We start from the raw sequence: 57,671 nt of genomic DNA on the forward strand, positions 1-57,671 counted from the left end.
AATGAGGCCGCTCTGCGCCAGCGTATTGAGGAAGAAACAAAGGGTGATGGTTCGTCGAAGCCCTGGATGCCGCTGATGCAGCTTTCTTCTGTGATCAGGGACTGCGCGATTAAACGCCATGATCTCGCCATCTTTAGCTTGCTTGCCCCGGCATTTTATCAGCAGGGGAAAACCGATATTAAATATTTCAGTGCCAAACAAAGTCAAGAAGAAGTGTGCAGAGTGTTAAGCGACTTGCATGCTTATAGACGACTGGATTTCCTTGAGGCTTTGGTGGCATTGAAACTGCCGATTGATTGTGAAGGCAAGCAATTATGGCGACTTGGCATAGTGCCCAATATTGTTGATGAAACGCCAGAAAATAATAGTGTGTACCAGAAAAAATTGTTTGACGCGAGCTTGAAGCGCAATGATCATTTGCAATGGATCAAAGTGCTGAACTCGCAAAAACTGGATTTATGCCAAAGCATATCGGTGACTATCGCAGGCAGAGAGCGTCATGCACCTTTGCTCAACCTTATTATTGCGGAGTTTCCACCGGAGTTGATACTGGCTGTTTTAAAAACTGGTTGTGATCCGCAGACGATATTGCAAACTCATTATGAAGATGATCGCTTGTTTTCTCCTGCTTTGTCCTGGACGCTGCGCAGGCATAGACGCAAGGACGATTATCAGTTCAAGGAAGTGGTCTCGGATAATAAGCAACTGATCGCTCAGATTGATCAAAGGATGCGGCTAAATGGGGAAGAGCTGAATCAAGTCAATGGCGGAGGTGTGACCAGTGTTTTTATCAAGCTGGTGCCACGCATTCTAGAAAGCCCACCCCAGTTATTAAAAATTTTGATGAAAGCCGGTGCAAAACCAAATGCAGGATTAAAAACCGGCGAGACCTGGTTCTTTCCATTTTTGGGTAGCAATGTCAGCGACGAAACTGACAAACTTGAATTAGCGATTGCCCTGCTGGATGTCTTGAGTGATACCGAACTCAGGCAAGTATTAAATCAGGCAAACAAGCATATAGACAAGATAGAGCCAGGTTTATATGCCTTGAACAAGCCGCGTGATCCAAAGAATTTCCCTGCGCCCTTGCGTGACTATGTGTGCAAGCGCCGCGTGCTTGACTGCCGTTGATGAAGAGCCTGCAATCACAATGCCCCTAATTGCTGCATGAGACCCAGCCTGTCTATCTGTACCCAGGCCTGTGCGATCTTGTTATGCTTGATCTGGTAAATGACATTGCCTTGCTGCGTTACGGCTTTGCCAGTGGCAGCCGTGCCAGCAAACGGGGCGCTGTGAGTGGCATTGAAACTCCACCTGACGGCCACCCTGTCCATCGCGCCAAAGATATCTTCAATCACGAAGTGCACATCAGGGAAGGCTTTGCGCAAGCCTGCGATATTGGCGGTAAATTCAGCATGACCATGTTCACCCCGGTTGCTGCTAAAGTCGGTAGCGATTATTTCTGGCACAAGCTCAAGCTTGCCGGTATTGAAGCAGTCTTCATACAGACGGCGCACGAGTTCCTGATGTTGCAGGTTTTGTTCAGCAGGGTTTGTTGCAGTCATCTTCATTTCTCCGGAAATAATGCTTGAAGGGTGATGAAAGCTAGTGTAAAACCTCAACTTAACTTGAGGTCAAGGAGAATTTCATGGCAAGGATTAATCCGCAAGATATAGGCAAACCACTGGCAGTGGGTGAGGTGGCGACGCGCAGTGGTGTGGCGGTATCGGCCATGCACTTCTACGAAGCCAAAGGCTTGATCCACAGCCAGCGCAATGCGGGTAACCAGCGCCGCTATGCGCGTGATGTATTGCGTCGCATTGCTGTCATCAAGGTGGCGCAACGCCTGGGTATCTCGCTGGCATCCATCCATGCGGCGCTGGCAGAACTGCCAGAAGGCCGCACCCCCACCGTGGCCGACTGGGCCAGGTTATCAAAGCGATGGAAGACCGAACTCGATGAACGCATCAGCCAGCTCATGGAATTGCGCGAGCAACTGGGCGACTGCATAGGCTGCGGCTGCCTGTCCATCAAGGCCTGCAAACTGCGCAACCCGCTGGATACTCTGTCAGAAGAGGGGGCAGGGGCGCGTTTGCTGGGTGTGGAAACAAGGTAAGAAAACTATTCTTAAGAGAATGAAATAATCAATGACAAATAGCGATGAACAAAGAAATGATGCGGAGCTGAGCGGCAAGATCAAACCAGCAGATATTAGAAACTTGCGTGCCAAAGGAGCGATACATCAACTCAATTTTTCGGAACTGCCCACGCTGACAGTCAAGCTGGCGCAAGCTTTGCCAGCCTTGCAATCAGTCGAGAATCTCTGGCTGTGGTGTGACGTGACGCGCAAGGCCATGCAGCATGTCATTAAAATCCCGGGTTTGCGTGTGCTGGACATACTGGCAATTGAAGGGCCGGGCAAGCTGCCTGGGTTTGCTGATGCAAGCTCGCTGGAGATTTTTCGGGCTAATTTCTATTTGTCAGAAGAGGACGTTACCGCGGTTTTGCAAGCACCGTCCTTGATCGAATTGGGCATGCAGGGGGCGACCCTGTCACCGCATATTATCGACATGATGCTGGCGCATCCGCATCTGGCAGCGCTAGACATGGAGAGCACAGAGTTCGATGACGCCATGGCCTTGACCCTGAGCGCAAGCAAAAAAATACACTCACTTGATATAGGTGCGACCAAAATCACAGGCACCGGTCTCGCGCATCTGACACGCATGACACAACTTAAATCGCTGGACCTGTGGGCGACGCAAGTGACTATAGCTGATCTGGATTTGCTGACGCAACTGCCGCAACTGGAATATTTGTCACTGGGTAATTTTGACGATATGCCCAGCCTGGATGCAGCAGAACTTATTCCCCGGCTGGAGGCACTGCCTGCGTTAAACAATATCTGGCTTGATGGAATTAAATTTGATGAACAGCAGGCAGCACGCCTGCGTACGAGAGTAGCGCGCGTGAATATTACCTGTGCCTAGCAGGGCAGTATGCTCCATGCTGACTCTGCACGGATGGTTGTCATTTCTGTGCCTGGTGAAGCAGTATTTTTATAGGCACTGTGCTACATTGTCATATTAAATTAATATGGATTTAGCGTATATGTATATCCTGGGGATGGCTATATTATTGTCAGGCAGTGCGTTTCTCGTGTTATGGCATCTATACGTAACCATGAATATTTTTGGCTATGGTATTGTGCAGACCTTGTTGTGCCTGCTCGTACCCGGTTATATTTTGCTATGGGCCTTGTATCACCGTCTTTCCTGGAATTTTTTTGTTTTTTATTTCTCTGGGATAGCATGGGTGCTGCTGGGTGTTGTGATGTTGCGCTAATGTTTCCGCTGGAGATTCTATGCAAGCAAGCAAGTCTTATCGCCCATGGCAGATGTTTGCCAGCTATGAGCAGTCAGCATGCCTGCTGGTTTTGTTGAGTTTGCTGCTGACTTTGCTGGCAACAAGCGCCCAGGCGCGCCAGTCTGACTGGGAAAAGATCATCACCGCTGGCACCAGCTATGCGCAGGCCACGCAGCAATCCCTGGAAGATGATTACAAAATTTTGAGCTATGAACGCTGGGACGTGGACCAGAAAACGGGTGACTTGATATTTTCAGACAAGGGCCAGCCAAGATTGCTGGCAAGGTTTCAATTTGTAGGCTCGTATTCCGAACGCGATAAAACCTGGCTATGGAGCTGGGGCAATGGCAGTATCACCCCCGCCTTATACAAACGCCTGGAAGTGATGAAGGGCCTGGGCGAAAAACACAAGTTTAAAAAACTGACAGAGCGCAGCTGGACCGGTGAATTGAACGACGCCTGGGAAATGGCGGCAGTCGCCAATTACCTCCTGAAAGCCAAAGGCATTTACCGTGCACCGTTTGATGGTGGGTATGTGTTTATGGTGATTACAGATGTGAAGTATCCTGCGGCGCAGTGAGTTTAGAACTCATTTCATAAATAGGGTGAGATGCGTTTGCCTCATAACGAGGGCTGGCAAGGCGGACGAGGCAGTCAATAGCTTTGCCTATTGACAACGAGTCCAACGCAGTCCAGCGCGCGTTATGAGGCAAACCCTCCGGGAACTGACGATTTGGGCGCATTGCAGCGTTGCGCCCCTCGCTAAGGCAAGAGCCTTAGCAGCGGGTCACGCCTTGCACTGCATCCCAAATCGTCTTGTTCGCACTCATCCTATTTATGAAATGAGTTCTAGTTACCCATCTTATTGTTCACGGACTGATTCTATCTGTCTGCACCCGTCGACAGTAATTTCTCGCCTTGGAGCTGAACCACCTGAACTTGCCATGCTGGAGTAGCTTTCAATGACGAGTCTGGCATGGCTGGATTCGGTATCCAACTTGTAATTTTCTCCACCGTACATGCCTGGTATTCTAAAAGACATTTGTGGCTCTTGCAGCTCCATTAATATGCTAAGTTCAGGGCAGCGCAACTGATGTATTTTCATGCTGCTCATTCTTTGCAGGAAATGCCAGAAATGTTCCTGGATAATTTCCATGTCCCTGATAGGATAAGGATGGAGAATAACTGGCTCCAGCAGGTCGAATAAGTGGGCATGACCGTAGCGGCGGGCAATATCGACAGGGCGTTCACCTGCGGCGTTTTTGATCGTGCGCCAAGCACCCAGGTCCAGCATGGCCTGAACTACTTCGATGGGGGCAGCTGCCTCAGCCGCCCAATGCAAGGGCGTATTTTTTGTGGCGCCGCTTAACTGCCAGTCATTTGGGTTGGCACCCCTGTTCAATAACGTGATGACTTGTTTCCAGTTCGCTGTTTGTACTGCTGCTGCCCATCGCTTGCGGTTGTTGTCCCAGCCATGGCGCAGCGTACTTGATTGTGTGACGCCATCCCAGGAGTGGCTGAACATATAAGCCAGGTCGCGTCTTTCCTTGGTGGACAAGGTATATTCAACTTCACCTTCAGATTGGTAAGTATCTTCCGGTGGTAATCCAAATCCATGATCATAGGGGCTGCGAGTATCTTGCCTGTAGCTGACAGCGATACTGACTTGATGAGAATAATAATGTTCTATCTGCAGCGATATCATGTTGTCGAAGTCTTTATAATCGTCGGGATAGCTAGCGATCGTGATGACCTTGTGCGCTACGCCCTCAGGACGAAGTTCAATAACAGTGTGTAATGGTCTGCCAGTGCTGTCGTTGCCAAGCTCTATCCGTATGGAATCGGCTTCTATCGGAACCAACTTCAAGCCATCACTTTTGATTGCATATGCCTGATATTGCTCGCGTCCATTTTGCATGGCTTTGCGCCGGTTTATTGTGTCGACGTAAGCTTGCTCTGGCCCGTAAATCAGGGTAACTATGCTACTGTTTAAACGGCTACGTAGTTGTTGTAGTAAGAGTGAGGCTTTTTGTAGAATAGACATAGGGCATTCATGGACGGATAGTCTGGCATGGCAAGAATTTATAGCATCTTACCTGCTCATATGACCCAGGCAAATATTTTATGGGAGAGCGTAAGCAGCATAGATAAATATTCGCCTGGCGCATCGCGTTTACCTGAATATCCATTTCATTGATAAAATACAAATACCCAAGGTGCTGGCGGTTTGGTGGCCAAGCGTCCCAGGCATACTGCTGCTGTCCGGTTTGCATGCATCATGGCACTCAGGTGCTGATGGATGCTTGCTGTTTTTCTGTCTGTCCGACCCCTCACCCTGAAAGTCATCCATGAGCAATTTACCTGCAACTGCTGCAAATCGTAGCGTGACACCTTATCTTATCGTCCAGGGAGCCATTGCGGCACTGGAGTTTTATACATCGGCATTTGGTGCGAAGGAGCTGGTGCGCCTGGATGATGGCAATGGCAAGATCATGCATGCTGAACTCGATATAGCTGATGCGCACATCATGCTGGCAGATGAGTTCCCTGACATGGGTTATCGTGGCCCGCAGAGTCTGGGTGGCTCTACTGTTTCGCTGCATCTGTATGTAGACGATGTGGACAGCGTTTTCGCCCGCGCTGTTGAGCTGGGGGCCACAGCCACCATGGCCGTGGCGGACCAGTTTGATGGTGACAGGCGCGGCACCCTGACTGACCCCTTTGGCCATGTCTGGTTGCTTGCCAGCCGCAAGGAAGATGTGTCGTATGAAGAGATGCGCGCCAGGTTTGCCAAAATGATGGGGCAGGCTTGAATGCAGGGCATGGATTTGATCGATTGCCCGTGAAGACTCCAGACTTAGGTACTTCATCGTCGCTGTCTGTTTGTTTTTTTGCCGCGCTGGCGCTGGTTTTTTCTGCATTTTATATACAGCTCTCCTTGCTGGGTTTTGTCTTGATATTACTGTTGGTGTTTGCTGTTGGGGCTTACGCCAGTTTCAGGGCGCTGATGCTGTTGCCGGGGTTTTTTAGTCAGCAAGGGCTTACTCGTAGCTGGCGGCTGGCCCTGGTGTTGGCATCTTGGCTGGCGCTCTGGTATTTGCCATCGTCTGATTTTGCTGCACATGTGGATGTCAGCTTGTTCCACAATCGTTATAAAAACGAAGTAGCTCAAGTCCAGAATCAATCCCCGGATAACTGTGGAAAAATACTGACTTGTTATGCCGATGGCGGCCAGCCTCCTTATGTTTTTTTTCCTTATAGCCTGCATTTGCCGTTTTCAGGCGAGCAAGGAGTGTTATATGTGCCTGACTCTGCAGGGATGCCAAAGCAGCAGCGGCTGGATAAAATTTCTGGTGCGATGACTTGCCAGCCAATGCCATTGCGTGAGCACTTTTTTTCTTGTGCCATGTCTGCCTATGGCGGCTAGCTCTTGTATCCTGTTGATGAATGGTAGCTGGTCAGCCATAATAGTGTATGCGTGCATTCAATTTTTTAATGAGCTTGCTGTTTGTTCTTGCGGGCTTGCCGGGTTTGCTGATCAGTATTTATACGGCAGTCGTGCCTGTCGATCATTATGTGAAAATCGATAATGACAACTATGCCGCCATCCAGGCTGCTGCCGGGTATGTCAATGCTTTCAAGAGCAAGTATTCACGCACACCCACCAGGAATGATTTCTCTCTTTGGGTAGGAAGCAGAAGCTATACGGGCCGGGGGGACCTCGATTATTATAATGAGGAATTTTCTGAGGAATTGATCGCAGTATATGGTCCACCTCCGGAAGATGGCTGTGTCTTGAGCATACTTGCCGGGTCTGTCCAGGCTTCTTACCCTTCCTGGTCTAAAAGCGACAGGCATGCTTATATTTACGAATCCAACCTCTGGTCGAACGGTAGCCGCTGGGCTGATGTTGTGTCTGGCGCATGGTGGTGGATATTGATGTTTACCATGGCCGCCATCAGTAGCATGGGCTGGCGGGATGAAGATGAAGTTAACACGCAAAAAAAGGTATGAAAACTTATGCCTTGAAGTTGTTGAATGTGTTGGCGACTGGCTTGTTTGTTGTCCTGGGCATACCTTACTTTTTGCTGTCGCTGTATGTGGCCTTTGCCAGCTTCGATCAATACATCAGTGTCGATGAGAAAAACGCTGCTTACATCAAAGCCACCAGGGAATACGTGGCCGCTTTCCAGAAATTGCATGGGCGCATGCCTGCAAGCGAGGACTTCAGTTACTGGAAGTCAGCAGACTATCGCATGAAAGCTGCGACACACTTTTACAGCAGCACAGAGTTTTCAGAAGACTTGATCAGGGAATTTGGCGCAGTGCCTGAGGATGGATATGTGCTGCAATTTTATGTTCGTAGCCACAAAGTGAAACTGCCTTCATGGGCCAGGAATGACAGCCGTGCTTTTTTACCTGATGAAGATTTCTGGATGCATGGTAGTCGTTGGGGCTCGGTGATTTTTTTTGCAGTGTGGGGAGGAATTTTATTGGCGCTGGCGACGATGACCAACGTCAAGCTGGCGCGGCTGAAGGATGCGGGCAAGCCAGGGCCTGCATCTGACAGCCTGCCATCCAAGACCAACAAACTTTCGCATGAAAGCTGGTGATCACGCTGCTGGTGATGGCAGATAACTGGTCGTTTGTCTCGCAAGGCATCAAGCTGGCAGACCACTCACCAGAAAAGCATGGGCCTCGGATTTGAAATCTGTGCGCTTGCCAAAATAAGCTACGCTGAGTAACTGTAGCTGGTCTTTCAAAGGATTTGCTTCAATATAGTTACTGGCCAGGAATCGCTGGTAATCAGCTTTGTTTTTCAGACACAGGCTGATCGCCTGTACATAATAATCATGCGCAATGTCTGCCCTGGCGGCGATCAGCATGTCTTCTATCTGTGCCAGCAAATGTCCCCGCATATTGTAAAGAAACTGGGCAAAGCCACCCTGGCTGATGTCGTAGTCAAAACGCGCAGCTAGCAAATGTGGCAGTTGTTGTGCATGGGTGCTGGCGATTGCCTGCCAGTCGCCAGAGTCGGTGATGGCCAGCCATGACTGCAGCTCGGTATCAATGGCATTTTGTAGTTTGTCTGTTGGCATGGCTGTGTTGTGAGCTCATTCAGAGCTAGTGTTGATTTGTTGATAGTATGCCACTCTATCGATGGGCTTGCAGCTTTCTCATTCAATTTATGAGTATTAAACTACTCATAAATATAAATATGAGTAGTTTAATCGCATTTTTAACTTGAAAAAAGCCCATGCTGGCGTATATTGATACTCATCAGGATTACTATGAGTACTATCATGATCAATATTGTTGAGCAGTTAAATGCCATGCGTGAGGCCAGCAAGCAGTCCCAGTCTGAGCTGGCAGAGCGTGCTGGTTTGAGCCGCATGACGGTGGTGCGTACCGAGCACGGGCAGATAGACCCGCGCCTGTCCACCATACAAGTCATGGCCAGGGCGCTGGGGCTGGAATTGATGCTGGTGCCCCAGGAATTGACGGGGCCCTTGCTGTCTTTCATACAGGCTGGGGGCAAGTACCTGGGGCAAGAGCAGGGGATAGATGCACCCTTGTCCGTGGTAGATAGTTTGCTGGCGCGTGAGCGAGGGTAGGGGGCATGGCGTATGTAGTTTGTCTGTAGGTCGGGGCGCGCCTCGTAGGTTGGGCTACGGTTTACCAGCCCAACAATGGGCGTTTAAATAACGTATACGTCTGTGGATGCCCAGTGTTGGGCTGATAAGGCGTAGCCCAACCTACCAGGTCATCCAACCTACCAAGTCATCCAACCTACTCCCCATACTTTACTTTGAGCCATGACCACCTCCATCCGCTACCTGCGCCTCTATCTGCACACCCCCGAGACGGGCAAGACGGCTATTGGCTATCTGTCTGCCTACGGTGACATCTTGCGGCTGTCGTTTGATGAAGCCTATATTCGCGATGCCAATCGTCCCATACTGTCGCTGGCCTATCAGGGTGTGAACGAGGCTGCCACGCAGGCCATCTTGCGTTCTGAGCGGGATATACGCATGGTGCGTACCGATGGTAAATGGCCAGTGTATTTCCAGAACCTGCTGCCGGAAGGCCATAACCGTGAACGCCTGGCGCGGGAACGGCAGTGTGGTACCGATGATGAGTTTGAATTGCTGGCCGCCGCTGGCCATGATCTGATGGGCGCATTGGAAGTTGAACCCGTGCCTGCGCGTGAAGGTGTGCCCGACGCTGTGCGCCTGTGGCATACCACCATGGGCAAGGATGTACTGGAGCCAGGCTTTGTCGAAGACCCTGTGGCCGATGCAGCGGCCATACCCGGCGTGGTCACCAAGTTTTCTGCGGTACAGGAGGGGCGACGTTATCTGATCAAACGTCATGGTGCGCCAGGTGCTTACATACTCAAGCTGCCAACTATCACTCACCCTGAGCTGGCACATAATGAGGCGAGCGGCTTTGCCCTGTTGCAGGCGCTGGGCATACAGTGTGCGCAAGCAAGCATCATCGGGCGTGCAGATGCTGAATTACCAGCCAACTTGCCCTTTGATGATTTACTGGTGGTCAAGCGTTTTGACCGCGCAGAGCAGGGGCGGCGTGTGCATATGGAAGAATTTGCGCAACTGCTGCAATACGCCCCCAAAAACAAATACGGCAAGGACTTGCTGACCGATTATGCCGCCATCCTGAATGTGCTGGAAAACCTCTCCAGCCAGGCCGTGCAAGACACGGCAGAATTCGTGCGACGCTTTGTCGCCTATATCCTCATGGGCAATACCGATGCCCATTTGAAAAACTGGGCCGTGATCTACCCAGATGGCCGCCACCTGCAACTCGCTCCGGCCTATGACCCGGTCTGCGTGACGGCCCTGTTTGCCGATGTACCTGCTGACCATTATGGCGTCAACAAGGCCATCGATGCGAGCTTGAAGACATTTACCTGGCAAGACATGGATCAGCTATTGAGCCAGGCCAGGGTCTTACGCAAAGCCCGCCTCATGCAAATTGCGCGGCAGACCGTGCAACAGGCAAAGGAGAAATGGCCTGCGATACTGGCGATAGCACCAGCGAGGGTGCGGGATGCGGTGACAGCCAGGCTGGCAGGTGGTGTGGCGCTGGTATAAAACCGGGTCTTTTTATTTTTTGTAGGAGCGGCTTTAGCCGCGAACAGCATGCCGTGTCGCTTATCGCTGTTTGTGTGATGTTTTCGCGGCTGAAGCCGCTCCTACAGAGCAAGGTGGGGTGCGTATGGAGAAACGCGTTAGTCTCAGCTTTGCACATGGTTTCTGTGTTTTAATGCTGTTCTTTATATAATGATTAACAGGCCAAACATGTTACTCCGTCGTCATTTGCTTAAAACCGTTCTGGCGCTCAGCTGCGCCGCACTCAGCCCCGTGGCTGCCTGGGCTGCTGGCTTTAGTTCAGAGCGCATCACCGTAAAAACTGAAGGCGAGGGCAAGGATGTGATTCTGGTGCCTGGCCTGAGTTCTTCGCCACGCGTCTGGGCTGAGATGGTCAAGGCGGTGCCGGGCTATCGTTATCACCTGGTGCAAGTGTCCGGCTTCGCTGGCCAGGCGGTCGGTGGCAATACCGAAGGCCCGGTGGCTGCACCAGTGGCAGAAGAAATTGCCCGCTATATTGCAGTGCAGGGCATGCACAGGCCCATCGTCATTGGTCATTCCATGGGCGGCACCATAGGCATGATGCTGGCGGCGCGCCATCCACAAGCGATCAGCAAGTTGATGGTGGTGGATATGTTGCCGTTTTTGGGCGTGATGTTTGGGCCGCCAGGCACGACGGCACAAAGCCTCAAACCCGTGGCCGACGATATGCTGCTCAAGATGCGTAGCACTACGCCAGAAGCGCGTGCACAAAGAACAGAGGCGACGATCAAGAGCATGATCAATAACGCCGCCATGCGCCCGCCTGCTGTGGAAGACGGCTTGAAGAGTGACCCGGATGTTTCTGCCCGCGCCTATCATGAGCTGCTCACGACAGACCTGACGCCAGAGCTGAAAAACATCGCCGTGCCTACCTCGGTCCTGTATGTCGTGCCCAATGGTGTGCCACTCAGCCCTGAACAAATGGATGGCTTCTACAAAATGGCCTATGCTAACGTAAAAGATGTCAGCCTGAAACGCATCCCTGCCAGCGCCCACTTCATCATGTGGGACCAGCCTGAACAATTCCAGGCTGAGGTCAGGGGTTTTTTGAAGTAGGCAGTCATCAAGATTGTGGCAGTACCTTGGGTACTGCCACGCTATACTTTCTCAAAAATCGCCTTATCTTTAACGCTTTTTGACAATGCTGTCATCCAATCATGTGCGGTTTGCGTTAATGCAGCAAGAGGTAACCGCGGATTGTCTCTCAGAAACAGGATGGATGAGCAGCTTGCCTGCACGCAGGGTATTTCATTGCCTGGCAATAGCTAGCTCTCCGGTTTTCACTGCTTTGTGATTATTTGTGCCCACCTGATGTGGGCGGAGAGAGTGATTTATGGCATACGTATATGGCGACGCGACGGTTTTCGATGAAAGAACCAAGGGTTACGATTCGAACTCACGCAGCAGCAATTTCCAGGTCAGCCAGGGCATGGTGTCGTTTGGCAAGATGTCTTCATCTGACCTGACGGACTGGTATCAGCTCAATCTGGATGGCCCCGGCAACTATACGCTGGTGGTATCGACTGACCCGGTCAACAACTACAGCCCCACCAATGAATGGCGCGAAACCTTCAGCGGCATCAAGGTTGAGATCACCGATATCAATGGCAATCCGCTGTCTGGCGTGGACATCAGTTATGCCAATACCAGCACTGACGGCAGCATCAGCTTTGCCTATGCTGGCGGCTATACCCATGGTGATTTTTTTGTGAAGGTCAGCAATCTGGCCTATGCCAATACTGACTATATTCTCGGCCTTAATATCAATTCTGTGGCAGGCAAGAATATCTATGGCACCAGTGGCAATGATCACCTCGTTGGCACGACTGGCGATGACAATATCGTTGCCGGGGCGGGCCATGATCTCATCGACAATGGCAAGGGCAATGACATCATCAACGGCGGCACTGGCACTGATTTTCTCGTCATGTCGGGCAGGCTGGGTGAATATTCGATTACTGGCACCACCGGCAATTTTGTCATCAAGGATGTGGTAGGCACAGATGGTACTGACACTGTGACGCAGGTAGAGCGTCTGCTGTTCACCGACGCTGCACTGGCCTTTGATCTGGATGGCGCGGCTGGCCAGGCTTATCGTCTGTATCAGGCTGCCTTTGGCCGCAAGCCTGATCTGGCAGGGCTGGGATACTGGATAGACAGGATGGACCATGGTGTCAGCCTTACCCAGGTGGCTGCAGGATTTTTCCAGTCGGCAGAGTTCCAGAAACTGTATGGTTCTTTCCCCAGCACGGCGACGCTGATCACGAATTTCTACCAGAATGTCTTGCACCGCGCACCAGACCAGGCGGGTTTTGATTACTGGTCCAACCAGATCAACCGCGGCCAGATCACACCCGCAGGCGCACTCGCGAGTTTTTGTGAAAGCACAGAAAACCAGGCGCAAGTCATAGGGCAGATACAAAACGGTATTGTCTATACCGAGTGGCTGGGCTAGTGCTTGATGAGGTGAGCAATGCAATGAAGCGGCGCTGCGGCGCTACGGTACTACTGCGCTAAGGGGCGGGCAGGCTATGATTTTTGGGTGGCATAGTTCAATCAGGATCTGGTCGCCCGCCGCTGCATTTGCCTGCCATCCATGATCACGGCAAGTCCGCACTCAGTCTATAGTCTGCGGTGAGACAGCGGCATAGCTGATGCCCGCGGCTGTTTATGTTGAATAATCGTGAGCAATCGTGAATACTCGCGAACATTTTTTCTGCAACGCCCTTAATTACCTGCAAATTCCTGGACTGAAGTTTCAGTGCGCCATTGCTGCCTGCATTCAGTACAGTCTTGCAATCGACTACCTGTGTTCAATAAAATGTAAGCATTGAAACAAAATATTACATATACTTACAGGCTTGTTCTGAGTCTGGATGCCAATTCAAAAAATAAACAGCGTGAGCAAAATCAGCAAAACAGGCGATACCTATTGTTTCGGTGACGGCATCGAGGGCATGTGAATTGATAGTGATGGCATGTCAGGAACTGGAATTGATTTGCGCAGCCTGGCAAAGGCAGAGGATAAATCGCCTTGCATGGACAGAATTTTCTAACTAACTTTTATAGCCAAGGTCAGCTTTATGTCTTATGTTTACGGTCTGAATTCAAATGCAGATGAAAGAACCATCACGATAGATTCATTCAATCGCACCAGCGTCTACAAGCTCGGTAATGGTACGCGTTCGTTTGGTAAATTGTCGGCCTCGGACACGACAGACTGGTATCAGATGGATCTTGATGGCCCCGGCATTTATTCTATCGTGGTGTCCAATGATGCATTGAATAATTACCGTGGCAATACCTGGAGTTCCAGCTATTCCGGCGTCAAGATAGAGATTACCGATAGTGCAGGCAATGTGCTGTCTACACTCACACCTGCCACTGCCCAGACTTACAATGATGGTGCCATCAAGTTCAGTTATACAGGCGGTTATAACCACGGAGGTTACTTCGTCAAGGTCACCAATCTAGGCAACACCAATGCTGACTATGTGATTGGCCTCAGCAATGCGGTCGTCAAGAATGATGTCACGCCGCCAGTGTTGAATTCCCTAAATATCCCCTCGGTTATCAATGTGGTCAAAGGAGATGTGAGCATCGCCTTGAAAGCTATCGCAACCGATTATGAGTCGGGCATACGTTATGTGTCCATCATCACTGATCCGCCATTGACATATGATGTAAAAACCGATGGTGGTACTTATGCAGGTATTGTGCTCGGTGGTTTTAAAGACCCCTGGGTCGATGGTACGACTAACCAAACATTTACCATTGCTGGCAGTAACCCCAATGGCTACTACAATGTCTCGCGGGTAGAAGTGGCGGACATGGCGGGCAATGTCTCTGTCTACAACGTCGCCCAGTTACAAAAAATGGGTATCAACACCTCCATCCGCGTGGTGGGGCAGGGTGATACGACGGCACCGACTGCGGTGTCTTTCACACCCACGCCATCGGGCAAGTCCGTGCCCATCAATAGCGACATCGTCGTCACCTTCAGTGAAGAAATTGCACGCGGGACTGGTCACATTCTGCTCAAGGATGCGGCAGGCAAAACTGTGGCTGATTTTGATTCAGCATTCAGCACCAATCTCACGCTATCTGGCAATAGCCTGACGATACATCCAGGTAGCCCGCTATCGTATGACACCACATACAGCCTCGTCATCCCTGGTGGCAGCATCAAAGACCTGGCTGGCTACAACTATGCGGGTAGCAGCAGCTATACATTTTCTACTATTGGCAGTTTTGTCGCGCCCGGCCTTGTCATCAACGGCACTGCAGGGCCAGATTATCTGACCGGCACCAGCAGTAGTGACACCATCTCTGGCGGGGCGGGTAATGACGTTTTTATTGGTGGTGGCGGCAATGACAGCATCTCCGGCGGCAGCGGAACTGATACCCTGCTGTTGTCCGGCAAACTTGCCAATTACTACGGCACAGGCACGCTCGATAATCTGGTGTTGAAAGACAATGTCGGCAATGACGGTACCATCAGCATGAGCCAGGTAGAACGCCTGCAATTCAGTGATGTTGCCCTGGCCTTTGATACTGACGGTGTCGCCGGCCAGGCTTACCGCATTTATCAGGCCGCATTTGGCCGCAAGCCTGACCTGGCTGGTCTGGGTTACTGGATCAAGGACATGGACAAGGGTGCCAGCCTGACCACGGTGGCTGCCGGTTTCTTCCAGTCGGCAGAATTCCAGCAACTGTATGGCAGCAATCCCAGCACCAATACCCTGATCACCAACTTTTACCAAAACGTCTTGCACCGCGCACCAGATCAGGCAGGTTTTGATTATTGGTCCAACCAGTTCGCCAAGGGCCTGATCACCCCTGCTGCTGCACTTGCCAGTTTTTGCGAAAGCGCAGAAAACCAGGCACAGGTCATAGGGCAGATACAAAACGGCATTACCTATACCGTATGGCTGGGTTAGTGATATTTGTTGGTGCTCAGGATTAGATTGTAAGCAGTGAGCAATGACATGGGGCGGCGCTAGTGCCGCCCTTTTTTATTGTCCGCGCTAACAGTAAATGATTGCCAGATAATAAATGTTTCAATATTGCAAAATAAATACTTGTTATATTTGTAAATATTGCCTATCCTGCAAGAATGTGATGGCGAGGTCTTGCGCTTGCCATGTATTTCTGAATCTTTACGAAGGTGGCCCAAGATGCATACTGCAATCCCTGAGGTAGTAAGTCCAACTGAATATCCGGCAGACGCATCGTCTTCTGCCAGCAATCATACTGTCCTGCTGCAGCCTCCACCGACGCTGACCATCAAGGCGGCAGTTGATACCACGCCACCAGTCTTGAAATCGCTGAACATACCCGCCACTGTGAATTTGTCGAAAGGCGATACACCGCTGGTGATTACTGCCGTGGCGAGTGACGAGGGTTCTGGTGTCAGCAGTGTGGTGATAGAACTGGATGCATTTTTGGGGCACGTCGTCAAACGACATGGTGGCACGCTCAGCACCTTTGAAATGGATGGTGAAGACGATACCTGGGCCGACGGCCAGTCCAGCCAGACCTATACCATCACCATGGTCAATCAGGACCGTGTGTATCAGGTTGTGGGGGCGCAAGTCTTTGATAAAGCAGGCAACGTCAGCAACTATAGTGCGGCCCAGTTGAAGGCCCTGGGTGTCAATACCTCCATCAGCGTTACGGGCTCGATTGGTGCTATCGCGATCGATCCGAGTGCGCTGAGTTTGGTGGTCAGTGGCACTGAGGGCAGTGACTATCTGACTGGCAGCAAAAGCAATGAGACTTTTCTTGCTGGTGGCGGTAATGACATCGTGGTAGCCAGCGGTGGCAACGACTTTGTCAATGGAGGTGCCGGGCTGGACACGCTGGTCTTGTCAGGCAAGATGGCCAACTATACGGTCTCGACAGATGCAGGCTATGTGAGCTTCAATGACACTACCGGTGTGGATGGCAAGAATTCTTTAAGCGCAGTCGAGAGAGTGCAGTTTGCTGATGCCGCCATGGCCTTCGATATCAATGGCGCAGCAGGGCAGGCATACCGTCTGTATCAGGCGGCATTTGCGCATCAGCCTGACAAGGCCGGGCTGGGCTACTGGATCAAATCCCTGGACTATGGCGTCAGCCTGAACACGGTGGCGAGCAGTTTTATCCAGTCGGCAGAATTCCAGAAGCTGTATGGCAGCAATCTTGATACGACCAGCTTCATCAATCAGCTGTACCAGAATGTCCTGCACCGCGCACCCGACCAGGCTGGTCTGGATTACTGGTCAAATCAACTCAGTAAAGGCATTGTGACTCAGGGAGTGGCACTCGCCAGTTTTTGCGAGAGCGCAGAAAACCAGGCGCAGTTGATAGGCCAGATACAAAACGGCATTGTCTATACGGTGTGGCAGGCTTGAGTAACAAACCGCTGACGGGATGTAAAAGACCAGGCATGCCTGGTCTTTTTTTGTTTCAGACTGGCAGCGACTGCCGGGGCAGAAATACAGGCGGCCAGCCAGACTGCATGAGTCAACTCTGACGGCAGAATAAGCAAGCAACCGGCAAGCCCGCTCACTGAAAACGGGTGACTGAAAACAGGGGGATCGCTTACAATATTGAGCTTATGCCTGTCTTCATACAGCTTGATACAAGCTGCCTCTATTGGTTCACCTGCAAAACGAATTTTCATGGCTACCTACATACCCTATTATCCTTCGAATCCCATCACCAGGGCGATGTTCAATTTTGATGGCATCGTACCTGGATTTGTTAACTACATTTTGTCCGGGTATATCCGGGTATCGGTATCGGATAGTTTTCCTGCGGACGTAAATCAGGGGGGGAGTGATTATCCCTGGACGCAAACGCAGTTGAACAATATTAACGCCATACTGGATATATATTCCCAGTTTGCCAATCTGTCGTTTTCCAGCGTGGTTGATTATGATGTCTATAACGGTAACACGCTGGTGACACCGGCCGTGGTTGGTGCTGCGAATTTGTCAGACATCAATATCAATTGGCTCAACCGCAAGGACTTGAACTATAGCGGCGAATCAGCTGGTGCCACTGATAAAAGTTTTGGCTACACCGGCGCTGCAGGTGATATTGTGCTCAACCAGGCGACGGCGCAGTTCCAGGGTGACTATACCTTGGGGCCTTTTAGTCACGCGGCGCAAACCCTGATGCACGAACTGGGCCATTCACTGGGCTTGTCACATCCACATAGCATATACAAGAATGGTGTTCCCACCATTACGGCAGATTACGCCGCCACGCAATCTCTGGGGTTCAATCTGCTGGGTTTCAAGACAACAAGCGCGCAGGACATGTACAAGGAATATTTTTCCATCATGTCTTATGATGATCAGAATTATTCTGCCTATCTGCATGCTTATACACCCATGATCCTGGACGTGATTGCCCTGCAACTGGCTTATGGCGAGGGCAAGGGAACTAGCGGTAGTGGCGATGACACGATTGTTTCCGGCACTGATGGCTACCGTACCTATTTCGATAAAGGCGGCATAGACACCGTCGACCTGTCTCATTACACCCAGGGCGCTTACTTTTCCATGGGCTTTGCTATCACGGGAGCACCGCATCTGGTTGGTGTGGCCATGAGTTATGACGACGGTTTGAACACCATACTCAAGGGTGGCGATCCCGTCAGCTTGCGCTGGTTTTATGGTGAATATGAAAATGCCATAGGCTCAGCGCAAGATGACATCATCGCAGGAAACAGCTTGTCCAATAATATCAAGGGCGGCACAGGCAATGACTTGATCGGCGGCTGGGGTGGTAATGATTTGCTGTTTGGCGAAGCTGGCAATGACAGTATGGAAGGCGGCGACGGCAACGACACCATGATGGGTGGCGATGGTGATGATCGCTTCGACTGGGTAGAAGGCTTCAGGGCTGGTAATGACGTCATGGTAGGCGGCAGGGGAAATGATACCTATGTTCTTGACAGCGCACTTGATCAGGTTCTGGAGAGCCAAAACGAGGGTATCGATACTGTATGGGTGAACTTCAATAGTTCATTGAGCAGTTTTGCCAACGTTGAAAACCTGCGCGCCTATGATAGTGCCAGCGTTCGCCTGACCGGCAATGCCGGCAATAATCTCATGTCTGGTTCTACCGGCAATGACACCATCGATGGTGGGGCAGGCAAGGATATTGTTTACTATGGGGGCAATGCATCCCGCTATCAGATCAGCAAGTCGGCTGATACTTTCATCGTCAAGGACAGTACCGGACAGGCTGGCACGGATATCCTGAGCAATGTAGAGTTGCTTGAGTTTGATGACCACTACGTCTCCTTTGATGTCAACGGTATTGCGGGCCAGGCTTATCGCCTGTACCAGGCCGCCTTTGACCGCAAGCCTGATTTTGCCGGCCTGGGTTACTGGATCAGGGACATGGAAAAAGGCTCCAGCCTGACGACCGTGGCAACGGGCTTTTTCTCTTCTGCCGAGTTCCAGAAGCTGTATGGCAAAGCGCCCAGCAACACCACACTGATCACCAATTTCTACAGCAATGTCTTGCACCGCTCGCCGGACAAGGCTGGCTTTGATTATTGGCTGACTGCCATGGACAGCGGCAAAATCAGTGCGGCTGCCGCACTCGCCAGTTTTTGTGAAAGCACAGAAAACCAGGCCCAGGTGATAGGGGTCATACAAAATGGGATTGAATATCAGGAATGGCTGGGGTGATGGCCGGGATGATGGCTCGGGTGATAGCGGCAGGGGAAAGCATCAGGCGGGTGCCAGGCTGCTGAGTTGACGGGGTGTGGAGACAGAGCGTGGGCAAGGGGGATTCTTGACATATCAGGTATTTACTACTTAAATGGTATAGCCTGATTTGTTGTGTCCCTCACTCATAAAGGAGCTCTCCATGCCTGTACTGTCGCTGCCACGTACTGCCATTTTGTTTGCTGGTCTACTGTGCTCAGGCGTTTGCCTGGCCGCTGAACCCATCACGATTTGCATAGGCAATACCGCCTCGCCACCATTCTTGTTCCCGAACAAGGAAGGCACGGTACAGGTATTGATACGCATGGCGGCAGAGCAGCAGGGTTTGCAGATCAAGTTCCAGCCCATGTTGCCGACCAAGTGCGCAGAAGAGATACGGGCCGGTACTATTCATTCAGGTGCAGCCATGGGTTTTACGGCAGCCAATCAGGAATTTGCTGCCTTTCCCATGAAGAAGGCTGGTGAGGCAGATACCAGCAAGGCGGTCGGGGCAGCGCGTTCTGTGGTGTACCGCATGAAGGGGAGCAAGGCAGACTGGAACGGCAGCAGTTTTTCTGAAGTCAAACAAGGGGTCTTGTTCGCCAAGGGTAATTCCGTGTTCACTGAAAAACTCAAGGCATTGAAAGTGCCCTTCAATGATGAGACCGCCACGTTTCAAAAGAATCTTCTGAAGATGGTGGCAGGTCAGGGAGAGCTGGTCATCGGCTTTGAGCATGAAGGCAAGATCAGGATGGAAGAGCCAGAGTTCGCTGGCAAGATCGAAGTCTTGCCGACACCATTTACCGAGGCCTATTATTTCATGGCCTTTTCCAAAAAATACTACGAAGCCAATGCCGCACAGGTAGATGGCCTGTGGGCAGCCATCGCCAAGACGCGCACTAATCCAGCGTATTTGTCAGCGATCAAGGGCATACAGTAACATCGTAAAAACAACGGCAAGACCACGCACCACAGAGGCACAGAGACAGCGCAGAGAAAATCAAATTTGAGAGAGATTCATACTCTCTCAAAAGCTTCCTCTGTGCCCCTCTGTGCCCCTCTGTGCCCCTCTGTGTGTCCTTTGTGTTTGCGTGCCTCTGTGGTGAGCTTTTTGGTCTTATGGTACTTTCGATTGATGCACAGTTTGATGCACAGTTTAATGACAGCGAAATGACAAACATGAAAATAGGCGGTGTGTTGCAAAGCCCCCTCACGCGGGTGTTTTGATGTTGCGTCGCACTAGCTCATTTGCTACATTGCAGCCATGACGACAATAAAAACAATAGGTGCCAAAATAGGGGCCAGTCTGTTTGCACTGGCATTTGCCATCGGCTTTGGCGTAGGTGGCTGGTTCGTAGGTGTCATGCCTATGGCAAAGCAAGTGCATGGCTGGTGGCGTGCCGATGAACTGGTGGCGGTGCAAGCCAGGGTCGACCAGTTAAGCATGCATGAAAGCCGTGGCAAATCCAGAACCCGGCGGGCCGACGCTGAATTTGTCTACCAGTATAACGGCAAGACTTATCGCAGCAAGCGCATCAATATCGCGGGTGACAGTAGCGACAACATAGGCAGTTATCACGACGAAGTGTATGCCACCCTGAAACAAGCCAGTGACAGCCAGCAAACCGTGACACTTTGGATGGACCCGCAAGAGCCGGAATTTGCTGTCTATGATAAGAGCTTGCGCCTGAGTTTGTTTTTATTCCTGATCCCGTTCTCCACTCTGTTTCCGGCTGTTGGCCTTGCAGCCCTATGGGCGCTGTGGGCGATCTGGTTCAAACCAGATCAGGCGGATGCTCAGCAAACTACTGGGTTCACGTCTGCAAGCCTGCCTGTCACTGAGATGCCAGCCATGTATGGCGCAGCTAGCCATGCCGCCGGCAGACTGGAGCTGCCAGCAGACAACAGTGGTGCCCTGGGCATGGGCTTGTTCGCCCTGTTCTGGAATCTGTTGTGCTTCCCGATTGCTGGCGTGGTGTTGATGCAGGACAGGCATGGCAGCCGGGTGGAATGGCTGGTCCTGATTTTCCCGGCAGTGGGCATCTTCATCCTGTGGGCCGCAGGCAAGATCGCCTATACACGCTGGCGTCTTGGCAATGCCCGCCTTGGCCTGGCACAGCATCCCTATACCGGCATCAGTAATCTGGCAGTGCGCGTATATTTTGACACAGCGCTGGGCCTGCGCATGCAGACGGCCAGCAGCCATTATCCGGTACAGATAGAAGTGCTGTGCGTGCATGAAGACCGGCGCGGCGAAGATACCACCAGCAAGACTTTGTGGTCTGCCACCTTAGGCGAGATGCATGTCATGCATGGTGCGCAAAGCATGGATTTCAATATCAGCCTGCCAGCAGACATGCCCGCCAGCGGCACGCTGGAGCATAAAGAGGTAGAAGTGATCTGGAAAGTGCAGCTCAAGTTGCTGGATGCTGAACTGAACTTCAAGCTGCCAGTGCGACAGGGCGTGGGTGAGCAAGTCAATGCCCATGATCTGCTTGAGCAGCAATACCCGCGTGAGCCTGTCAATCTCTATGGCTTGCCCAGCACGCCAAGTGGCAGCAAACAGCAAACACGTAACTGGTTCTGGGCCTATGGCATTTTCTTTATCCTGATTGCGATTACGGCTTTCGCTATTTTCAGCAGTGCGGGCGACAGCGATACGGGTAATGCCAGCAGGCAGCCAAAAAGCCGGCCAGGTGTCAGTGATGTAGCAAGCCAGACCGAAAGCCTGGCGCAATTGCAGGCCAGAATTGCCGCCGGTGTTGACGTCAATACCAGAGATGAAGAAGGGCGCAGTTTGCTGATGCAGGCAGCCGATGAAGCCAGCCTTGAAAAAGTGCGCTATCTGCTGGAGCAGGGTGCTCAAACCGATCTGGCAGTACCGCTTGATGATAAGGGCAATGGCGGGCGCAATGCCCTGTTTTCTGCCATCAGCCATGATGCAGTCGAGATCGTACAGGCACTTGCCGACGCCGGTGCCGACCTGCGCAAGCCCAGCAACAAAGTGTGGACACCTGTTCATTATGCAGCGTATAAAGGCGCGCTCAAGAGCTTGCGCTATCTGCATCAGCGCGGTTTAAGCATCGACGAGGCCTTCGATGGAGGGCGAGGTTCTACGCCGCTGATGATTGCTGCCCAATACAATCAATTGCCCGCCATCGACTTCTTGCTACAGGCCGGGGCAGAGCGCAGCAAGAAAGACTTTCAAGGTGAAGATGCATGCGGTTATGCGCGCTTTTTCAAGCAGCCGCAGGCTGCCAGTGTACTAGGCTGTCAGTGAGACGGTCGCATTGGGTAAAGCATTACACTCGCTGATCCAGATAACGCCAGATGCTCTGTATGCCATGCTCCATTTTTTGACGGGCAGAAGAATTGGCTGAATGCACGCTCATCTGCGGTGGCATGAACCCACGCGTCATGACGGCTTCTTCTATCCATAGCACGACGTCATAGCCTGTGCCGTGCTCATCATCACCAAGGTCATGATCGAGGCTGATGTGGGTCACGCCGCCCGCCTCCAGCAGGGCAATCGCTTCTTCGGGCCAGTAGACTCTCGTCCAGCCTGCTGGCGTCAGTCTTTCATCGTCGAGATATACCTTCATCTTGGTTTGCTTATTTATCCCTGTATGCCTACTTGTTTTGCAATGTGGACTTGAGGTTTTGCATCTCTGCGGCACTTTTTTTGAGCTGGCGTTGCTGCAGCTCTACCTGGCGCTGCCCTATCTTTTCCAGGTTTCCGTTATAGGTATTGAACTTGTCCAGATCTTCCTGCTTGCGAAACATCACCTGATCTTTTTCGACTGTCCATTTTTTCTTGTCAGCCAGGAGTTTGACCATGTTTTCTACTTCTTGCAGGGCTTCTCTTTCCATCTGCCAGTTTTGCATGATCTGGTTTTTGGTATTGTTTGCGCCTTTGTCGAAGCCAGCACGCATATCATTTTTTGCGCCATCGCTGATGGCCAGGCTGTCTATACTTGCTTTGCCATTGGCAAAGAGGGTATCTGTTTCAGCTTCAAATTTTGTGATGATGGTACGCGCCCTGGCGAGTATGGCCTTGCTTTCTGCCATGTCACGGTCAGCTTGCAGGCGTTTGGCATCCATCACCCTATCCCACCCTATCGCCTGCAGTTCTTGCAGGTAGGAGTTTTTGTAAGAGACGGCACTGTTCATGAAGCCTTTCATGAAGCGCTCCATTTCCCCATATTCGCCTTGCGCCCTGGGTGCTGTGGACGTAGTGGTCTCCATGATATGTGCCTGCATGCCACCATCCTTGCTGGCATTGGCTTTTTCTATGGCCGAAGTCAGGCGCTGCATTTCTTCCTGCGTTGCCGTCATGGCGATGGCAGCCTGCTGCTTTTGCTTATCCACCCCTATGCTGCCTCCTGCATACATGGCAGCAAAAAGAGCAGCCAGCACGGTCAGATAATACTTGCCACCTTGCTTGCGCAATAGCAGGCCATAAAACAAGGCAGCGCCAACCGCGCCGTATACCAAAAATTGCCCACTCAAATAGCTAATGCCGTGCATGCTATGGCTGCCCATCGTGTAGGCAAGGTAAGCGGCTGCGCCGCAGGTTGGCAATAGTAAGGAAACCCAGATCACAGGGTTTGCTTGTGCAGGGCGGGCGTGTGACTCTTCAATCATGGATGGACTTCAATCTACAGTGCATGCAAATGTTTAAACGGGGGCAAAACCAGAGGCTGAATACGCCGACTGTCAAGCCAGCAAGGGGATTGATTTTAATGCAAAATTTGCCAGATTTGTAATTCAAGTAAGCTTGCACCCCAATGTGAGGCTGCCTGATTTGATGCAGAGCTGAGCGCTTGGCCTGGCAGCAGCTATCGTGGGGAATACACTGACTTGTAAAAAAGCTTATCACGCCTTGATCCCTGTGCTAAAGCTTATTAAAATATGCTGGATTTGTTTGAGTTGACCGATATGCTGTTCAGTGATGTCGGGTCGATGGAATCGCGGTGACATTAACAACTAGCACATCAGGCTAGCGCCTTGCGGAACCAGTGCACCGGGGCCAGCATCTCCTGATATGACTGAATCATACTTGGTCGGTCGTTTTTCTTTCGATAATTTCTAAGCTATGAAAACATCCATGTCCCGTTATCGTGCCAGTGGCACACACTTTTTTTTGAGTTGCATGGTCGGCCTGGGCTTGCTGCTGCTATGCTGGTTTATGTGGTACCCCACTCCCATGCTGAGCGCCATCGGCGGTTATGAAATCTTTTTTCTTATCGTTGGTATTGACGTCATCCTAGGGCCAGCACTGACACTGGTGGTCTTCAATCCAAAAAAGAAATGGCTGGTACTTGATCTGGCCGTGATCGCGATTTTGCAGTTATCAGCCTTTATCTATGGTGTCAGCACCTTGCTCGAAGCGCGTCCTGCTTATATCGCTGCCTTAGGTAAGACCTTTGCCGTTGTGCAGGCATCTGAAATTACTGACAGCAACCTGGCCAAAGGCAAGGCGACCCTGCCTATTTGGGGTCCAAAATTGATAGGCACCAAAGAACCAACCGACAAAGACGATATCAGCATGGTCGCCGTCATGGCAGATGTGGGTGGAGATAAAGGCCATTTGCCACAACTGCATATCCCGTATGAAGACATGCGCGAAGAAATACTTAAAAATGCGCTAGAGTTTGAAGCACTGGCAAAGGATAATGAAGATAGAAGGGCAGAGATAGAATCCTGGCTCAAGTCGCATGACTGCGATAATAAAAAATGTAAATTTCAACCGATAAAGATCAGCGTCAGTATTTTCCCTGTGGTGATTGATGCCAAGACTGCCGCCTATCGGGGCATCATGCCTGTCGATAAGCTGAAAATGTAATCTCACCCGGCCAGGTCGGCATCAATAGCACGTACCTGGCCATATCCCTGAAATGTATCCCCCAATGGCATCCGAAAAGGAAGGCAGGCTGGCCCTGATCATCTTTGCTGTAGCAATTTTCTTCAGCTATACGCATCCTTATCACATCCACCCCTACAGAACTTTTTACCATGACCTGATCGCCTGTCTGGGCCTGGTTGGGGGGCTTGCATATTTTGTGGCCAGTCGTCCCGCCCCCTTGCCCGGCGTGTCAGCACATGTGCATCTGCGTTTTCCATTGCTGTTGGCCTTGCCGCTGGGCATAGTGCTGATGATTTTGCTGCAAATGCTGACAGGCCTGATTGCGCCTGCCGCATTGGCAGGTTTCCCTATACTGTATCTCTTGCTGTTTGCAGCAGCCCTGGTGTTTGGGGCCAGCCTGGCCCTCGATGCCGGCAGGACAGAGCGGGCCGTGTCCCTCATTGCCCTTGCACATGTACTGGCCGCCGCTGTGTCCCTGGTGTTCCAGCATATACAGATGCTGGGTCTTGATGCCACGCCCGTGGTCATGTACATGGCCAAGTCCACGCAGATAGCCTTGCGCCCCTATGCCAACGTTGCGCAACCCAATCAACTGGCACTGCTGTATTTTTTTGCGCTGGCGGGTCTCTGGTATTTTTATCGCAGCAAGAAACTCCCGGCACTGGTCTGCAGCATCATTGCCGCCCTGTTTTTATGGGGCGCGGTACTGACACAATCACGCATAGGCTGGATACTCGTCCCCCTGTTTTTTGTCTATACCCTGAGCAAGCCTGACAATAACAAACGCACAGCCGCAGTTGTCCTGACAGCCTTACTGCTGCTGTATGCCGCGCTGGTACTCTTGTTGCCACAAATCAGTCAGAGCATAGGCTTTGCTGCCAATTCCGTGGCAGAGCATGTTGGTGGCCGTTCTGAGCGCAGCGTCCTGTGGCAAACGGCATGGCAACTGGCAGCGCAACATCCTTGGGCTGGCATAGGCTGGTTTGGTTATGGCACAGGCCAGGTCAGCATCGCGGCCAGTCTCAGCTCCAGCACCTATGCTGAACATGCCCACAATTTGCCGCTCAATCTGGCGGCAGAACTGGGCTGGCCTGCGTGCATCATCATCATGGGTGGTCTGGGCTGGTGGTTTTACCAAACCTGTCTCAAGCCAGCCAAGAGCCTGCCACTGCAGTTTTGTACCCTGTGCCTGTTTGCCGTTGGTGTACACAGCATGGTTGAGTTCCCGCTCTGGTACGCCTTTGTCCTGATACCCGTTGGCGTCATCATGGGCCTGTTGCACCAGATGCGCTGGCCAACTGCAGGCAGCGTCGTCAAGCCCGGCGTGGTGCTGGCTGGCTTTGCCCTGGCTTGCGTGGTGATGGCCGGTATTACCCTTGATTACCAGCGTGTAGTCAGTGGCTTCAAGGCATTGCGCTATGCGAGGCAAGGCATGCAGACACGCGAAGATTTCCTGCAAAAACCAGCCTTCACGCTGTTTCCACAGTTTTTTGAGTATTTCAAACTGACCAATATCAAGCCACGCGAAGGCATGTCGGCAGAAGAAATAGCCTATATGGAAACCTGGAGCCCGCGCTTTGGTTTTGTGCACATTCTCAGCTTGCAAGCCGAAGTCTATGCCCTCAATGGCCAGCCCCAAAAAGCTGCCCACACCATGCAGACCCTGCAACGACTGCACCCCATTCCTTACCCGGAATATTATGATTACTGGCAAGCCAAGGGCAAGGAAGACCCGCGTTATCAGGCAGTTTTTGAAACCATGCCAGCGCGGGATGCGCCTTGATTCCTGATTTGCATCCGGCAATGTAAGCCATGTGTACGGCCCACCTTTCCGGATGCCGCTATTTGTAGAGGGCGGTGCAAAGCACCGCTTTTCTTTGTTATCTCATTTACCATTTAGCAAGAGGGTGAGCATGATGCGTGACAACGCACCATGCTGACTGGCTCCTGCTGAAAAACTTGACAAAGTTAACATAAGTGGATTAATTTGCAATTTCAATATGGCAATATTTATAAAAACATCATAAATATGCTGCTTATTGAAATGCTGGTTTTATTAATTTAAATTTATGATGAGGGTAAATGATGAATATTTCAGCAACAGGAAAGCCTCGCGCAATTGCGGTTTTAGCACTGCTTGGTTTGTTTACAACGCAAAGCAGTATTGCTGCAACTGAGGTGCCACCTTATAACAAGTATTACGACACACCCATACGCAATGTTTTGTGTCAGGCTGGGTATTTGGTAACGCTGTATGACAATGGCTATTTAAAAAGTTGCACCGTCGCAAATGGTACTCAGCTTGTGGGTAAGACAGGGGGCAATGGCTCCCAATTTTATTCATGCTCATCCAGTCAGCCTGTCAATATTTATCCCGACGGTCATCTCAGTCGCTGCATCATCACTTCAAATATTCAAGTGGGCGGTCATAATGGCCCAAATGGTGGGCAATTCTATACGTGCAAAGCGAATGCAGTGGTAGAAATTAAAGAGGATGGATACTTGTCCAGCTGCACTCTGGGTTATTCCATCAATGTCTATGGTCGCTACGGCAGTAACACCGAGATACCCTATACGTGTAGAGACAATGCCTCTTTGGAATTACGTGCGGATGGATTCTTGAGCAGTTGCACCCTGGCTAACGCCAATTGGGTACAAACAAACAACGTCGTGAAATTGTGCAATGCGAATAGCGTTATTTATATTGACGCGAATGGTAACGGCTCTTGCGGCAATTAATATACTGCCAGAGGTAGCGAAATGCTATGCCTGCTCCGCAATGTGGCAGAGCAGGCATAGTTTTTTTGGTGGATGCATCTCTTAAACTTGAGTTGTGGCTGCGGGTAAGAACATCAGGTGGCAAGGTGCGAGATGACACTAGCGTTGCGACGTTCAACTTCACTGGGGACGCATTACATCAACTGAAACGATGTCAGGCGGTTTGTGTTGGAGCTTAAAAAGAGTTCCTGCAGGGTGATTATTTTTGTCGAAAGAATGCGAGTTGCATGCCCGAAATGTCAGGAGCGAAAAAAATCTCCCCTGTAATCAAAAGAGTTTTTTGCCACCAGCTTGTGTTGCCCCAATGCAGCCAGGCAAATATGCAGACGCCAAGCCAGGTAGCAATATAGATAAAGAACAGAGTCTTTTTCAAATAGCGCATGGTAGAGAAAATGCTGACTTATGCTTGTAGTTTCAAGGAGGTCTGGTCTGCTCCCTCCCTGCACAACTGATCTACCAGTTTCAGCAAGCCTGGTATGCGAAAGCTGCCATGCATGGCGGCAATGCTGGCCTGGGCTGTTGCTACATCCACACCCTGGCTGGTGATGTACAGCGGTTTGATACTACCACCGCGGCAAATGCCAAAGGAGGCATCAATGGCTGAGAATGAGGATTTGGCGACGCCTATGATGGCGACCTTGCCGCCCAGGGCCTGATGCAAATGCCAGCCCAGGCCCGCCTGGCTGCTGCCATCCAGATAGACATAGCCATCAATGACGATGCAGTCTGGCTGCAGATCATGCTCTGCCAGCAACTGCAAGATACAGGGCAGTTCGCGCTTGTAGAACTCACCGGGTACATACTCAGCAACGGTGGTGATGTGGCTGATGCAGATTTTTTCTGGCTGGGCATCGTCCCAGTTGCGGAATACAACACCGGCAATGCAGGCACCAGCGACACCATTGCCACCATTGTCGCCACCATCTGCATAATGCACGTCGACTGCCAGCAATGTGGGTGCGTCAATTGTCATTTGTCGATATCCGCCACCCAGTCGCCAGACTTGCCGCCGTGTTTTTCCAGCACCCGTATATCGGTCATCACCATGCCGCGGTCAACGGCTTTGCACATATCGTAAATTGTCAGCAGGCCGACTTGCACGGCGGTAAGGGCTTCCATTTCCACGCCGGTCTTGCCTACGGTTTCTACCTGGGCTTCGCAAGTAACAGTGTTGTTACTTGCATCAATGCTAAAATCAACAGTGACACGAGTGAGTGCCAAAGGGTGGCATAGTGGGATCAGGTCGCTGGTGCGCTTGGCTGCCATGATGGCGGCGATGCGTGCTATGCCGATGACATCGCCCTTTTTTGCATTGCCTTGCTGGATAATTGCCAGCGTGGCAGGTAGCATACGGATATGGCCGCGGGCGATGGCGATGCGGTGGCTATTGTTTTTATTACCAACATCCACCATATGGGCCTGGCCACCTGCGTCGAAATGAGTCAGCTCACTGGTCAGTTCCGGTTTGCTGGCGGCGGTGGGGTTGCCGGGTTTGCTTGTTTCTGTGTTCATAATTGTGTAAAAAGCTTGTAGGACAGTATTGTGCAGGCACTCAAAACGTCCTGAATAAGTTTTGCGTACTTCCCAAAAAATAAGGAAACTATTAGTGTCCAAGTATCATAGCATTGAGTATCCCTTGCGACGCGCTTTTCGCCTGTCTGCCCTGCGTCTGGCAGTGTTGCTGGCAGTCAGTCTGGGGAGTGCCACTCTGTCAACCGGACTAGTCCAGGCGCAAAACCTGCCTACGCTGGGCGATACTTCGCGGGAAGATTTGTCACCCCTGGCTGAACGCAAGCTGGGTGAGCAAATCATGAGCGTAGTCAGGCGCGACCCTGACTTCATGGACGATGCCCCTACCAGTGAATACCTGAATCGCCTCGGCAACAAGATGCTGGAAAACCGGCAAGATGCGCGTGGTGAAACCAATTTCAATTTTGAATTTTTTGCCGTGCGCGATCCGGTGTTGAATGCCTTTGCTTTTCCTGGCGGTTTTATCGGTTTTCATTCCGGTCTGATACTGGCAGCGCAAACTGAATCCGAGCTGGCCTCGGTCATGGGACATGAGATAGGCCACGTCGCCCAGCGCCACATCGCCCGCATGCTGAGCAGCCAGAAAAATGATGCTCTCATCCCCCTGGCGGCACTGGCGCTCGCTGTGCTGGCCGCCCGCGCCAGCCCCGATGCGGCCATGGCGATTGCGACAGGTGGGCAGGGCCTGGCGATACAAAAACAATTGAACTTTGGCCGTGATGCAGAACGTGAGGCAGACCGGGTAGGCTTCCAGATCTTGCGTGAATCCGGCTTTGATACTTCCGGCATGGTGAGTTTTTTTGGGCGCCTGCAAAATGCCTCGCGCAACTATAACGATAACCTGCCGCCCTATCTGCGCAGCCATCCGCTGACCAGCGAAAGGATAGCTGACATACAATCGCGCCTGGTCGACCAGCGTTATCGCCAGCATGCCGACAGCCTGGAATTTTTACTCACCAAGGCCAGGGTCAGGGTCTTGCAGGACAGCACCGTCCAGGGCCTGATGGATGCCAGCACTTTCTTTGACAACCAGGCTAAATCCGGCAAACTGGAAGACCAGATCACCGCCAGATATGGTCAGGCCTTTGTCGCCTATAAACGCCTGGACTTTGCCACTTCCCGCAAATTGCTGGACCAGTCGCGCAAAATGCTGGAACAGTCCAGTGCCTATAAAAGCATGCTTAGTTATAGCAATATGTATGTGGACTTGTCCATCGACATCCTGATCGGCGACAAACAAACCGACGCCGCCGTCAAGGAAGCAGAAAAAGGCATGCGTGATTTGCCCCTTTCACGCGGCGTTGCCCTGCAATATGCCGAAGCCCTGCTGGCCGATAGCAAGGAAGAAAAAGCAGCCGTCTTTTTACGCGACCAGATCGTCCTGTACCGACAAGAAGCGCAACTCTATAATCTCCTGGCCAAGGTCTACGCCGCCCAGGGCAAGCAAGCCGCCCAGCACGTCGCCCTGGCCGAAGCCTACGGCATAGAAGGCAACCTGGCCGCCGCCCTGCAACAACTGGACATCGCCCGCCGCGAGAAAGATGCACAGTATTATGAATTGTCTGTCATCGATGCGCGTGAGCGTGAATGGAAAGAGAAACATAAAGAGCAACTGGCGGATGAGAAGAAGCGGCGTTGATGGATGAGACGACAATTTATCTTACTGCGAATGCTTAGACCTGATCATGAAAAAATCTTGAATCCTATGCTCAGAATATTTGTTTTTTTATGTGTCACCCTGGTCATCACCCTAAGCGCAGCGTCAGCGCAAGCTAGTAAATTATCTGCTGAGGGAGCTGCCTATAAACGCGATTTGATCAGGGTAATTGAGAAGTCCGATAAAATTGTCGTGACAGAGCACTCTGATAAATATGATTTTTTTGATAGTAAAAATTATGTATTCCTGGAGCAGGAACAGCTTGTCTATCAAACCGTAATATTGAGTCAACAAGAAAAAGCCAGTTTTAAGCGTTTTGTCAGGGCTGTTCCAGATAGAACGCAATATATGATTGCCGGGTGCATTTTTGAACCACACCACACAATCAAATTTTACAAGCAAGATGAATTGCTGAGCACTTTACAGATTTGTTTCAAGTGCGGAGCCCAGGAATGGGATGGCACCAGGCATTCGCCACCTCAAGAAATCATGCGGGGTTTCTACAAATTGATCAAGGCAATTGGTTTGCATCCTGAAGAGGGATGGTGGATGCTAGCGCAAGAAACGCTGAAAAAACATATGGCACAACCTGCCGCCGATTAATTTATCATCGCCAAGCTTGATAGCATCTTCTGCTATCATTATTGTTAACGCCACCACATCAAATAAAAACAGCATGTGAAATAAGAAAATGAAATATGGCTCGTCAAATATAGACGAGTCTCAGCCAAACCAAGGACATGATCATTGCACATGGCATACGCACTATGCGTGTTGCTGGCAATGCTTGTTCTTAGTCTCAGGGATATTCATTTTCTATTCATATGCCATCAGTTCATCCTGTCAAATCCGCAGGCGCGCTTAATACAGTTAAAGCGCCTGTCATCAAATCCATATTAATCAGCCTGTTGCGCCAGTCTGAGCATGTCATTGCCTTGCTGGGTGATGAAGTCGATGGCGTCTTGCAGCCTGCCTTGCGCCGGGTTAATCTGGCCGAGCTGGATACCAGCCTGTTTCCCCAGACAGCCAGTTTGCTTGACGATTGGCACAGCCTGCAAAATGCCCATGATCTTGCCGGTGTCTGGCCTGCATTCTGGCGCGTGTTCTGGATGACGGTGCCCGATGCTGACAATATCCAGATGCCTGTCATGCCGCAAACGACAGTGCACAAAAAACCTGTTGCCACTGCTGCCCATCCTCGTGCATTTCGCGGTACCAAATACCAGCCGCCCAAGCCCGCATTGCCAGTATTGGACTTGTGCAAGTGGCTGACAGACCAGCGTTTGCTGGATGCTTTTTTCGCGCAACATGATTTCACTGCCTTGCCCGCGCTGGATGCGCAAGGACAGATTATTCCACTGCCTGAAAGTGGCTTGATATCCAGTGCGACGCTGTTTTTTAATCACTGGAAAACGCCTGTGCAAGCCTTGCCAGTTTTACCGGATGGTTTTCGTCGCCATTTTCTTTGGTCATTGCGGGCTTGCAGTGTGGACCAGCAACTGGCATGGCTACAGATATGGCACAGGCATCACAGCATGCATGCAGATGATGTACACCGTATAGAAAACCTGGGTTTGCTGGCGCGCCTGTGTGCCTTATATCCATCGCAATGCCATGCAGCAGAATTGGCGCAAGTCTTGCCCGTCAGTCGTCAGAATATTTTCTTGCGCTTGCTTATCCAGGAAGTGCAGGGTCAATTATCTTCATCGCAGATGAGCATGGAACAACTAATACGTTTGCATGAGCTGACAGAAGTCGATGCGCGTTTTGAATATTACCTGGGCAGTATCTTGCGCAATCTGAGCAGAAAGGTAAGCGTGGAATATAGCCTGACCGGTTGCCTCTTGTTTGAAATAAGCGGAGAGACTGAGCTTGACAAGTACAGACTGGCTGCCAGACAAGATTGCCAGGATGTGCCAGTAGAAGCCATCGCCAGGTTTTGCAAAGCCACAGCCAGCAATTCATGGGTGTCCTTATGGGATATGTGTGCCAGATTAACTGGTATGGCGCAGCTATTACGCGAGACGCAATGGGAGCAATTCAGCCAGCAGGCAGCAGAAACCTGGATTTATGTTTTCTACGATTTTATTGATGAAGACAAGCAAGGGGAATTGCAGGCAAAGTGGCAGGTGTATCTGAAGCTGTTTTCGCAGTGCCACGATGTGCTGATCACTTTGCCTGCCGACAGGCAAAACAAACTGGCCAGTATGTGGAAATGTTTTGTCGATGGTTGGGACGATGTCCAGAGTCTGGCAAAAGCCGCACATGATTTTTTGCCGCTGATGCACCAATTATGTCTGCCGCCGTTTTCATCAAAAATCGATTACGGTTACAGTTTTTTGAATATCGTCGAGACCTGGCCTGAAAAAACAAGACAGGAAATCCTTGCCCTCGATAGCAGGGTCTGGCGACAATTGGAACATGCTTGCCGCCGCGAAGATAAGTCGAAGCTGCTGGCATATGGCACTCATGCCATTGCCAGTGTGACGCCTTCTTTGCTGCGAACTTCTTTTATGACGGCACCTGTGAGATTCTTTAAAACCGCTTGTCTTCTCGGTAGCTTGCACTATGAACGCCGCCAGTTGTTCATGAAAAAACAGGAAAATGCAGAGTGGTTCACTGAAGACTGGCATGCGATGTCACCGTTGGTGGCCTGCCAGCGTTTGCTGGCGCTGAGTCTGGCCACTGGCCTGGATAGCCCCTTGCCACGGCGCTTGCGCGAACACCTGGAAGGCAGGCTGGATTTATCACCCCGGCAAATAGCCAGGCATTGCAAGCTTACTTTATCGCGATTGCCCGCTATGGGTTTGCGTGCCCTGGAAGCAGCGCTCTGGCAGGAAATGGATGCTCAATTTCAGTTGCGTGATACCTCTGCCTCTGCCAGACATGCCTTGCGCTTGCTGGCTGGCATGGACGATTTTTCTGGGCGCAATCGTCGGGGCCTACGCCGGTTTTTGCACAATGCCAGGGATGGCAAGCTTTTGGATTACAGGCAGCATCCACTCAATCAAGCCTGGCATGCCAGGCACACCCGTGTGCAGCAAACTGCATGGCATGCGGGTTTGTTACGTACGGTACCAACGGCGCAAGGTGAACTGACGCTGGCCTTTGAACATGATCCCTTTGAAGTTCTCATGATGGGGAGCTATGCCGGGACTTGTCTTGGCATAGGTGGCTTGTGCGATTATTCTGTCGTCTCCTGCCTGCTCGACGCCAACAAGCAAGTCTTGTATGCGCGTAATAGCGAGGGCAGGGTAGTGGCGCGCCAATTGCTGGCGATTGACGAGGCAGATCAACTGGTGTGCTTTGCAGTTTATCCTGACAATATCTCGCAAGAAGTAAAGGCTGCATTCAAATCTTATGACCAGGAACTGGCAGCTCAGCTGGGCCTGTCACTTTATCAGGACCGGGAGGAATCCAGCTATGACATCACCACTGTCCTGGCACAAGACTGGTGGGACGATGGCCCCTGGCAGGAAGAATTATGTAGAGATGATGAACAGCAAGATTTTAATCATGTATGATGCCTGTTTGACATGATAAAAAGAATAGGCAGACAATGAACAGGATCATATCGGGTATATGTTTTAGCTTCATTTTCATCATCACGGCTTGTGCCAATACTGCATGGGCACTAGATAGTTCGACACCTGTTGCCAGCGCAACTGTCGGCGCAAACAATGCCAGTGAGGCCAGCGCCACCTGTGCCACGCCCGGAAAAAATGGCTACGACAAGGATTGCAAGCGCTATCCGGATGCCGATAAGTGGCCCACGAGCTGTGAGCAGGCAGCGACAGAAATCCTGGCCAGATTCGATGAAGCCAGCAGGAAGCGAGTCCGTGATTCAAGGTATGAAGACCTGATCCAGTTTCACATGGGCTGGGGCATGGGCATACGCAATAGCACAGGCCTGTGGCGCGGCAATGTGGCGCTGATCGATTCTTGCTCGGCACTCGACAAGGATAGCGAGCGTCATCCGGATACCATTTCGCACATCATCATTCAGCAAATCTGGAAAAAGCTGCATTGAGTTTGCTTCGGTAAGGAAGTGGGGGGAATACATCAATGCAAATGCATAAACTGAAATCTTGTCTTGCCATAGTCATGTTCGCTTGCGCCAGTATTAGCCTGTCCGCCGCAGCCGCCAGCTTTGATTGTGATAAGGCGGCAACTGCCGTAGAAAAAACCATCTGCGCAGACCCCGCTTTATCCGCCCTGGACGATCAATTGGGAGTGCAGTACAGGGAATTGTTAAAGCTGGCCAAAGACCGTGCCGCGGTGAGCAGGATGAACCATGAATGGATAGCGGCTGATTCCTATTTATATGGTAATCGCAGCAGTTGCGAAGACAAAGCTGAGGGGCGTCAGGCTTGTCTGACTGAAGTGTATGGTAAGCGTCTGAATTTACTGGCCGCCCTGAAACCACTGATGGCAAAGCCAGACCAGCCTGCAGATGAAGGCTGGCGCTTTGATTTGCACAAGGTATCAGATAAATATGACTTCAGCATACGCATGCTCAATAAGTGCGATGTAGAAGAGCCCTATGATACCGTCACATGTGAAGATGCTGGCGTGGTGTACATCAGCAAAAAAGGGCAGGCCACGCCTTTGCAGGTAATCCCCATGAATAATATTTTCCTGAGCTTGCATAAAACCCGGCCAGCGTCAGGAAGCCGGGCTGCCGTGTATGATGAGCAGGGTAGCATCACGATAGGCGACTTCAATTTTGACGGGGACGAAGATATCGCCATCCGCAATGGCAATTTTTCTTCTTACAGTGGCCCCAGTTATGATGTGTTGTTGAAGTCGCGCAGGCAGGACGGTTTTGTGTACAGTGAACCCATGACAAACCTGATACTGGGCAGTCTGGGCTTTTTTCAAATCAACAAAGAACAACAGCGTCTGATGACGGCTGAAAAAAGCGGTTGTTGCTACCATGTCTCAACAATCTACCGGCTCATCAGTGACATTCCCGTGCCCGTCAGCAGGAAAATCGATGATGGCCTGGTCGCAGGAAAATACAATTATCTGTATGAAGAGCAATGGCTCAACAACAAGTGGAAGCGGGTTAAAACCCAACGCTTAAAACGCTAACATTGGCGTTAGCATTCATCCCAAAGATAAAGGAATAGTTATGACAGAAAAAATTAAAGAACTGCCGGAAATTTTTATCGCCGTCGACGTCGAGGCAGATGGCCCCATCCCTGGCCCGTATAGCATGATCTCTTTGGGCATGGCCGTGGCGGGGCATCCTGAGTTGAGCTTCTATTCCGAGATCAAACCCATCTCGGAAGAATTTGATCCGGCTGCCCTGGCTGTGTCGGGGCTGGACAGGGATCATTTAATCCGCAATGCGCCAGATGCCGCGCAAGCCATACGCGCAGCTTATGACTGGGTGAATTCCTTGCGCAAGATAGGCAGGCCGGTATTTCTGGCCGCACCCGCAGTGTGGGATGGCATGTTTGTACACTGGTATTTCATGCGCTATGTTGGTGCCAGCCCGTTTGGCTCTACCGGTTCTGGAGTGGATTTGCGCAGTTACTGGATGGGGCTCACTGGTTGCGAATGGGTGGAAAGCCGCAAAGGCAAGATCAAGTACGCGCTTAATCTTGAAGGCTTGCCGCATACCCATCATGCTGGTGAAGATGCAATGGAACTGGCACAAGTGTTTGCTGCGGTATTGAAAAGCCGTGCAGAATTGCATCCTGCTACCTTGCCACAAGTTGATAAATTTAATCCGTAAAATCTGTTTTTATCTCAAACTGCTGCTTGGCAGTTGTACCTTGATTTGCATGTGAAATCCATGATCAGACTTTTGTTCTGCTTTATTTTCACTGGCCTGCTTGCAGGTTGCAGCCTCATGCAGCAGCCTGCACCTACGCCCATCGTTTTATTTCGTGCATCCATTGATGATATTCGCGAAGGCCCGCCTTATCCTGCACCAACGCAGCCCAATGTCATGGACATTAACAGTTATTTTTTTGTTGATTATGATTTACATGAGACCCTGATTGGCCATCTCAAACTCCAGCGCGGCACTGCCTTCACTGTCGCCTGGCATATGCCTATGAGTGATCGCGAACCGCCTTTGCAGTTCTATATTCTTGCCCGCCAGGATAATGAAGGCAAGCTGCGCACCATACTCTGGAAGCAGGTCCACTCTGGGTTTTGTTTGCCACAGGATATCGCTGTAAAAATAGGGATAGAAAAAGAGATGCGAGCGCTCTATCAAATCGGCGAGCCCGCCTGCAAGAATCTTGCGGAACTGGGTTATGAATTGAAGGAAAAGAAGTAGCACTGGTAGCTACGATAAACGTTAATGGCGTGACCTGTGAAGAATAAAACTGGATAAGCTAGGGCCTATCAATCCCTGGTCCTGGGTTTTGCCTGTAATGTGCTAGCTGCTCCTCGTACCAAGGAAACTGGATGGCGTGATGATATGTTTTGCGGTTCTTGGTACCAAATAACGATTCAGGTTTTTGAATGTTGAGGACACTCATGACGAGAGAGGCAGCGTCATATTCATGATATTTTTCCACCATCTGTTTGCCGATATCTTCTAAAGAGTAATCGCTATCAGCGAGAGTCCGGATTGCATTGAAAATCTCTAATTGCCTATCAACCCAGTTCGTGAACAGGTCTAGCATGTAAACATCGGGCTCCGAGATACCATGTTCGATAGAAAACCAGGCAATTTTTCCCGTTTTCTCTCCACTCGTAATGAGGCAAACTTCGTGACCGCAGCCTTCAAATAAGATGGGCATGAGGCCACTCAGATCTTCTCGATCTAAGCTCAGGCTTTCATCGAGTGGATCTTCATCATCTCTTTTTCTGAGCGCCATGAGTGCCTCGGCGCCGGGATATGGCTTTGCCGCTTCATAGTCATAAAGAGCCTCGATTTTTTGAAGCCCATAATACGGACCAGCACCACCATTGCCAACTGTTAAATAAAATTGCCTTAGCTGCTCAGGTAAAGTGAGATTCAGTTTTTTTTCTACGTGCTCAAGTAAAGCGGGCGTCACCAGATCGCCAAATTGATATCGATGTTCGTCCGCGGCAAATGCTTGACACTGTTTGTCCATGTGACGCAATGCGATGAGCTTTTCCTTGAAATCTTGCCACATACTTTTTCTAGTTTGTCGTTTGTCGAGGTTTTGCCACAAAGCCAAATTCCCGCATCAATTGCCCTTCTTCACAGCGTTGCACGTCCAGACACAGGCAATTCATGCCGGGTGGGCGCAAGTGTAATTCGCCCGGTGTGCTGGCATCTTCCAGCCACTGCAATAAGGCTTCATCGCTGACGGCTTGCTGGTCCAGCGTCAGCCAGGGCAGGCAGAGTGCCAGGTCGCGGTCATCGAGTTGGGCCAGGGTGGTGCCGCTGCTAAGTTGCAGCCTGCCTTGCGGATCGAGAAAGGCTAGTTCTGGTGTGAAAGCCTGTTCGCCATGTTGCAGGGCAAAGCACCCATCTGCCGTGGTGTTGGCGATATAGGGCGTGGCTGTTAGGTCGACGTAGACGCGTTGCGGGCCATTCTGGAAATACCAGCAACCTTCTTCATTGCACAGGTAATTGCGGGTGATGAAAGCCAGCAGGGTAGGGTGGCGGATGATGTTGCCGGGCAGGTCCAGGGCCTGGCTGCGCTCGTCGCGCATGCGCCAGTTGCCACGCGCATCAAGTGCCAGCCAGCCATAGCAATGCGGCACATTGGGCCACTTGGCCATGGCTGCCTTGACGATTTCATCCATCAGCTATTCGCCTCAAAAAAATTCAACATCTTTTGTGGTAACCAGTTCAAATGACCCGGCACGCTGCCTGCCGCAAAGCCAACATGTCCACCATGATCAGGGTATTCCAGCGTCACGCATTTGGCCGCATGAGTAGGCAAATGCTGGCCCGGCAGGAAGGGGTCATTTTTTGCATTCAGCACCAGGGTGGGTACGGTAATATCCCCCAGTATATGCTTGGCACTGGCCCTGTGCCAGTAATCATCGGTATCAAGATAACCATGCAGGGGTGCGGTGACGACATTGTCGAACTCGTACAAGTCCTTGGCTTCCAGCATGGCGGTTTTATTGAACAGGCCAGGGAATTGCTCCAGTTTTTTCAGGCACTTGGGTTTCAGGGTCTTTAAAAACATGCGGGTATAGATCATGTTGAAACCGCTGGACAGCGAAGCGCCACCCTGTGCCAGATCAAGTGGGGCAGATACTGCACAGGCAGCATTGACGATGTCGGCATGGTGTTGTGATTCGCCCAGCCAGCGCAGCAGGGCATTGCCACCGAGTGAGACGCCTGCAGCATAAAACTTGCCACCATCATGACGGTGATGGAATTGCTGGTACAGGCGTTCTATGATCCAGCCTATTTCGTGTGAATCGCCAGAATGATAAAAACGTGGTGCCTGGTTCAGCTCACCTGAGCATCCACGAAAATGCGGTATCGCACCTGACCAGCCACGTTCACGCAAGGCGGCCATCATGGCGCGTGCATAGTGGCTGTCGCTGGAGCCTTCGAGGCCATGGAAAAGCACAACCATGGGTTTGCCTGGTTCACCGTCAAGAAAGTCGATATCGATGAAATCATTGTCCGGCGTGGTCCAGCGTTCGCGCCGCAGGGGCGTGACTGGTTTGCTGATGAACAGTGCCGGGTAGATCGTTTGCAGATGGCCACCGGGTAACCAGCGAGGTGAGAGGTATTTCATTGACGCTTCATTAATGCAGGATGCTGGCCTTGAACATATCCAGCGGTGGTTTGCCAGACGCAACCGAGGCGTGGTGCATGGTGATGCGCCAGCCGCGTGGGGTCTTGACATACACATTGGTGGCCAGGATATGTACATCCTGGCTGCTGTCGCTGGGGCGCTGGAATTCTTCGACTATGCTGTGTACTGCTGTCAGCATATTGTGGGTGGCATGTAGTTGCAAAGGACGTATCTGCACGCTGCCACGCTCGAAAATCGCTTCCCAGGAACTGCGGATGGCCGCATGGCCTATCAGCCTGGCCGCACCTGGGTGTATGCAGACTATCTCTTCATCTTCAGCCCACAGGGCCATCATGCCATCAAGGTCGGCACGGCTTAGTGCATCATAAAAGGCCGCTTCGACGTCGTCGGCACTGCCATTCAACTGTTTTTTAGCGGCCATGATGGAGGAGGTGGATTAGTGGGCTTTGAGTACTACGCCTGCTGCCAGCTTGTATTGCGTGCCGCAGTAAGAACAGGTGGCCGTGCCGCCATGAGACAAATCGAGGTAAACCCGTGGGTGGGATGACCACAAAGGCATGGCCGGGTTAGGGCAGTGCGCAGGCAAATCCTTGGCTTGCAGTTCGACGATGTTATTGGTGGTGGCTGTGCTGGCTGTGGTGGACATGGAAACTCCGTAAATAAAAGTGGCGCTGGAAGCTTGCTCGCCATGCTGGCGACGCTGGATTACTTCCAAATAAGCATTGCTAACAGGATTTTAACGGATTCTGGGGTGGCTGGGCTGTTTTCGGGGTTTGCTGGCTTTGCTTCAAGGGTAAATGGGTTCATGTCGTATTTATCAATCTGCTCACAAAATCAGCACCGCAGGCAAGCTTTTTGTTTCCAAGTTACAATGATGCACTTTCCCGCTCTATCTACACTCTCATGTCATTTGAATCAGACAAGGCCGCATTCAAGGAAGGTTTGAGAGTAGGCGCACCCACCTGGTTTGGTGTTGGCGCCTGGGGACTGGTGGTTGGCATCGCCATGATCAAGGTGGGCCTGACACTGCCGCAAGCCCTGGGTATGACCCTGTTTGTCTTCGCCGGATCAGCCCAGCTCGCCTCATTACCCCTGATCGCCGCGCATGCCCCGGTCTGGGTGATTTTTGCTACCGCCCTGGTGGTGAACCTGCGTTTCCTGATTTTTTCTGCCATTCTTGCTCCCCATTTTTCACACCTGCCGTGGCGTACCCGTGCCTGGCTGGGTTTTTTGACGGGCGATATTTCTGTTGGCCTGTTCATGCAGCGTTATCCTGAATTTGCCGAAGAAAAAGGCAAGCTGGCCTATCTTAAGGCCCTGGTCTTCCCCAACTGGGCTGCATGGCAAATTGGTTCCATCATTGGTATTTTGCTGGGCAGCCAGGTGCCCACCAGCTGGGGCCTGGGCTTTGCCGGCACCCTGGCCATTTTGTGCATCATGCTGCCGCTCATCATCAACCGTGCCGCTTTTGCCGGTGTTGTCGTATCTGGTATCTGCGCTTTGTTGACGGTCAATTTTCCCTATAAGCTGGGCCTGTTGCTGGCCGTCTTGCTGGGCATGGGCACGGCCATGATGCTGGAAGAATACCTGGACGGTAAAAAAGAACCGGCCACCGACAAAAACAAAGAGGAGCAGTCATGAGCGATTGGGAAATCTGGCTCGTCATCGCCCTGCTGACCCTCGCCACCTTCATCGCCCGCAGCGGCTTCTGGCTGGTCGGCCATCACATCAGCCTGCCCAAGCGCGTGCAGGAAGCCTTGCGCTACGCCCCCGCCTGTGCGCTGGCTGCGATTATTGTGCCTGATCTGTTGTTGACCAATGGGCAAGTCGAAGTGGGTTTGCAAAACCCGCGTCTGCTGGCGGGTTTGCTGGCGACGGCTTTCTTTTTGGTGCGCAAGAATATGCTGCAGACCATATTTTTTGGGATGGCGGTGTTTACTTATATTCGGTTGGGGTTGTGATCTGGGGGCAGAGTCTTGCCTTGCGCAAGACCTTGCGCTCCAGCGTGTTTTTGGCTGGAATCCAGAGGTGTTTGTGACAAACTATTGCGTGAGTTAATTTCTGATCTTCAGTGTTTGAGTATTCGGATTTTCAAATACCTGCATACGTCATTTAAGATTGCAGGCCGGTGGTAGACCGGCGGCTACTCACTTTTCTTGTCTCGCCAAGAAAAGTAAGCCAAAGAAGGCGACCGAGGCGTCGCTGCCCCCTAAAGGGGGTTCCCTTTGCTGCAAGTCAAAAAATGGGAAATGCCCGAAACTCGCTACGCTCAGACACGGGCATTTCTAATCCATTTTCTGCCTTGCATCAAAGGCATCGACACATCGGAACGGCAAAAATCAACAACAACCCCCAAAGTCAAAAGCAACGTCAATACAACCGGGATTCATATTGCATTAAATGTAGTTGATCAACGAGATGCGGGGTTGCTGTTGCTGTTGCCGTTGCTTTTGACTTTTGCAGTTCCCATGTGTAGCCGCCGTTTGTGCGGTACAGAAAATGGATTAGAAATGCCCGTGTTTGAGCGTAGCGAGTTTCGGGCATTTCCCATTTTTTGTACTGCACAAACGGGAACCCCGCAGGGGCGGCTATGCCTGGGTCGCCTTCTTTGGCTTACTTTTCTTGGCGAGACAAGAAAAGTGAGTAGCTGTCGGGCTACCCCCGACCTGCAATCGTAGATTGCGTGTGCAGGTATCAAGAAAACAGGTAGGCAATCACGACGAAACTGAAATTAACTCAGGCAATAGTTAGTCACGAACGCCTCTGGATTCCAGCTAACCCCATGCTGGAGCGCCAGCCCGGTGGAATGACGTAGTCATGAGGGCGGTTGTGCTGGAGTGCGACAGCTTTGGCTGTGGACATTCGTTTGATGTATACAAATCAACAAAAGCATTTGGCATGCCAAATTAACAAAAATCATACAAAAGCACGAACGTACTGATTCCCCATCAAACCCCATCCACCCCCAATCAAACCCACCCGCCATCCCCAGACCGAAGTAATTCCATCAAATAAATGCCAATTTATTATTAAATTTCACATTAAACGCGCAAAAGCCGCGCAAAACCGTATGGTCTGCAAGCGGGCTTTGGTAAAATAGCGGGCTGAGAACTTATGCAGTAAATATGCAGTAAATTTACTGGCGGAATTCATTGCCCGGCTCTCGCAGGCAATGCGCCACCCTTCAACCTTGCCAACTCCATATCACGATGCAATTCAACCGACTCAGTGACCTGATCGCAGCAAACCAGCTCCAGGGCAAACGTGTTTTCATCCGCGCCGATTTGAACGTTCCTCAGGACGATGACGGCAATATTACCGAAGATACCCGTATCCGCGCCTCGGTGCCAGCGATACAGCAGGCTTTGCAGGCAGGTGCAGCCGTGATGGTGACTTCGCATCTGGGGCGCCCGACTGAGGGTGAATTCAAGGCAGAAGATACTCTGGCACCAGTTGCCAAACGTTTGTCTGAATTGCTGGGTGTGAATGTAGAACTGAAGCAAAACTGGGTGGATGGCGTAGCTGTAGCGCCAGGCCAGGTAGTCTTGCTGGAAAACTGCCGCGTCAACAAGGGCGAAAAGAAAAACGACGATGCGCTGGCGCAAAAGATGGCTGCCCTGTGCGATGTGTATGTCAATGACGCCTTTGGTACTGCCCACCGTGCAGAAGCAACTACCCACGGCATCGCCAAGTTTGCCCCTGTTGCCTGCGCTGGCCCATTGCTGTCAGCTGAGCTGGATGCCCTGGGCAAGGCGCTGGGTCAACCGGCGCGCCCACTGGTGGCGATTGTTGCTGGTTCCAAGGTATCGAGCAAACTGACTATTTTGAAATCACTGGCAGACAAGGTTGATAACCTCATCGTCGGTGGCGGTATTGCCAACACATTCATGCTGGCATCTGGCCTGAAGATAGGCAAATCCCTGGCAGAGGCAGACCTGGTGGAAGAAGCCAAGGCCATTATCGACATGATGGCCAAGCGCGGTGCATCTGTGCCTATTCCGACTGACGTGGTGTGCGCCAAAGAATTCTCGCCAACTGCAGTGGCAACCGTCAAGGCAGTGGCAGATGTGCAGGATGACGACATGATCCTCGACATCGGCCCGACCACAGCAGCACTGCTGGCAGAACAAATCAAAAAATCTGGCACGATAGTCTGGAACGGCCCGGTAGGCGTATTTGAATTTGACCAGTTCGGCAACGGCACCAAAGTGCTGGCGCAGGCGATTGCAGATTCAGCAGGCTTCTCGATTGCTGGCGGTGGCGACACTTTGGCCGCAATTGCCAAGTACAACATCGCTGACAAGGTAGGCTACATCTCCACAGGCGGCGGCGCATTCCTGGAATTTTTGGAAGGCAAAACCCTGCCAGCAGTAGAAATTTTGTTGCAACGCGCGGTTAAATAAATTGATTCAAAATCAAGACCAAAACCCCTAACCACAGAGACACCGAGACACAGAGACAGCACAGAGAAAACCTTGAGAGATGATGACGGTCTGCATAGACCTGGCATTACTTGCTTTTCTCTGTGACCCTCAGTGCCCCCTCTGTGTCTCTGTGGTGAGATTTTCGGTCTTAATAAGTTTTTCAGGTTTTATGTAATCAACATATAAAAAAATTTTCAGGAGACCAGATGTCACGTGCCACCAAGATTGTTGCCACCATAGGCCCCGCTTCCAATGACATGGCTACGCTCAAGCGCATGATCCATGCCGGGGTGAATGTGGTGAGGCTGAATTTCTCGCATGGCAAGGCGCAGGATCATATAGACCGGGCAGCTATGGTGCGCCAGGCAGCAACAGAGTGTGGTCGCGAAATCGCCATCATGGCGGATTTGCAGGGCCCTAAAATCCGTATCGGCAAGTTTGAAAATTCCCGCATCAACCTGGAAAACGGTGACAAGTTCATCCTCGATGCAGACTGCACCATGGGTACGCAAGAACGCGTTGGCCTTGATTACAAAGCCCTGCCACGTGATGTCAAAAATGGCGATCTGCTCTTGCTCAATGACGGTCTCATCGTGCTCGTCGTTGAAAAAGTCGTTGGCAATGAAATCCATACCGTCACCAAGATTGGTGGCGAGCTGTCCAACAACAAGGGCATCAACCGCCAGGGCGGTGGCCTGACAGCACCGGCACTGACTGGCAAGGACATGGAAGACATCAAGACCGCCATGTCTTTCCAGGCCGATTATGTGGCCGTGTCTTTCCCAAAAAATGCGACTGACATGGAAATGGCAAGGCAACTCTCGAACATCGCGGGTGAACCTTACAACCACAAACCCATGATGATCGCCAAGATAGAGCGTGCAGAAGCGATACCGCTGCTGCAAGAGATACTCGATGCATCAGACGGCATCATGGTCGCCCGTGGTGACCTGGCTGTAGAAGTTGGCAATGCTGCTGTGCCAGCCCTGCAAAAACGCATGATCAAGATGGCGCGTGCTTCCAACAAGGTGGCTATTACTGCCACCCAGATGATGGAATCCATGATCGTCAATGCCGTGCCTACCCGTGCTGAAGTGTCAGACGTGGCCAATGCTGTCTTGGATGGCACTGATGCCGTCATGACCTCGGCAGAAACCGCATCCGGCAAATACCCTGTAGAAACCGTGGAGGCGATGTCGCTGATTTGCCTGGAAGCTGAAAAATTCCAGGAAAACAAGCTTGATGCCGACTTCCTCAACATGACCTTTACCCGTATCGACCAGTCCATCGCCTACGGCGCGCTGTTCACTGCCCACCATCTGGGTGTGAAAGCCATCGTGGCCCTGACCGAATCGGGTTCTACTGCCTTGTGGATGAGCCGCCACAGCGTCGACGTGCCACTGTTTGCACTGACACCAAGCGTGGCCACCCAGCGCAAGGCAGCGCTGTACCGCAATGTCCAGACCTTCAACCTGCCTTACTCTGATGACAGAGAAGCGGTGTTGAAGTCTGCCGAAACCGTCTTGCTGGAAAACGACATCGTCACCAAGGGTGACATGATCGTCGTCACCTGGGGGGAACCCATGGGGCAGGTCGGCGGCACCAATGCAATGAAAATTGTCAGGGTAGGTGAGAACCAAGCGTAGCAGGGACAAAGATTTTTTTATAAAGCAATCTGGAGTTAATTATGCCACTCGTATCCATGCGTCAATTGCTGGACCACGCCGCCGAAAACGGCTACGGTCTGCCAGCTTTCAACGTCAACAACCTGGAGCAGGTCACTGCCATCATGCAGGCCGCCGATGAAGTTGGCGCACCTGTCATCATGCAAGCTTCTGCCGGTGCCCGCAAATATGCTGGCGAAGCATTCTTGCGTCACCTGATCGAAGCTGCGGTGGAAGCTTACCCGCACATCCCCGTCGTCATGCACCAGGACCACGGCCAGTCGCCAGCAGTCTGCATGGCTGCGATCAAATCCGGTTTCACCTCGGTGATGATGGACGGTTCGCTGGAAGAAGACGGCAAGAGCGTCGCCAGCTATGAATACAATGTTGAAGTATCGCGTGAAGTGGTCAAGTTTGCCCACTCCATCGGCGTCACGGTAGAAGCTGAACTGGGCGTGCTCGGTTCTCTCGAAACCATGATGGGCGACAAGGAAGACGGCCACGGTGCTGACGGCAAAATGACGCGCGAACAATTGCTGACCGACGTGCAGCAAGCTGCCGACTTCGTCAAACAGACACAGTGCGATGCCCTGGCAATTGCCATCGGTACTTCCCACGGTGCTTACAAGTTCTCCCGCAAGCCTACCGGCGACATTCTGGCAATCGACCGCATCAAGGAAATCCACCAGCGCATTCCTAACACCCATCTGGTGATGCATGGTTCCTCTTCCGTACCGCAAGAACTGCTGGATGAAATCCGTCAGTTCGGTGGCGACATGAAAGAAACCTATGGTGTACCGGTTGAAGAAATCGTCATCGGTATCCAGAACGGCGTGCGCAAGATCAACATCGACACCGACATCCGCCTGGCAATGACAGGCGCGATCCGTCGCTACATGTTTGAAAACCCATCCAAGTTTGATCCACGTGATTACCTGAAACCAGCGCGTGAAGCTGCGAAACTGGTGTGCAAGGCACGTTACTTGTCGTTTGGTTGCGAAGGCCAGGCTGGCAAGATCAAGCCTATGGCATTGGAAAAAGTGGCAGAGCAGTACAAGAAAGGCGCTTTGGCGCAGATCGTAAATTAAGAAATAAGTTTGGTTCCTCATTCCGGTGTGAGCCGGAGTGAGGGGAGTTCAGGGTTTAGACAAAATTGGTGGTTGGAAGAATATAGATTGGGGTGTTCGTAGGTTGGGCTACGCTTCATCAGCCCAACACTCGGCGTTTAAATAAGGTATACGTTTGTTGAGGCCCAGTGTTGGGCTGGTAAACCGTAGCCCAACCTACAAGGTGGCAACCCACCAACAATTTTGTGTAAACCCTATCCAGATCGAAATAAAGAAATCCCTCATGACTACGCAAATCAATTCCACTCTTCATTCCCTGCCTTTGCTGGGCCGTGGCAAGGTACGTGACAATTACGCTGTCGGCGACGACAAGCTGCTCATCGTCACCAGTGACCGCCTGTCCGCATTCGATGTCATCATGAATGAACCCATCCCTGACAAAGGCCGCGTGCTGAACCAGATGGCGAATTTCTGGTTTGAAAAGCTGGGCCACATCGTGCCTAACCACCTGACAGGTGTCGCACCAGAATCTGTGGTGTCAGCAGATGAAGTCGCGCAAGTCAAAGGCCGTGCCGTTGTCGCCAAACGCCTGAAACCCATCATGGTAGAAGCCGTGGTACGTGGCTACATCATCGGTTCAGGCTGGAAAGATTATCAAGAGACTGGCGCAATCTGCGGCATACAATTGCCAGCAGGCCTGCCGCAGGCAGCCAAGTTGCCAGCACCTATCTTCACGCCGGCTGCCAAGGCAGAAATGGGCGAGCATGATGAAAACATCAGCTATGCAGAAACCGAGCAACGCATAGGCGCAGAACTGGCCGCCAAAATCCGCGACATCAGCATACAACTGTATACCGAAGCCGCAGAATACGCGGCCACCCGCGGCATCATCATCGCCGACACCAAGTTTGAATTTGGCCTTGATGACAATGGCGTGCTGCATTTGATGGATGAAGTGCTGACTGCCGATTCTTCCCGCTTCTGGCCTGCAGATTCTTATGCTACCGGCATTTCGCCACCGTCTTTTGACAAGCAGTTCGTGCGTGATTATCTGGAAACCATCACCAGTTGGAAAAAGACCGCACCAGCGCCAGCCCTGCCGGATGAAGTCGTACAAAAAACTGCCGCCAAATATCGCGAAGCGCTGGAACGCCTGACTGGCGAAAGCCTGAAGGACTGATGATGACTACAGATAAAATTCTTGTCGGCGTCGTCATGGGTTCATCCTCAGACTGGGACGTCATGCAAAACGCCGTCGCCATCCTCAAGGAATTTGGCATAGGCTTTGAAGCCAAAGTCGTCTCGGCCCACCGCATGCCCGATGAAATGTTTACCTACGCAGAAACCGCCCGTGAACGCGGCTTGCGCGCCATCATCGCCGGTGCTGGTGGTGCTGCCCACCTGCCAGGCATGATTGCTGCCAAAACCATCGTGCCGGTACTGGGTGTGCCCGTGCCATCCAAATACCTGCGTGGCGAAGATTCATTGCTGTCCATCGTGCAAATGCCAAAAGGCATACCGGTGTCTACTTTTGCAATAGGCGAGGCAGGCGCAGCAAACGCCGCCCTGGCCGCGATTGCGATATTGGCGACGACCGATGATGCACTGGCCGCAAGGTTGATCGAGTTCCGCGAAAAGCAAACGCAAGTTGCGCGCGATATGGTGTTGCCGGTTTGAGTGTAAATGATCGTAGGTTGGATTAAATCGTAGGTTGGGCTACGCCTTATCAGCCCAACACTCGGCGTTTGAATCACGTATACGTTTGTTGAGGCCCAGTGTTGGGCTGGTGAAGCGTAGCCCAACCTACGGCCCGGCCCAACCTACGATCACAGCCCAATCAAAAAGCACAAACAAATTCGCCTGAATATCCGTATCCCATTTGATTTGTACTATTGTGTACAAACGATCCCTAGTTTGAAATCACTACCATGACCACTCATCCAAAGCCCGCACAGCCCCGCCAGCCACTGTTACCCAACACTCCCGCCAGTTGCCTTGGCATCATGGGCGGTGGCCAACTGGGTCGCATGTTTGCCCAGGCGGCACAAGCCATGGGTTACCAGGTCGCCGTGCTGGAACCAGAAGCAGGTTGCCCGGCTGCCCAGGTGGCAGACCAGCATATCCAGGCTGGCTATGAAAACCATCCTGGCCTGATGGCGCTGGCCAAGGTCAGCAAGGCAGTGACCACAGAATTTGAAAACGTCCCGGCAGAAAGTTTAAAGCTGCTGGCGCAAACCAGTTTTGTTGCCCCAGCGGCTGCCTGTGTCTCCATCGCTCAGGATCGCCTGGCTGAAAAACACTTCTTCACCCGCTGCGGTGCGACTACGCATGTCTACCCAGCGCCGCACTGGGGTATCACCAGCCAGGACGACGTTGCCAAAGTCAGCGATGATCTTTTGCCAGGTATTTTGAAAACCGTGCGCATGGGTTATGACGGCAAAGGCCAGGTACGCGTGCGTGACCGTGCTGAACTCGCCACTGCCTTCGCTGGTATGAACGGCCAGGTTTGCGTGCTGGAAAAAATGCTGCCGCTGGCTTATGAAGTGTCCGTCCTCGTTGCCCGTGGCGTCGATGGTGAAGCAGTCGTTTACCCCATTGCAGAAAACGTTCACCGTGATGGCATCCTGTTCACCACCATCGCCCCCAGCATCCATGTGACCGATGCAGTCGCCAGCAAGGCCCAGGCCGCGGCCCTGCACATCATTGCCGAGATGGGTTATGTCGGTGTGCTGTGCATAGAATTCTTTGTCCTCAAGGATGGCAGCCTGGTCGTCAATGAAATGGCGCCACGCCCGCACAATAGCGGCCACTACACGATCGATGCCTGCATCACCAGCCAGTTCCAGCAACAGGTCAGGGCACTCGCACAATTGCCGCTGGGCGATGTGCGCCAGCATTCTGCTGCAGCCATGCTCAATCTGCTGGGCGATGTCTGGTATGAAGGCAATACCGACACCATGCGCGAACCCGCCTGGGACCAGGTCTTGGCCATCCCCGGTGCCCACCTGCATCTGTACGGCAAGGTAGAAGCACGCCGCGCCCGCAAGATGGGCCACATCACCTTCGTCGCCATGACCATGCCAGCAGCCCAGGCCAACCTCAGCAAGGCTTGCGCCATCCTTGGCATCGCAGCACCGGAGTGGGCATGAAGTCGCAAGCCAGTACACCTGAGGCAATCGCACAAGCAGCACATGCACTGGAAAGCGGCCAGCTGGTCGCCTTCCCGACTGAGACCGTGTATGGCCTGGGTGCGGATGCAGAAAACCCCACAGCCGTCGCCAACATCTACGCCGCCAAGGGCAGGCCCTCCAATCACCCTGTGATTGTTCACGTCGCCCCCGGTGCCGACATCAGCTACTGGGCCAAGGACATACCGGCAGAAGCGCATCAGCTCATTGCTGCCTTCTGGCCCGGCCCACTGACGCTGATCTTGAAACGTGCTGACCATATCCCCGATGCCGTCTCAGGCGGGCAAGATACCGTCGGCATACGCTGCCCATCGCACCCCGTAGCACAAGAACTCTTGCGCGCCTTCAAGGCAGGCAAGGGCGGTGTCGCTGCACCATCGGCCAATAAATTCGGCCACGTCAGCCCCACTATGACAGCCCACGTAGAAGAAGAATTCGAGCAAGAGATACAGCCCGGTGGCCTCATCGCCAGCATACTTGATGGCGGCCAGAGCGATGTCGGCATAGAATCAACAATAGTTGACCTCAGCCGCCTCGCCACCCACGGCCCTGTACTGCTACGCCCCGGCCACATCACGGTAGCACAAATGGCCGCCGTGCTGGGCACCACGCCAGCAGCCCCGGACGCCGCCGCCCCACGCGCATCCGGCACCCTGGACGCCCACTACGCACCGCATACGCCCGTGATTCTGGTAGAAGCCGCAGAGCTCGACGACACCGTCAACCGCCTGCATGCCAAAAACAAAAAGCTCGCCCTCATGAGCTACCAAGCTCACCCCGCCATCCACGCCGAAGCCTGGCGCCACCTGCCCGCCGACCCGGTAGGCTATGCCCACGACCTCTACGCAGGCCTGCGCGAACTCGATCATGCCAACGCAGATTTGATTTTGGTAGAAGCTTTGCCGCAAGACAAAGACTGGCAAGGCGTAAACGACCGTTTGCGCCGTGCGGCGTTTGATTCAAGGGATGTGTTGCAAGGGATGTTGGGATAGGGCGCGCCACTTTACTTTGACAGACTTGCATCTCATTCCAACATGATTAAACGGCCAAAGTGCGAAAGTAAACGATGGAACTTGAAGAAGCGCTACGATTGAGAAAGTGGATGCCCTTATCCAAGATTGGGGAAAACGCGGAAGCAATTTCCGGAGGTTTTTTTAGTCTGGGGGCAAACCTTTATGCCAGCACTCGAGCATATAATAAAAATCTGGAAAGAGATGACCAACTGGCACCCTCCATTACAGGCGTATATTGGGCTGCATCTGTAGCAGCCATTAAATGGGCATATCTGGATAGTGATTTGCCAGCGACCTCAGATACTTCTCTGGCTACTCCCCCGCAAGAGCTGCTGCTGGGAACTTCTGGCACCTATTCTGAATTGCTGGATCAGATTCCTAAAAGTGGGAATAGGATTTTTGAACGGGCCGAATATTCAAAGAAAGGTTTATTTTTATTTAAAGAGCTTAACATCGATGGTTTTAAGTACCTATTCTTTGAAAATAAAAATAAGCCAAAAGAGCGAGTCTCAATCATTGGTTTTTCCTTGCAAACTGAATAGATGCTGGAAAGTGATGCATCCCTACAGCGAAGTGTAGATATGGTCCAACCAGTAGCGCCGATCTATTCGCATTTTCCACAAGCCGACACTACGTGCTGATTAACTGAACCAGTAAAATGTCTATGAGAAAATTCTTGTAAAGTTAAGCTTCATGATAAGTTTGCTTGTTTGTATCTGTGCGATTGCAGCCGTGTTGGCAGTGCTTGGGTATTATCTGTGGTTTGTAGTTGGTTTTTGGGCAAATTTTAATTTTAAAGTCTGTCCAAATTGCGGAAGCAGGAAGTCACGTTTTCTTAAATTTGCGCGTTTAAAAAATGCCACTACCCTTAGTGCTTTTTGTTGCAAGAAATGTTTGACGGAGTTTGTAATTCTCGAAGGGGTCACTCAAATTCGTAAGGTCGATACTTTCAAAGACGACATCGACGAATGTGAAAATTAGCGCGTAGAGTATGCGTTATAACGCACCGATTTCACCATAGCCACCATCCTCGCTCTACCGTCAAAGCCGGTGCGTTACAACGCGCCCTGTCTGGCTACATTTCGCCAGACAGGCAATCACAAGAACGAACAGCACTACACCGTCCACCATGACGACACGGCCTATGGCGCCATTGTATCCACCAACCATCGTCGCAATTGCCAGGAAGGAGATGACGCTGAGCAGCCCGGTAGCCAGGGCGAGCCATTGCATTTCTGACTTTGCCGCGGCCCACAACATGAACACACCAGACATGCCAAACAGCACGGCCCGGTGGCGCAGCAAGATTTCCGTATCGGGGCCGTTGATGTTGATACCGTACAAGGCGGCAAGCTGCGTCTGTCCCAGGCATCCTGCGACAGGTGCCAGATGTACTAATCCGGCCACGACCAGACCAGCCGAGACAACATGGGAAAGTGAAAAATTCATGACGCTGCCCTCATTAAATATAACAGCGATCATAGACGTATCATGAGATGTGGCAATTACCTCAAAGGTAAAATCAAACCAGAAAATTGCTGGCTTGCAGGTATGGCAAGCAGAGCATAATTACCCACGAGCAAGTTGATTTCAGCGCTTATCTTGAGGGGCCGTGCTTGCTGTGACGGCTGTTACTTTGCTGCCTGCCCCCTGTGTTGTTATTCTCACTTTTTCATTGCATCAATGGTGGTCAGGAGTATATTGCTGTTATCAACCCATGTGCATCAAGGTGGTCGCTCATGCCCAGCATTAATATTTTCCACGAAAATGTCGCAGAGAAACTGACAGCTTTGCCACTGCTGGCCGATGGCCTCCATGTTGCGCAGAGCTCGTCTGGCCTGATCAAAAGCGCGCCTGCTGCTACCAGTAACGTCAACACCATCAATGGCACTAATGGCAATGACACGCTGACGGGCACGGCCGGTAATGACATCATCAATGGCCTGGCGGGTGACGACAGTGTGCGCGGTGCTGGCGGCAGCGATATTTTGTACGGCGGTGACGGTACTGATACAGCGTTTTTCACTGGCAGCATGGCTGACTATAGCTTCAGTTATGACGCCAGCACCAGCAGCTATACCGTGACTGACAAAGTCAGTGGTCGCGACGGTGTTGATACTTTATTTTCGATAGAGTTACTGTCATTTTCTGATGTGGTCAATATCCGCCCCGGCTTGTTGATTCCCATGCCCAGTCTCACGATCAATGGCGGCCCTTACAATGACTATCTGCAAGGCACTTCGGGCAATAACACCATCAACGGGATGGGTGACAATGACACCCTGGTCGGCGCTGCGGGTGACGACAGCCTCTATGGTGGCGACGGTAACGATACCGCAAAATACACTGGCAATGCGGGTGATTACACTGTCACTTATAACGAGGCCAGCGGCAATTTTATTATCCAGGACAAAACCAGTAACCGTGACGGCACTGACACTTTATCTTCGATAGAGTTGCTAAGTTTTGCTGATGGCAACCGCAGCCCAACCAGCATGCTGACCAGCACACTTATTGGCATCACCATCAATGGCAGCACGGCCAGTGAAGTGCTGACTGGGACGGCAGGCATAGACTATTTGTATGGCTTTGCTGGCAGGGACACGCTGACGGGCGGTGCTGGGAATGATTTGCTGGCTGGCGGGGATGATCTGGATATGGCCAGCTTTAGCGGCTCGCGTGCTGGTTACAGCATTAGCAAAAGCAAGGATGGCCAGTCATGGACCATTACCGATCTGGTGGGCAGCGATGGCACTGACCAGCTCATAGGCATAGAACGTCTGCAATTCAAGGACCAGGCGCTGGCGCTCGATATCAATGGCACGGCAGGGCAAATGTACCGCTTGTATCAGGCAGCTTTTGACCGCAAGCCTGATCTGGTGGGCCTTGGTTACTGGATCAATGATATGGACAAGGGGGCCAGCCTGACCCTGGTGGCGGCTGGCTTTTTTCTGTCACCTGAATTTCAGAAGCTATACGGCGTTGCACCCAGTAACGCGACCCTGGTCGGCAATTTCTATCAAAATGTCTTGCACCGCGCGCCTGACCAGTCAGGTTTTGATTATTGGCTCAACCAGCTCAACACCGGCAAAATCAGCGCAGCCGGTGTGCTGGCCAGTTTTTGCGACAGCCCAGAAAACCAGGCACTGGTCGCTGCCTCCATACAGAACGGCATAGACTACACGCTCTGGCTGGCTTAGTATGTTTTGCTTGTTCGTTTTACTTATTCAGTGCGTTTGGATCATATGATTTGACCAGCTAAGCTCGTGCTGGTGCAAGCTGATCCTGAACGTCAAACCATTCCTCCATCGCCTTTAGTGCGCTGTCGTTCGACGGAATAAATGCATGGCTTGCCGATACCGGGACCGAGACAGGAATCGACATCGGGACCGACAGCGCAAGTGAGGATGGAATGGCTTCTTCAGCGGCAACCATGCCATCGTGCGGAAAACCAAATCCAAAGAAAAATCCAAAAGCGCCCAGCCATGGCCATGTGCCATAAACATGCGTAGTTGGAATATCCAGCATGGGTACTTTACTCATGCTGTCTTCGTCAGCAGCAAACTGGCCGCATTCGCCGGTCATGAGCTGATAGATTTTCCAGTTACGCAATCTGCTGGCTAGCCGCATGGCGCGTAGTGGGGACGCCAGCAAGACGACACGCTCTGGTTGCAATTTGAGTTCTCGCAACTGTGCATTAAGGCTTCTGAGAAGTACGCCACCAAAGGAGTAGCCCACGGCATGATAGCTGCCTGCACGCGCCACGCTGGAAAGAAATTCGATGAGATTCTTTTTGATATCATCAAGGGGCTGCGATGACACACGGTAGTCAAAACATCGTACCGTGTACCCGCGCTTTTCAAAATAGCGGACAAACTTGCCGCGCATATAGCGCTTGCCACCGACTCCATCAATAAAAACAATCTGGCGGGTACTGCTGTTCATGCGAACACTCCATTAAGATTTGAGTATATTTTCAAGCACATACTGCAGGGCTTATCACGATGCTAAGTATGTGCAAAACCAGATTTTGCAGAACGGCCACGCTGACGAGAGCTAATTGTACTGCGCGGCCGGCACCAGCTTTTCTGGCGATGAGTTGAACTTATGCCTGCAAATCGAAGAAATTGACTGAATAGTTGTTGCCAGTCAGTTTGACGATGATGTCGCCATTGTCGACAGTTGTGCCGTTGAAGTGTTCATACACGTAGGTTCCGGCAGCTGCGCCGCTAGCGACCTTGACCACGAATGCCTTGTAGTCATGGTCGCTGAGCTTACCGGCACTGCTGGCAATATTGCCCGCCAAGCTATTGAAGTCTGCAGTGGCGATGTTGATGGTTTCCATGGATGTTGGACGGGCCCCTGTATGTAATACAGCTTTGCCATTACCGGATTTTAAGTTGTCTACGGTGATCAGTTTGGAAGCCATATTGCCAATGGTAGAACTTGCCACCGCTATGTTGTAAATGGCGTTGCTAAATGTAGGCAATAGTATGGTTTCCAGCCCGGCACTGCCGGTCAGGTTGAGGTTGCCTAATTGCGCAGCACTGATAACGACATTGCCTGCACCTGTCAGTGTCACTGCATTAGTGCCATGCCCTAACAGATTGAGCTCAGTAGCATGAGTTGCAGAAGTGTTCAGTGTCAGCGAGCGAGAATTATCCATATAGATGGCCACGTCACCTGCACCGCTGGTCTCGGTGATGGTCGTGTTTGCATCTGCAACACTGATCATGAGGGCGGTATCTGGACTGATCGTCAGATTTTCTGCTGCTGACAGTGCAACCCAGGTAAAGTTTTTAAGCATGGCCGCGCCCAGGGTCGCGTTACCGGCATCAGTAATGATCAGTTTATTGCCGAAGGGGCCAATGGTCCTGTCAATCGAGGTGCCCTTGATAGTATGTTCCAGGCTGATCACCGCGCCTTCGAGGTTGGCATGAGTGCTGCTGATATATACATAGTCGCCGCTCTTCGTCAGTTGCCTGACCACCTGATTTGGTGCTCCCAGCGTCACACCTGCCATGTCTGAAACATATAGATTAAGCGTTTGCGGGATATTCCCCAGGCGTATTGAGTCCGAGGTCTTATAGTCGTTGATGATGCTGAACTGATTCAGGAATGGATCAGGGCTGACAATCTGCAAATCGCCGCCATGCAAATTCAATGTGGTAACGCCTGTCACGATCGCTGGGTGGACCACATTGCCTGCATAATTGGTGACGGTCAATACATCCGTACCGCCATTGCCCTTGATGGTGGTGCCGCTCGTCAACAGGACGTCATTTGTTGCCAGGAAGGTGTTGTTGCCGCTAGTCCCCAGGTTTTCTACACCGCGCTTGACTGTGATGGATAAAGTCGCCGGATCAGGCATGGCCGTGAAAGTGGCATTCACCTTGGCCGCTGCGGCTGTGGCAGAAGCTGCATCAGTAACGCCTGCCAGCCAGATTTTGGCGAGATCAAAGGCGTTACCGTTGGCCTGGCTATAAGTGGCTTGCAAAGATGTGCTTGCCGCCATTTTGCTGGTAAAACCGTTGGCAGCGACCAGCTTGGCGGTGACGCAGGCAGCATCTGGCCCGGTGGCCCCAGCCAGGATAGCAATGGCGGCCTGGCCGATGGTGAAGGTGCCATTTTCGATTTGCCCTATCCAGTAAGCCAGTCCTGCTGAGTCGGCATCATGATTGAACAAGTTGTTAAACAGGGCATTGACTGTCTGTTTTGTCGAGAAATTCGCATAAATACTGGCGTATTCGACCTGCTTCGAAAACGACTGGGCAATTTGCACTGCCGCAAGATTGGTCTGTGACCAGTAAGCCAGGCCTGCAACATCGGCAGGACGGTTGAAATAAGCGATGTAAAGGTTTTGGATGTCGTTGACGCTTGCCATTGAGAATTCTTACAGAAAAAATATAATGGGGAAGTGAGCAGTTTTCTTGCCTGACTTGTGACAGGACGCTCACCTAAAAAGCCTGAAAAAGTTTGATTCAGATTGAAGTGAGTCGCACAATTTTGTTCATATGAAGGGAGACAATAAGGCGGCATTCATCTCAAGGCAGTTTCGGACGGAAATGCTGGATAGTGGCATTGAACAAAGTGGAGGCTTTCGATCTGTCTGGCCCGCACACCAGAGTGAAGTTAAGAATTTTACGTGGCGTTACATATCCCAGGTACACGAACATGTGATCACCAGGAACCGCGGCAGCGTAGCTTAATTCCAGCCCTACACCGCCTGAATGTGCATGGATACTGCGTTGAATTACTTCGACCCGTGCTGGAAATTGTTGTTCGTGCACAGATAAGCGGCTCTCCACGCACCTCTCTGCTACCGCTTGCGCTTTCGAAGGCGGGATGTCATAAAAGTCTGCACTGATAATAATCGATGCATCTTCAATGCCGGATTGAAACGTGATGGTGTTGCTCTCTGTACTTGGGACAGGTTTCCAGTGTACCGGTAGATCAATTAAAAATTCGTTATAAGAATATTCAATCAATTTTTGAACTGGTTTTGCTGGTGAGGTAAACGAAAATGAGTAGTT

General features: G+C 51.6%; 55 protein-coding genes (2 of these 55 cut by a window edge). 39 read left to right on the forward strand and 16 right to left on the reverse strand.

What is annotated here, in order from left to right:
* On the forward strand, window positions 1-1,131 hold the end of the coding sequence (locus DFR42_RS19435; RefSeq protein ID WP_110256696.1) for a DUF998 domain-containing protein. 1,149 nt of this gene lie to the left of the window's left edge; 1,131 of the gene's 2,280 nt are visible here — the last part of the coding sequence; its start codon lies beyond the left edge, outside the window; the stop codon is at window positions 1,129-1,131.
* A 14-nt stretch (window positions 1,132-1,145) separates the two neighbouring features.
* Here DFR42_RS19435 and DFR42_RS19440 read toward each other — a convergent pair whose 3' ends face one another.
* Entirely contained in the window at window positions 1,146-1,565 is a 420-nt protein-coding gene (locus tag DFR42_RS19440; RefSeq protein ID WP_110256697.1) for an ester cyclase, read from the reverse strand.
* An 83-nt stretch (window positions 1,566-1,648) separates the two neighbouring features.
* On the opposite strand from DFR42_RS19440, the gene soxR reads away from it, so the two are divergent.
* The 3 genes from soxR to DFR42_RS19455 all read left to right on the forward strand — a co-directional run bounded on the left by soxR (window position 1,649) and on the right by DFR42_RS19455 (window position 3,946).
* A complete protein-coding gene (gene soxR / locus DFR42_RS19445) occupies window positions 1,649-2,116 on the forward strand; it encodes a redox-sensitive transcriptional activator SoxR (protein ID WP_110256698.1) in 468 nt (155 codons plus the stop codon).
* Between the two features lie 31 nt (window positions 2,117-2,147).
* Window positions 2,148-2,990 carry a hypothetical protein gene (locus tag DFR42_RS19450; RefSeq protein WP_110256699.1) on the forward strand — a complete coding sequence of 281 codons (843 nt, stop codon included), beginning with the start codon at window positions 2,148-2,150 and terminating at the stop codon, window positions 2,988-2,990.
* Window positions 2,991-3,364: 374 nt separating this feature from the next.
* Window positions 3,365-3,946: a DUF6882 domain-containing protein gene (locus DFR42_RS19455; RefSeq protein ID WP_110256700.1), complete on the forward strand. Its 582-nt coding sequence runs from the start codon at window positions 3,365-3,367 to the stop codon at window positions 3,944-3,946.
* 282 nt (window positions 3,947-4,228) lie between these two features.
* Here DFR42_RS19455 and DFR42_RS19460 read toward each other — a convergent pair whose 3' ends face one another.
* Window positions 4,229-5,284: an ankyrin repeat domain-containing protein gene (locus DFR42_RS19460; RefSeq protein ID WP_170133587.1), complete on the reverse strand. Its 1,056-nt coding sequence runs from the start codon at window positions 5,282-5,284 to the stop codon at window positions 4,229-4,231.
* 430 nt (window positions 5,285-5,714) lie between these two features.
* On the opposite strand from DFR42_RS19460, the gene DFR42_RS19465 reads away from it, so the two are divergent.
* The 4 genes from DFR42_RS19465 to DFR42_RS19480 are packed head-to-tail and all read left to right on the forward strand — an operon-like array spanning window position 5,715 to window position 7,979.
* The gene (locus DFR42_RS19465; RefSeq protein ID WP_110256702.1) at window positions 5,715-6,179 is read left to right on the forward strand and encodes a VOC family protein; all 465 of its coding nucleotides are present in this window, start codon (window positions 5,715-5,717) and stop codon (window positions 6,177-6,179) included.
* Window positions 6,180-6,208: 29 nt separating this feature from the next.
* Window positions 6,209-6,793 (forward strand): hypothetical protein, encoded by a 585-nt coding sequence (locus DFR42_RS19470; protein ID WP_110256703.1) that lies wholly within the window; start codon window positions 6,209-6,211, stop codon window positions 6,791-6,793.
* A 47-nt stretch (window positions 6,794-6,840) separates the two neighbouring features.
* Window positions 6,841-7,380 carry a hypothetical protein gene (locus DFR42_RS19475; protein ID WP_110256704.1) on the forward strand — a complete coding sequence of 180 codons (540 nt, stop codon included), beginning with the start codon at window positions 6,841-6,843 and terminating at the stop codon, window positions 7,378-7,380.
* Complete coding sequence (locus DFR42_RS19480; RefSeq protein WP_110256705.1) at window positions 7,377-7,979, forward strand: hypothetical protein; 603 nt, start codon at window positions 7,377-7,379, stop codon at window positions 7,977-7,979. The genes DFR42_RS19475 and DFR42_RS19480 overlap by 4 nt, the downstream gene beginning before the upstream one ends.
* A 48-nt stretch (window positions 7,980-8,027) precedes the next feature.
* On the opposite strand, the gene DFR42_RS19485 is transcribed toward DFR42_RS19480, so the two are convergent.
* A complete protein-coding gene (locus DFR42_RS19485) occupies window positions 8,028-8,465 on the reverse strand; it encodes a DMP19 family protein (protein WP_110256706.1) in 438 nt (145 codons plus the stop codon).
* Between the two features lie 192 nt (window positions 8,466-8,657).
* On the opposite strand from DFR42_RS19485, the gene DFR42_RS19490 reads away from it, so the two are divergent.
* From DFR42_RS19490 to DFR42_RS19535, 9 genes are all read left to right on the forward strand, one after another.
* Window positions 8,658-8,981 carry a helix-turn-helix domain-containing protein gene (locus DFR42_RS19490; protein WP_211324362.1) on the forward strand — a complete coding sequence of 108 codons (324 nt, stop codon included), beginning with the start codon at window positions 8,658-8,660 and terminating at the stop codon, window positions 8,979-8,981.
* 201 nt (window positions 8,982-9,182) lie between these two features.
* Window positions 9,183-10,481, forward strand: a complete 1,299-nt coding sequence (locus tag DFR42_RS19495) for a type II toxin-antitoxin system HipA family toxin (RefSeq protein WP_110256707.1) — start codon at window positions 9,183-9,185, stop codon at window positions 10,479-10,481.
* Window positions 10,482-10,688: 207 nt separating this feature from the next.
* Window positions 10,689-11,576, forward strand: coding sequence for an alpha/beta fold hydrolase (locus DFR42_RS19500; protein WP_110256708.1), 888 nt, complete (start codon window positions 10,689-10,691; stop codon window positions 11,574-11,576).
* A gap of 277 nt (window positions 11,577-11,853) precedes the next feature.
* The gene (locus DFR42_RS19505) at window positions 11,854-12,975 is read left to right on the forward strand and encodes a DUF4214 domain-containing protein (RefSeq protein ID WP_110256709.1); all 1,122 of its coding nucleotides are present in this window, start codon (window positions 11,854-11,856) and stop codon (window positions 12,973-12,975) included.
* A gap of 628 nt (window positions 12,976-13,603) precedes the next feature.
* Window positions 13,604-15,460 (forward strand): DUF4214 domain-containing protein, encoded by a 1,857-nt coding sequence (locus DFR42_RS19510; protein ID WP_110256710.1) that lies wholly within the window; start codon window positions 13,604-13,606, stop codon window positions 15,458-15,460.
* Window positions 15,461-15,697: 237 nt separating this feature from the next.
* Complete coding sequence (locus DFR42_RS19515) at window positions 15,698-16,915, forward strand: DUF4214 domain-containing protein (protein ID WP_110256711.1); 1,218 nt, start codon at window positions 15,698-15,700, stop codon at window positions 16,913-16,915.
* 270 nt (window positions 16,916-17,185) lie between these two features.
* A complete protein-coding gene (locus DFR42_RS19525) occupies window positions 17,186-19,213 on the forward strand; it encodes a DUF4214 domain-containing protein (protein WP_110256713.1) in 2,028 nt (675 codons plus the stop codon).
* Window positions 19,214-19,394: 181 nt separating this feature from the next.
* Window positions 19,395-20,171 carry a type 2 periplasmic-binding domain-containing protein gene (locus DFR42_RS19530; protein ID WP_110256714.1) on the forward strand — a complete coding sequence of 259 codons (777 nt, stop codon included), beginning with the start codon at window positions 19,395-19,397 and terminating at the stop codon, window positions 20,169-20,171.
* 324 nt (window positions 20,172-20,495) lie between these two features.
* Window positions 20,496-22,511, forward strand: a complete 2,016-nt coding sequence (locus tag DFR42_RS19535) for an ankyrin repeat domain-containing protein (protein WP_110256715.1) — start codon at window positions 20,496-20,498, stop codon at window positions 22,509-22,511.
* A gap of 22 nt (window positions 22,512-22,533) precedes the next feature.
* Here DFR42_RS19535 and DFR42_RS19540 read toward each other — a convergent pair whose 3' ends face one another.
* Both DFR42_RS19540 and DFR42_RS19545 read right to left on the reverse strand, forming a co-directional pair.
* On the reverse strand, window positions 22,534-22,833 hold the full coding sequence (locus DFR42_RS19540) for a cyclic-phosphate processing receiver domain-containing protein (protein ID WP_110256716.1): 300 nt from the start codon (window positions 22,831-22,833) through the stop codon (window positions 22,534-22,536).
* A gap of 28 nt (window positions 22,834-22,861) precedes the next feature.
* Complete coding sequence (locus DFR42_RS19545; RefSeq protein WP_110256717.1) at window positions 22,862-23,875, reverse strand: hypothetical protein; 1,014 nt, start codon at window positions 23,873-23,875, stop codon at window positions 22,862-22,864.
* A gap of 463 nt (window positions 23,876-24,338) precedes the next feature.
* On the opposite strand from DFR42_RS19545, the gene DFR42_RS19550 reads away from it, so the two are divergent.
* The 3 genes from DFR42_RS19550 (at window position 24,339) to DFR42_RS19560 (ending at window position 27,836) form a co-directional block, all read left to right on the forward strand.
* Window positions 24,339-25,076, forward strand: coding sequence for a hypothetical protein (locus tag DFR42_RS19550; protein WP_110256718.1), 738 nt, complete (start codon window positions 24,339-24,341; stop codon window positions 25,074-25,076).
* Between the two features lie 64 nt (window positions 25,077-25,140).
* On the forward strand, window positions 25,141-26,880 hold the full coding sequence (locus DFR42_RS19555; RefSeq protein WP_170133588.1) for a PglL family O-oligosaccharyltransferase: 1,740 nt from the start codon (window positions 25,141-25,143) through the stop codon (window positions 26,878-26,880).
* A 302-nt stretch (window positions 26,881-27,182) separates the two neighbouring features.
* Window positions 27,183-27,836, forward strand: coding sequence for a hypothetical protein (locus DFR42_RS19560; RefSeq protein WP_170133589.1), 654 nt, complete (start codon window positions 27,183-27,185; stop codon window positions 27,834-27,836).
* A gap of 439 nt (window positions 27,837-28,275) precedes the next feature.
* On the opposite strand, the gene DFR42_RS19570 is transcribed toward DFR42_RS19560, so the two are convergent.
* A complete protein-coding gene (locus DFR42_RS19570) occupies window positions 28,276-28,848 on the reverse strand; it encodes an endonuclease V (RefSeq protein ID WP_110256722.1) in 573 nt (190 codons plus the stop codon).
* Window positions 28,845-29,387, reverse strand: a complete 543-nt coding sequence (gene moaC, locus DFR42_RS19575; protein WP_110256723.1) for a cyclic pyranopterin monophosphate synthase MoaC — start codon at window positions 29,385-29,387, stop codon at window positions 28,845-28,847. The genes DFR42_RS19570 and moaC overlap by 4 nt, the downstream gene beginning before the upstream one ends.
* Window positions 29,388-29,481: 94 nt before the next feature.
* On the opposite strand from moaC, the gene DFR42_RS19580 reads away from it, so the two are divergent.
* The 7 genes from DFR42_RS19580 to DFR42_RS19610 all read left to right on the forward strand — a co-directional run bounded on the left by DFR42_RS19580 (window position 29,482) and on the right by DFR42_RS19610 (window position 37,357).
* Window positions 29,482-31,044, forward strand: coding sequence for a beta-barrel assembly-enhancing protease (locus DFR42_RS19580; protein WP_245937021.1), 1,563 nt, complete (start codon window positions 29,482-29,484; stop codon window positions 31,042-31,044).
* Between the two features lie 57 nt (window positions 31,045-31,101).
* The gene (locus DFR42_RS19585) at window positions 31,102-31,665 is read left to right on the forward strand and encodes a hypothetical protein (RefSeq protein WP_146218904.1); all 564 of its coding nucleotides are present in this window, start codon (window positions 31,102-31,104) and stop codon (window positions 31,663-31,665) included.
* A gap of 221 nt (window positions 31,666-31,886) precedes the next feature.
* Window positions 31,887-34,586: a hypothetical protein gene (locus DFR42_RS19590; RefSeq protein WP_110256725.1), complete on the forward strand. Its 2,700-nt coding sequence runs from the start codon at window positions 31,887-31,889 to the stop codon at window positions 34,584-34,586.
* A gap of 35 nt (window positions 34,587-34,621) precedes the next feature.
* Window positions 34,622-35,092: a DUF6794 domain-containing protein gene (locus DFR42_RS19595; protein WP_110256726.1), complete on the forward strand. Its 471-nt coding sequence runs from the start codon at window positions 34,622-34,624 to the stop codon at window positions 35,090-35,092.
* Between the two features lie 35 nt (window positions 35,093-35,127).
* A complete protein-coding gene (locus DFR42_RS19600) occupies window positions 35,128-36,156 on the forward strand; it encodes a lysozyme inhibitor LprI family protein (RefSeq protein WP_110256727.1) in 1,029 nt (342 codons plus the stop codon).
* A gap of 40 nt (window positions 36,157-36,196) precedes the next feature.
* On the forward strand, window positions 36,197-36,805 hold the full coding sequence (locus tag DFR42_RS19605; RefSeq protein WP_110256728.1) for a 3'-5' exonuclease: 609 nt from the start codon (window positions 36,197-36,199) through the stop codon (window positions 36,803-36,805).
* A gap of 60 nt (window positions 36,806-36,865) precedes the next feature.
* Window positions 36,866-37,357, forward strand: a complete 492-nt coding sequence (locus tag DFR42_RS19610) for a hypothetical protein (protein ID WP_110256729.1) — start codon at window positions 36,866-36,868, stop codon at window positions 37,355-37,357.
* Between the two features lie 58 nt (window positions 37,358-37,415).
* On the opposite strand, the gene DFR42_RS19615 is transcribed toward DFR42_RS19610, so the two are convergent.
* From DFR42_RS19615 to DFR42_RS19635, 5 genes are read right to left on the reverse strand one after another with little or no spacing between them, the layout of a single operon-like run.
* Window positions 37,416-38,186, reverse strand: coding sequence for an SMI1/KNR4 family protein (locus DFR42_RS19615; RefSeq protein ID WP_110256730.1), 771 nt, complete (start codon window positions 38,184-38,186; stop codon window positions 37,416-37,418).
* A gap of 7 nt (window positions 38,187-38,193) precedes the next feature.
* Complete coding sequence (locus tag DFR42_RS19620; RefSeq protein ID WP_110256731.1) at window positions 38,194-38,805, reverse strand: DUF2946 family protein; 612 nt, start codon at window positions 38,803-38,805, stop codon at window positions 38,194-38,196.
* Complete coding sequence (locus tag DFR42_RS19625; protein WP_110256732.1) at window positions 38,805-39,761, reverse strand: YheT family hydrolase; 957 nt, start codon at window positions 39,759-39,761, stop codon at window positions 38,805-38,807. The genes DFR42_RS19620 and DFR42_RS19625 overlap by 1 nt, the downstream gene beginning before the upstream one ends.
* Window positions 39,762-39,771: 10 nt before the next feature.
* Window positions 39,772-40,203, reverse strand: coding sequence for a YybH family protein (locus DFR42_RS19630; protein WP_110256733.1), 432 nt, complete (start codon window positions 40,201-40,203; stop codon window positions 39,772-39,774).
* 15 nt (window positions 40,204-40,218) lie between these two features.
* On the reverse strand, window positions 40,219-40,428 hold the full coding sequence (locus tag DFR42_RS19635) for a zinc-finger domain-containing protein (RefSeq protein WP_110256905.1): 210 nt from the start codon (window positions 40,426-40,428) through the stop codon (window positions 40,219-40,221).
* A gap of 257 nt (window positions 40,429-40,685) precedes the next feature.
* Between DFR42_RS19635 and DFR42_RS19640 the strand changes: the two genes are divergently transcribed.
* The 11 genes from DFR42_RS19640 to DFR42_RS19685 all read left to right on the forward strand — a co-directional run bounded on the left by DFR42_RS19640 (window position 40,686) and on the right by DFR42_RS19685 (window position 51,680).
* A complete protein-coding gene (locus tag DFR42_RS19640; protein ID WP_110256734.1) occupies window positions 40,686-41,423 on the forward strand; it encodes an AzlC family ABC transporter permease in 738 nt (245 codons plus the stop codon).
* A complete protein-coding gene (locus tag DFR42_RS19645; RefSeq protein WP_110256735.1) occupies window positions 41,420-41,743 on the forward strand; it encodes an AzlD domain-containing protein in 324 nt (107 codons plus the stop codon). The genes DFR42_RS19640 and DFR42_RS19645 overlap by 4 nt, the downstream gene beginning before the upstream one ends.
* A gap of 264 nt (window positions 41,744-42,007) precedes the next feature.
* Window positions 42,008-42,460 carry a hypothetical protein gene (locus DFR42_RS29020; RefSeq protein ID WP_146218906.1) on the forward strand — a complete coding sequence of 151 codons (453 nt, stop codon included), beginning with the start codon at window positions 42,008-42,010 and terminating at the stop codon, window positions 42,458-42,460.
* 531 nt (window positions 42,461-42,991) lie between these two features.
* A complete protein-coding gene (locus tag DFR42_RS19650; protein WP_110256736.1) occupies window positions 42,992-44,185 on the forward strand; it encodes a phosphoglycerate kinase in 1,194 nt (397 codons plus the stop codon).
* 227 nt (window positions 44,186-44,412) lie between these two features.
* On the forward strand, window positions 44,413-45,852 hold the full coding sequence (gene pyk / locus DFR42_RS19655) for a pyruvate kinase (protein ID WP_110256737.1): 1,440 nt from the start codon (window positions 44,413-44,415) through the stop codon (window positions 45,850-45,852).
* Window positions 45,853-45,893: 41 nt separating this feature from the next.
* Window positions 45,894-46,958, forward strand: coding sequence for a class II fructose-bisphosphate aldolase (fba, locus tag DFR42_RS19660; RefSeq protein ID WP_110256738.1), 1,065 nt, complete (start codon window positions 45,894-45,896; stop codon window positions 46,956-46,958).
* Between the two features lie 262 nt (window positions 46,959-47,220).
* On the forward strand, window positions 47,221-48,117 hold the full coding sequence (locus tag DFR42_RS19665; RefSeq protein WP_110256739.1) for a phosphoribosylaminoimidazolesuccinocarboxamide synthase: 897 nt from the start codon (window positions 47,221-47,223) through the stop codon (window positions 48,115-48,117).
* The gene (gene purE, locus DFR42_RS19670) at window positions 48,117-48,614 is read left to right on the forward strand and encodes a 5-(carboxyamino)imidazole ribonucleotide mutase (RefSeq protein WP_110256740.1); all 498 of its coding nucleotides are present in this window, start codon (window positions 48,117-48,119) and stop codon (window positions 48,612-48,614) included. Before DFR42_RS19665 ends, purE begins: the two co-directional genes overlap by 1 nt.
* Window positions 48,615-48,865: 251 nt before the next feature.
* The gene (locus tag DFR42_RS19675) at window positions 48,866-50,086 is read left to right on the forward strand and encodes a 5-(carboxyamino)imidazole ribonucleotide synthase (RefSeq protein ID WP_110256741.1); all 1,221 of its coding nucleotides are present in this window, start codon (window positions 48,866-48,868) and stop codon (window positions 50,084-50,086) included.
* Window positions 50,083-51,117, forward strand: a complete 1,035-nt coding sequence (locus DFR42_RS19680) for an L-threonylcarbamoyladenylate synthase (protein ID WP_110256742.1) — start codon at window positions 50,083-50,085, stop codon at window positions 51,115-51,117. The genes DFR42_RS19675 and DFR42_RS19680 overlap by 4 nt, the downstream gene beginning before the upstream one ends.
* A 74-nt stretch (window positions 51,118-51,191) precedes the next feature.
* The gene (locus tag DFR42_RS19685; protein WP_146218907.1) at window positions 51,192-51,680 is read left to right on the forward strand and encodes a hypothetical protein; all 489 of its coding nucleotides are present in this window, start codon (window positions 51,192-51,194) and stop codon (window positions 51,678-51,680) included.
* Window positions 51,681-52,179: 499 nt separating this feature from the next.
* Here the strand turns inward: DFR42_RS19685 and DFR42_RS19695 are convergent, their stop codons facing one another.
* A complete protein-coding gene (locus DFR42_RS19695) occupies window positions 52,180-52,587 on the reverse strand; it encodes a phosphopantetheine adenylyltransferase (RefSeq protein ID WP_110256906.1) in 408 nt (135 codons plus the stop codon).
* 290 nt (window positions 52,588-52,877) lie between these two features.
* Between DFR42_RS19695 and DFR42_RS19700 the strand changes: the two genes are divergently transcribed.
* Window positions 52,878-54,338, forward strand: a complete 1,461-nt coding sequence (locus DFR42_RS19700; protein WP_110256745.1) for a DUF4214 domain-containing protein — start codon at window positions 52,878-52,880, stop codon at window positions 54,336-54,338.
* Window positions 54,339-54,396: 58 nt separating this feature from the next.
* Here DFR42_RS19700 and DFR42_RS19705 read toward each other — a convergent pair whose 3' ends face one another.
* From DFR42_RS19705 to DFR42_RS19715, 3 genes are all read right to left on the reverse strand, one after another.
* Window positions 54,397-55,083, reverse strand: coding sequence for a lipase family protein (locus DFR42_RS19705; protein ID WP_110256746.1), 687 nt, complete (start codon window positions 55,081-55,083; stop codon window positions 54,397-54,399).
* A 160-nt stretch (window positions 55,084-55,243) separates the two neighbouring features.
* Entirely contained in the window at window positions 55,244-57,022 is a 1,779-nt protein-coding gene (locus DFR42_RS19710) for a DUF4214 domain-containing protein (protein ID WP_110256747.1), read from the reverse strand.
* Window positions 57,023-57,182: 160 nt separating this feature from the next.
* Window positions 57,183-57,671 carry the 3' portion of a hypothetical protein gene (locus DFR42_RS19715; protein WP_170133590.1) on the reverse strand. 60 nt of this gene lie beyond the right edge of the window, so the window shows 489 of its 549 coding nt (coding positions 61-549); its start codon lies beyond the right edge, outside the window; the stop codon is at window positions 57,183-57,185.

This window comes from Undibacterium pigrum (assembly GCF_003201815.1).
GTDB lineage: Bacteria > Pseudomonadota > Gammaproteobacteria > Burkholderiales > Burkholderiaceae_D > Undibacterium > Undibacterium pigrum.

Bases quoted from the DNA above. Each gene is read 5' to 3' on its own strand.
- DFR42_RS19525 (WP_110256713.1), top strand. From the start codon at position 17,186: ATGGCTACCTACATACCCTATTATCCTTCGAATCCCATCACCAGGGCG.
- DFR42_RS19500 (WP_110256708.1), top strand. From the start codon at position 10,689: ATGTTACTCCGTCGTCATTTGCTTAAAACCGTTCTGGCGCTCAGCTGC.
- DFR42_RS19625 (WP_110256732.1), bottom strand. From the start codon at position 39,761: ATGAAATACCTCTCACCTCGCTGGTTACCCGGTGGCCATCTGCAAACG.
- DFR42_RS19560 (WP_170133589.1), top strand. From the start codon at position 27,183: ATGAATATTTCAGCAACAGGAAAGCCTCGCGCAATTGCGGTTTTAGCA.
- DFR42_RS19675 (WP_110256741.1), top strand. From the start codon at position 48,866: ATGACCACTCATCCAAAGCCCGCACAGCCCCGCCAGCCACTGTTACCC.
- DFR42_RS19630 (WP_110256733.1), bottom strand. From the start codon at position 40,203: ATGGCCGCTAAAAAACAGTTGAATGGCAGTGCCGACGACGTCGAAGCG.
- DFR42_RS19700 (WP_110256745.1), top strand. From the start codon at position 52,878: ATGCCCAGCATTAATATTTTCCACGAAAATGTCGCAGAGAAACTGACA.
- purE (WP_110256740.1), top strand. From the start codon at position 48,117: ATGATGACTACAGATAAAATTCTTGTCGGCGTCGTCATGGGTTCATCC.
- DFR42_RS19695 (WP_110256906.1), bottom strand. From the start codon at position 52,587: ATGAATTTTTCACTTTCCCATGTTGTCTCGGCTGGTCTGGTCGTGGCC.
- DFR42_RS19490 (WP_211324362.1), top strand. From the start codon at position 8,658: ATGAGTACTATCATGATCAATATTGTTGAGCAGTTAAATGCCATGCGT.
- DFR42_RS19545 (WP_110256717.1), bottom strand. From the start codon at position 23,875: ATGATTGAAGAGTCACACGCCCGCCCTGCACAAGCAAACCCTGTGATC.
- DFR42_RS19680 (WP_110256742.1), top strand. From the start codon at position 50,083: ATGAAGTCGCAAGCCAGTACACCTGAGGCAATCGCACAAGCAGCACAT.
- DFR42_RS19615 (WP_110256730.1), bottom strand. From the start codon at position 38,186: ATGTGGCAAGATTTCAAGGAAAAGCTCATCGCATTGCGTCACATGGAC.
- DFR42_RS19460 (WP_170133587.1), bottom strand. From the start codon at position 5,284: ATGCAAAATGGACGCGAGCAATATCAGGCATATGCAATCAAAAGTGAT.
- DFR42_RS19620 (WP_110256731.1), bottom strand. From the start codon at position 38,805: ATGGATGAAATCGTCAAGGCAGCCATGGCCAAGTGGCCCAATGTGCCG.
- DFR42_RS19505 (WP_110256709.1), top strand. From the start codon at position 11,854: ATGGCATACGTATATGGCGACGCGACGGTTTTCGATGAAAGAACCAAG.
- DFR42_RS19640 (WP_110256734.1), top strand. From the start codon at position 40,686: ATGTCATTTGAATCAGACAAGGCCGCATTCAAGGAAGGTTTGAGAGTA.
- DFR42_RS19665 (WP_110256739.1), top strand. From the start codon at position 47,221: ATGACTACGCAAATCAATTCCACTCTTCATTCCCTGCCTTTGCTGGGC.
- DFR42_RS19600 (WP_110256727.1), top strand. From the start codon at position 35,128: ATGCAAATGCATAAACTGAAATCTTGTCTTGCCATAGTCATGTTCGCT.
- DFR42_RS19440 (WP_110256697.1), bottom strand. From the start codon at position 1,565: ATGACTGCAACAAACCCTGCTGAACAAAACCTGCAACATCAGGAACTC.
- fba (WP_110256738.1), top strand. From the start codon at position 45,894: ATGCCACTCGTATCCATGCGTCAATTGCTGGACCACGCCGCCGAAAAC.
- pyk (WP_110256737.1), top strand. From the start codon at position 44,413: ATGTCACGTGCCACCAAGATTGTTGCCACCATAGGCCCCGCTTCCAAT.
- DFR42_RS19550 (WP_110256718.1), top strand. From the start codon at position 24,339: ATGTCCCGTTATCGTGCCAGTGGCACACACTTTTTTTTGAGTTGCATG.
- DFR42_RS19635 (WP_110256905.1), bottom strand. From the start codon at position 40,428: ATGTCCACCACAGCCAGCACAGCCACCACCAATAACATCGTCGAACTG.
- DFR42_RS19480 (WP_110256705.1), top strand. From the start codon at position 7,377: ATGAAAACTTATGCCTTGAAGTTGTTGAATGTGTTGGCGACTGGCTTG.
- DFR42_RS19705 (WP_110256746.1), bottom strand. From the start codon at position 55,083: ATGAACAGCAGTACCCGCCAGATTGTTTTTATTGATGGAGTCGGTGGC.
- DFR42_RS19645 (WP_110256735.1), top strand. From the start codon at position 41,420: ATGAGCGATTGGGAAATCTGGCTCGTCATCGCCCTGCTGACCCTCGCC.
- DFR42_RS19650 (WP_110256736.1), top strand. From the start codon at position 42,992: ATGCAATTCAACCGACTCAGTGACCTGATCGCAGCAAACCAGCTCCAG.
- DFR42_RS19710 (WP_110256747.1), bottom strand. From the start codon at position 57,022: ATGGCAAGCGTCAACGACATCCAAAACCTTTACATCGCTTATTTCAAC.
- DFR42_RS19610 (WP_110256729.1), top strand. From the start codon at position 36,866: ATGATCAGACTTTTGTTCTGCTTTATTTTCACTGGCCTGCTTGCAGGT.
- DFR42_RS19485 (WP_110256706.1), bottom strand. From the start codon at position 8,465: ATGCCAACAGACAAACTACAAAATGCCATTGATACCGAGCTGCAGTCA.
- DFR42_RS19510 (WP_110256710.1), top strand. From the start codon at position 13,604: ATGTCTTATGTTTACGGTCTGAATTCAAATGCAGATGAAAGAACCATC.
- DFR42_RS19535 (WP_110256715.1), top strand. From the start codon at position 20,496: ATGACGACAATAAAAACAATAGGTGCCAAAATAGGGGCCAGTCTGTTT.
- DFR42_RS19540 (WP_110256716.1), bottom strand. From the start codon at position 22,833: ATGAAGGTATATCTCGACGATGAAAGACTGACGCCAGCAGGCTGGACG.
- DFR42_RS19465 (WP_110256702.1), top strand. From the start codon at position 5,715: ATGAGCAATTTACCTGCAACTGCTGCAAATCGTAGCGTGACACCTTAT.
- DFR42_RS19475 (WP_110256704.1), top strand. From the start codon at position 6,841: ATGCGTGCATTCAATTTTTTAATGAGCTTGCTGTTTGTTCTTGCGGGC.
- DFR42_RS19495 (WP_110256707.1), top strand. From the start codon at position 9,183: ATGACCACCTCCATCCGCTACCTGCGCCTCTATCTGCACACCCCCGAG.
- DFR42_RS19605 (WP_110256728.1), top strand. From the start codon at position 36,197: ATGACAGAAAAAATTAAAGAACTGCCGGAAATTTTTATCGCCGTCGAC.
- DFR42_RS19555 (WP_170133588.1), top strand. From the start codon at position 25,141: ATGGCATCCGAAAAGGAAGGCAGGCTGGCCCTGATCATCTTTGCTGTA.
- DFR42_RS19450 (WP_110256699.1), top strand. From the start codon at position 2,148: ATGACAAATAGCGATGAACAAAGAAATGATGCGGAGCTGAGCGGCAAG.
- DFR42_RS19590 (WP_110256725.1), top strand. From the start codon at position 31,887: ATGCCATCAGTTCATCCTGTCAAATCCGCAGGCGCGCTTAATACAGTT.
- DFR42_RS19595 (WP_110256726.1), top strand. From the start codon at position 34,622: ATGAACAGGATCATATCGGGTATATGTTTTAGCTTCATTTTCATCATC.
- DFR42_RS19570 (WP_110256722.1), bottom strand. From the start codon at position 28,848: ATGACAATTGACGCACCCACATTGCTGGCAGTCGACGTGCATTATGCA.
- soxR (WP_110256698.1), top strand. From the start codon at position 1,649: ATGGCAAGGATTAATCCGCAAGATATAGGCAAACCACTGGCAGTGGGT.
- DFR42_RS19530 (WP_110256714.1), top strand. From the start codon at position 19,395: ATGCCTGTACTGTCGCTGCCACGTACTGCCATTTTGTTTGCTGGTCTA.
- DFR42_RS19685 (WP_146218907.1), top strand. From the start codon at position 51,192: ATGGAACTTGAAGAAGCGCTACGATTGAGAAAGTGGATGCCCTTATCC.
- DFR42_RS19515 (WP_110256711.1), top strand. From the start codon at position 15,698: ATGCATACTGCAATCCCTGAGGTAGTAAGTCCAACTGAATATCCGGCA.
- DFR42_RS19455 (WP_110256700.1), top strand. From the start codon at position 3,365: ATGCAAGCAAGCAAGTCTTATCGCCCATGGCAGATGTTTGCCAGCTAT.
- moaC (WP_110256723.1), bottom strand. From the start codon at position 29,387: ATGAACACAGAAACAAGCAAACCCGGCAACCCCACCGCCGCCAGCAAA.